This is a genomic window from Deinococcus multiflagellatus (assembly GCF_020166415.1).
GTDB classification, from domain to species: domain Bacteria; phylum Deinococcota; class Deinococci; order Deinococcales; family Deinococcaceae; genus Deinococcus; species Deinococcus multiflagellatus.
In genome coordinates this window covers 57,672-113,107 of the sequence record NZ_JAIQXV010000010.1, presented here as the reverse complement: position 1 = coordinate 113,107, position 55,436 = coordinate 57,672, and the positions used below count along the sequence as shown (strand labels likewise).

The following is a 55,436-nucleotide window of genomic DNA, read 5'->3' as shown; positions in this document are numbered from 1 at the left end:
CGCAACGGTAAGCCCCGCCAGGCGTGGGGACAAGACCGAACACCTCCGCCGTTCATGCCTCGCCCTGCGGAGCATGTGGCCTGACCTCTCGCGGAAAGGGGGCACGGCCGTGAAAGTTGGCGGCCCCCCCGTGGGCCCCCCGCACGCGGCCCCTGCGTTGACCCCTGACCGCCCCCCGACTGGGGCGGCGTTTTTGTGGCGCCGAAGACCGAGGGGTCCAGGCAAGGAGACTGCCCATGAACCGTGCCCTGACCCTGACTGCTGTCCTGTGCGCCGCCCTGTCGGCGGCGGCCAGCGCCACCACCTACCCCCTGACCTTCACCGACGACCTGGGCCGCAAGGTGACCCTGAAGGCCGAGCCAAAGCGCATTGTGAGCATGCTGCCCAGCACCAGCGAAACGCTGTGCGCCCTGGCCGCCTGCGACAGGCTGGTGGGCGTGGACGACTACAGCGATTACCCCGCCTACGTCACCAAGCTGCCCAAGATGGGCGGGCTGTACAACCCCAACGTGGAAGCGATTGTGGCCCGCAAACCCGACCTCGTGCTGGTGAGCAAGTACGGCAAGCTGGCTGAGCCGCTGACCCAGGCGGGCATCACGGTGATCGCCGTGAACCCCGAAACCTACGACGAGGTGTTCAGCAAGACCCTGCTGCTGGGCAAGATCGTCAACCGCGAGGCACAGGCCAAGGCGCTGGTGACCTCTATGAAGCGCGAGATTGCCAAGGTCGAGATTCTGACCAAGACGGCCGTGAACAAGCCCACCGCCTACTACGAGATTGACCCCACCCCGTACTCCATCGGCCCGAATTCCTTCATGGGCACGCTGCTGACCAAGGCCGGCGCGCGCAACATCATTCCGGCGACGATGGGCGATTTTCCCAAGGTAGACCCCGAATTCATCGTGAAGCAGAACCCGCAGCTGATTCTGGGCGTGGACGCGGGGACGGCCGGCGCCCGCCCCGGCTGGAACACCATCACGGCCCTGAAAACCGGCAAGGTCATGACCGTGCCCAAAGAGCTGAACACCATGCTGGGCCGCCCCGGCCCCCGCCTGCCCCAGGCCCTGCGCGGGCTGGCCAAGCTCGTTCACCCTGAACTCTTCAAGTAAGGCTGTGTCCAGCGCCGCCGCGCCCCGCCCGCCCCGTTCGGCCCTGCCCCTGCAGGTGGCGGGGCTGGCCCTGCTGCTGCTGTTGGCCGTGGTGCTGGGCACGGGGCTGGGCCGCGTCATGGTGCCGCCCGGCGAGGTGCTGGTCGCGCTGTGGCGTGGCCTGAGCGGACAGGAACTGGCCGGCAACGACGTGATCGTGTGGCAGATCCGGCTGCCGCGCGTGGTGATGGGCGTGCTGGTGGGCGCCAGCCTGGGGGTGTGCGGCGGGGCCTTTCAGGGCGTGTTCCGCAACCCCCTGGCCGATCCCTACCTGCTGGGCGTGGCCAGCGGCGGCGCCCTGGGGGCCACTGCCGTGATCGTGGGCGGCGGCCCACGGCCCCTGATTCCGGCGGCGGCGCTGCTGGGGGCGCTGGGCGCGGTCATGGCCACGCTGGCGCTGGCGCGCGAAGGCCGCCGCCTGCCGCCCACCCGGCTGGTGCTGGCGGGCGTGATGGTGGGCAGCGTGCTCAGCGCCCTGTCCACGGCGCTGCTGCTGCGCGGCGAGGACCGCGCGCGCGAGGTGCTGGCCTACACCCTGGGCGACCTGGGCTTCAGCGGCTGGCGCGAGGTGGGCGCGGTGCTGCCCTACGTGGGCCTGGGGGCCGGCGCGCTGCTGCTGCTGGCCCGCGCCCTGGACACCCTGCAACTGGGCGAACTCACCGCCCGCAGCCTGGGGGTGCCAGTAGAGCGGCTGCGGCTGCTGGTGATCGGCGCGGCCAGCGTCGCCACGGCGGGGGCGGTGGCCTACGTGGGCATTATTGGCTTCGTGGGGCTGCTGGTGCCGCATGTGGTGCGGCTGGCCTTTGGGGCCGGGCACCGCACGCTGCTGCCGCTCTCGGCGCTGCTGGGCGCCGCGCTGGTGGTGCTGGCCGACCTGCTGGCGCGCACCACGCCGCTGTCGCAGGTGGGCATTGTGACCACGCTGCTGGGCGGGCCCTTTTTCCTGTGGCTACTGAGGCGCACCCGTGACTGAGTCGCCCCCTGCGACCGCGCCGGGCCTGGAAGCGCTGGACGTGCATGTGCAGGCCGGCAGTTTTCCGGCGGTGCGTGGGGTCAGCGTGCACTTTCCGCCCGGGGCGCTCTCGGCGGTCATTGGGCCCAATGGCGCGGGCAAAAGCACGCTGCTGCGCGCCTGCCTGGGCCTGTCGCGCCCGGAACGCGGCGAGGTGCGCCTGCTGGGCCGCCCCCTGGGCCAGTGGAGCCGCGCGCAGCGCTCGCGCCTGCTGGCTTACCTGGCCCAGGGCGAAGAACTGCCCCTGGGGACCACCGTGCGCGACATGGTGGCCCTGGGGCGCGGCGCGGGCACATGGCGTTTTGGCCTGCTGCCCCGCGACCCCTGGGGCCCCGAGGACGAAGCGGCGGTGGAGGGCGCCCTGGCCCGTACCGACACCGCCCGTTTTGCCACTCGCCGCCTGGGCGAACTGTCGGGCGGCGAGCGGCAGCGGGTGGCGCTGGCCCGCGCGCTGGCCGCGCAGCCGCGCTTTTTGCTGCTGGACGAACCCACCAACCACCTGGACCTGGCCTACGCCCTGGACGTCATGCGCTACCTGCGCTGCGAGGTGGCCGGCGGCCTGGGCGCCGTGGCCGTGCTGCACGACCTGAATCTGGCCGCCCGCGCCGACCATCTGGTGCTGCTGGCCCAGGGGCGGGTGCTGGCCAGCGGCCCGCCGGGCGCGGTGCTGACCCCCGAACACCTGCACGCGGCCTACGGCGTGTGGACCCGGGTCGTGCGTGACCAGGAGCGCCTGATCGTGATTCCCGAGGATGGCCTGTAAATGACCCCCAAGTTTTTTTCCACCCGTGCCCACCTGCTGGTCTGCCAGGGGCAAAGCTGCCAGGGACGGGGCTCGGCGCTGCTGTACCGGGCCCTGTGGAACCACCTGGAACGTGACGCCCTGGCCTACTACAAGAAGGGCGGCAGCCTGCGCCTGACCGAAAGCGGCTGCCTGGGCGCCTGCTCGTACGGCCCCACCCTGTGCGTGTACCGCGCGCAGCCGGGCGGGGGCGGCGCCCTGGAACAGGCGTGGTACGCCGCCGTGGATTTTCCGCTGGCCCGCCGCGTCGCCCAGGCCGCCCACGACGAAGCCCCGCTGCCCGAAGACCACCGCTACGGCCCGGAGTAGGGGGCAGCAAACACCCGCGCTGGCAGAGGTGACTCCTCCAGCGCGGGTGTTTGCTTGGCTTGATGCGGAACGCAGATGAGCGGAGGCCGAGGGATGAGCGGACGCGCAGCGCTACACCGCAGCCTCGCAGAGGTCTACAGAAGAGCGAACACGAGAACAGACGGGGCGCCGGCGCTGGACCAGCGTCTCTCCGCTCTTCCCACGCTCCTTGGGCATCACGGTCGTCCCGGGTCAGTAGGCCCGGCAGGCGTTCACCCAGGGGGCCGCGCCCGGCGTGCCGCTGCGGCCCAGGGTCAGCTCGGTGAACGGGCGGTTACCGCTGTCCACCCCGCGCGCCCACTGCAGCTTCAGTGGGCCGAAGGTGGCGGCCACCCGGCGCGCGCCGGCCGCGTTCTGCTGCCCCAGCCACGCGGCGATGGCGGCGCGGCGGGCCGGCAACAGGTTGAAGCACTGCGTGGCCAGGCGGCCCACCAGCCCAGTGACAAAGCCCTGCTCGGCGGCACTGAAGCGGGCGCGCGGCGCCGCCACCGTGACGCCGCTCACCCGGCCCGGCGCCGTGCTGTCAATCTGCCCGTTCAGGCTCACGCCCAGCTTCAGAGGCGCTGCCCCAGGCAGTTGCCGGGTCACCTCCAGGCTGACCGGGTCCAGGCCGCCCACCGTGGTGGCGCGCGTGCCGTCGCTCAGGACCGTTGCTATAGCCACTGTGGCGGCGCCCGCACCCCCGCTCAGCAGGCTCAGGGCCAGCAGGGCCCCGCCCAGCCCTTGCCACGGCCGCCTAGCCACGCACCACCTCCAGAATCTTCTGGCCGTACTTGCGCAGGCGTTCGGGGCCCATGCCGCGCACCGCTTTCAGGTCCGCTTCGGTGTAGGGCACGCGGCGGGCGATTTCGGCCAGGGTGGCGTTGCTGGCAATGATGAAGCGGCTGATCTCCTGGCGCTTGGCCTCGGCGTTGCGCCACTCGCGCAGCCGGGCGTACACGGCGGCCTGCTCGTCCGTCAGGCCGGCCGCCGGGTCTTCCTTGCCGCCGGGCAGGTCGGGCGGCAGGATCACGGGGGCGGGTTCGGCCACGGGGGCGGCCTGGGGCGCGGGCTGCGGCTCGGCGGTGTCATCGGCGGCGTCAGTGGTCTGGGCCGCCTCAGTCTCGGCGGGTGTGGCCTCGGTTTCGTCCTGGCCCTCGCCCGACGCCTCTTCCGGGGCCAACTCTTCTGTCTGGGGGCTCAGGTGATGCACGTCGGGGAGGCCGGCGGGCTGCTCTGGGGCGTCGGGGCCGCCACTCACCGGAATGGGCAGCGGCGCGGGGGGCGGGGCGGGCGAGTCGCTGAACACGATTTCCGGCTCCCAGATCTCCTCGGCGGGCCCGTCGGGCAGCGGGGCCAGGGTGAGGTTGGGCACCGGGGCGTCGAAGGTCACGCGCTGCGGCGGCTCGCGGTCAGGGCGGTCGGCCCCGGCCCGGTCTGGCAGGGAGCGGTCGGGGCGCTCGCCGTCAAAGCGGCCCGGACGCTCACCCCGGCGGAACTCACGGCCCCGGTCGGGCCCGCCCCGGCGTCCCCGGAACTCGCGGCGCTCGGGGCTCTCCCCACTGCGCTCGGAGGCAGCGCGCCCGGGGTCGCGGTCAGGGGTCCGCTCGTCGCGGCTGGCCGCCTGACCGCCCACGCGCAGCAGGGCCAGGGCGCGGCCCAGGTCTTCCAGGCCCGGGGTCAGCAGCACCCCGCCTGACACGCTGCGCGCCGCGAGCAGCACCCCGCCCAGGGGCGCGGCGGTGTCGGCCACGGCGTCCGGGGCCAGCAGCAGGGCAGTGGGGCCAGCCGTCTGCACGGCGCCCCCCAAGCGCTCAGCCAGGGCCGAGGCCGTACGCGCCATCCGGGCCAGGCGCAGGGGCAGCGTGGCCACATCGCGCAGGGCCAGGGCCACGTTCAGGTCACTGGGGGGCGCCCCCACGGGGGCCGGGGCCTCGCCCGTGCCGAACAGGGCGCACAGGGGCGCGTCGCCGTGGCCGCTGAGGGTCACGCTGTCGCGGTAAGTCACGTGGGCCGCGCCGCGCGAGAACCACTCGCTGCCCGGGGCCAGGGTGGCGTCCACGATCACCGGCACGCCGGCCCGGCGGGCGCGTTCCAGGTCCTCGGGGGCGGGTTCCAGCAGCCACACGGCCTGCGCGCCGCGCCAGTCGGCGGCCAGGGACGCGGCGGCCAGCCCGGCCCCGGCCAGGGCGTCGCGGTCCACCCCAATCCGGGGGTCCACGCGCAGGGTGCCCCGGCCCAGGGCGGCGGCCAGTTGCGCGGCCAGCGCGCGCGGGCCTTCCAGCAGCACGCCCCAGCCGGCCCCTTCCAGGTCGGCCAGCGCCCCCGCAAGGCGGGCGTGGGGGTCGCCGCGTTCGGCGTGCAGGCGCACAAGGCGGGCGTCGGGACGCTCGGGAGAAGGGCGATCAGTCATGGCGTCTATTGTGCCGCACCCGGGGCCACGCGCGCCGCGCGGCAGGTGCGGTCACTTGCCCCGGCCTGGGCGCGTAAGGTGAGCGCATGCGCGCTTTGCTGCTCTCTGCCCTGCTGCTTGCCACCCCCGCCGTTGCCCAGAGCGCGGCGCCGGCTGCCCCGGCCACCCCTGCGCCGGCCGCCCCCGCTGCCGCCCCCACGCTGCTGATCACCGCCCCGGTGGGCACCACGGTGGAGCAGCGCCTCACCATGAGCAGTCACGCCCTCGTCAAAGAGGTGAACATTGAAGCCCTGCCCGGCCAGCGCCTGAGTTCACAGGACATCGAAAAGAGACGCCAGGGCGTCATGCAGGCGCTGAACCAGGATCACACCCCACAGACCGGCAAAGTCTTTACCCGCGTGACCAGCCGCAGCGCCGATGGCCGCGTGGGGCTGATGCAGACGTTCATTCAAAACGTGCCTGGGCAAAAGGAGCCCGTCAGCTTCCGCATCACCCAAACAGTGACCGCCACAGGCCAGAGCGAAGGGCTGAAAATCACCAGCGACAACCCGGTCCTGAGCGAAGTGTTCAGCCGCATGGACCTGGAGGGGTTGCAGCGCATGGCCCGCGACAGCGGCAGCGCGGGGGTGGGCTACGGCGTGCCCCTGGTGCCGGGACAGGCCACGGAAGCGACCATTGAGATGCCGACCCAGGGCATCCTGGCCGGGCTGTTCGGGCCGGTGCTGGGGGCCCAGGCCCTGCTGAAAGCCAACCCCATGAAGATCCTGAGCCGCACCACCTACACCGGCCTGAATGCAGCGGGCCTGCACCAGTTCCAGACCCAGAGTACGTTCAACGACTGGCGCTTTGAACTGGGCGAGCCACTGCCCGTCAGCGCGGCGCTGCTGGGTGCGTCCATGACCGGCACGCAGACCTTCCGCCCGGACGGCCTGCCGGGCCCGTCACAGACCACCACCCGCATGACCATGCAGATGAGCATGGCCGACGACAAGGCGCGGACCACAGTCACCTTTGAGCAGGAGCAGACGGTCAAGAGCGAAAGCCGCTGACCCCGCCCAGCGTCCCCCATTGAGCCTCCGGTCATCTGGCGGCCGAAGCTGACTGGCGCCGCCCACAGGCTGGGCGTGCCCGCGCCGCCCCCCAGCCCCCGCCCGCCTTTCTGAGCGCGCGGGGGCCTCTCTTCATCTGCCCGGCCCAACCTGAGAGCTTTCTCTTTGGGGCATTTCCTGCCATCTGGGCACAATGCCCGGCGTTGGCGAAATCTTCCCCCCTCGTCCCTACCGGGCGGCTTCTTTCTGGGCCCCCGGCCCGCAGGCCCCCTGCGCTGCGGAAAGGAGAGCTTCATGCGTTACGCCTTGCTGAGCACCACCATTGCCCTTGTGACCACCCTCGCCCCGGCCCACGCCGCCACCCTGACCTGGCAGAACCTGCGCCAGGGCGACACCGGGCGCGACGTGACCACCCTGCAGTACCTGCTGCGCGAAGCCGGGCAGACGGTTGATGTGGACGGCATTTTTGGCAGCGGCACGAACACGGCCGTACGCACTTTCCAGGCGGCCCGGGGCTTGACCGTGGACGGCATCGTGGGCGGCAACACCTGGGAAGCCCTGATCAAGCCCGTGCGCCAGGGCGACAACAACAACGCGGTGCGCGCCCTGCAGGACCAGTTGCGCAACGGCTACGGGTATACCAGTGTGACGGTCGACGGCGCCTTTGGCCCCGCCACGAATACCGCCGTGCGCGACTTTCAGACCAAACGCGGGCTGGGCGTGGACGGCATCGTGGGCCTGAACACCTGGCAGGAACTGGTGACGGGCGCCAGCACTGCGCCCAGCGGCACCACCGCCAGCCTTGCCGGGCAAATTTTGAACAGCAGCCGCATCACGCTGGGCACCACCAGTTCCACCACGAACGGCAGCCCCAAGCAGAACATGACCGACGCCGCCGCTGGCCGCCTGGTCACGCGTGGGTGCGACAGCAACGTGAACTGCGGCCTGCAGGTGGCCCTGAAGCGCTCCATGCTGGAGGGCGTGCTGAGCATCGCAAACGCCGGGAACACCTTTTTCATCACCTCGGTGGCGGGTGGCAAGCACTCCACGAATTCGGACCACTACGCCGGGCTGGCGATTGATATTGGCATCTGGAACGGGGTGAGCCTGAGCACGCCGAACAGCGCCCACACCGCCGCGCGCAACGCCTGTATTGCGGCGGGCAGCGACCCCTCGCAGACCTTCAACGCCTACAACGATTCCAGCGGCGGCCACAACAACCACGTCCACTGCGCCTGGAACTAAAGTTCATTCCTTTTTCCGACCCTCTCCCCTTGGCGGGACTTGAAAAGCTGCAGGGCAGAGGGGGTCTTGCGCCGCAAAGAATAAGGGGACAGCGCCACTGCCGCACAAACGCCCAGCCCCTTACAAACCGCGCCGCACAAACGCGCCATGCTGAAAGGCACGGAGGACCACCTATGGCGCGCGTCACGCGGTACAGCAAATTTGAAGGCGAACTGGATCAGCTGGAGTCCAGCGAGCTGATGCAGATGATTCAGGAAGCGCTGCTGGGCCAGGGGATGAACGACCCCTACGACCCCGACCCCAACGCGCGCCCCAGCATGGACGACCTGTTCGACGCGATTCTCGAAGCCCTGGCCGAGCGCAACATGATCCCCGAAGAGCAGCTGCTGGAAGCCATGCAGGCCGAGGACATCCGCGAGACCAGCCTGGGCCAGCAGATTGGGCGCCTGATGGACAAGCTGCAGCAGGACGGCTTTATCCGCAAGGAGTTTGAAGACGGCGAGGGCGGCGGCCAGGGCGACCCCGGCGAGGCCACCTTTCAGCTCACCGACAAGAGCATTGATTTCCTGGGCTACAAGAGCCTGCGCGACCTGATGGGCGGCCTGGGCCGCTCCAGCGCGGGCGCCCACGACACGCGTGAATACGCCAGCGGCGTGGAAATGACCGGCGAACTGAAGAACTACGAGTTCGGGGACACCATGAACTTGGACACCACCGCCACGCTGGGCAACGTGATTTCCAAGGGCTTTGACAACTTAGAAGAATCGGATCTGGTGATCCGGCAGGCGGAATACAACTCCTCGGCGGCGACCATCGTGCTGCTGGACTGCTCGCACTCCATGATCCTGTACGGCGAGGACCGCTTTACCCCGGCCAAGCAGGTGGCGCTGGCCCTGGCCCACCTGATCCGCACCCAGTACCCCGGCGACACAGTGAAGTTCGTGCTGTTCCACGACAGCGCCGAGGAAGTGCCGGTGGGCAAGCTGGCGCAGGCGCAGATTGGCCCGTACCACACGAACACGGCGGGCGGCCTGCGCCTGGCCCAGCAGTTGCTGAAGCGCGAGAACAAGGACATGAAGCAGATCGTGATGATCACCGACGGCAAGCCCTCAGCCCTCACGCTGCCCGATGGCCGCATTTACAAGAACGCCTACGGCCTGGACCCCTACGTGCTGGGCGCCACCCTGCGCGAGGTCGCCAACTGCCGCCGCAGCGGCATCCAGGTGAACACCTTCATGCTGGCCCGCGACCCGGAACTGGTGGGCTTCGTGCGCCGCGTGTCCGAGATGACGCGGGGCAAGGCGTACTTCACCACGCCGCAGAACATCGGCCAGTACGTGCTGATGGACTTTGTGACGAACAAGACCAAACTGGTGAATTAGGGGATGGTTGATAGGAGAAGGTTGATGGAGAAAGCGTTCCTCCATCAACCTTCTCCCATTCACCATCAACTCCCCCCGCCCTACACTCGGCGCATGGAGTTCAAGCTGGAGGACGCGGTGGAGCTGCTCTCACGCACGCCGGGGGTGCTGGGGGCGCTGCTGCGGGACTTGCCGGATGGCTGGGCGGCGCTGGATGAGGGAGAAGGCACCTGGACCCCGGCGCAGGTGGTGGCGCACCTGATCCACGCCGAGCACACCAACTGGCTGCCGCGTGCCCGGGTGCTGCTGGCCGCAGGGGAAGCGCAGGTGTTTGCGCCCTTCGACCGCTTTGGGCATCTGCACACCGGACAGGGCCAGCCGCTGGGCGCCCTGCTGGATGACTTCGCCGCTGTGCGCGCCCAGAGCCTGGGGCAGCTGGCGGCACTGAACCTGACCGACACTGACCTGCGCCGCACAGGCCAGCACCCAGAGTTCGGCCCCGTGACCCTGGCGCAGCTGCTCGCCACCTGGGCGGCGCACGATCTGGACCACCTCGCGCAAGTCACGCGGACGCTGGCGGGCGGCTACCGGGAGGCCGTGGGCCCGTGGCAGGCGTACCTGCGGGTGCTGCGCGGGTAAGGAACGGGTTGGCCCCTCATGCCGTGGCCGCAGGTGCGGTCACAGCGGACGCGGCCCGCAGGTAGCCTGGGGCATGCGCCGCCTGCTGCCGCTTCTGCTGAGCCCCCTGCTGGGCGCCTGTGGTCTGGTTCCCCTGCCTGAAGTGCAGGCCCAGGATTTCTACTTCGTGAACACGGTGCCCAACCTGCAACCGCACGAGGTGGCGTACATGGACACCAACCAGCTGGACCACCTCACGCTGCCCCGCGCCCGTTACCGCCACGTCACGCTGGACGCCGTGCTGACCCCCGAAGGCCCCGTGACCGAAGCCCGGGTGCAGATTTTTGCCTCGGCCACGCGGCCCAGCTGCCCGGTGGTGCCGCCGCTCATTGACTGGCCCACAGGCGACGCCCTGCGCTGCGACGGCCCGGCGGGCGGGCAACAACTGACCGAAGTGACCCTTGGGCGCGGCACCGACACCCCCATTCACCTGGAAGGCGCCGCACTGGACGAGGCCATTCGGGGCGGCCAGCTGTACATCGGCGTGCGCCTGCTCAGCCGCGAAGACACGCAGGGCGCGGTGGTCTGGGTGCGCCAGATTCGGGTGCGGGCCCGGGTGTAGCGCCTGCTGGCCCACACCCGGCTGGTATCGCTCCAACACGATGCAAACCGGGCGGGCGGCAAGGCCATGCAGCGCCAACGCAGCGCAACAGCGAAAACCCCCTCCGGGTGGGGAGGGGCGTTTTCTGGCAGTGCGCAGCTCACCCGCATGACCACATTCAGCGGCTGCGGTCACGCACGTAATCGTCATGCAGTCGGCGCAGCAGTTCGGCGCGACTGGCCCCGGGGTGCTGGCGGCGCTTGGCGGTGAGGCCGCGCTCGATGGCGCCCCGGTTGCCCAGGGTCATGGACAGCAGCTTGCGCTCCCAGACGGCCTCGGCGCGGCGGGACTGGCCCTGGCCGCGCCGCTCGGGGTGCCGCAGGTTCCGGGTCGCCAGCAGCAAGGCGAAGACCAGCCCGGCCAGAAGCACCAGCAGCAGCGCGGCGTCCACGTTCAGCCCATGCGCACGAACATGGGGGGCTTGACCCCCACCATGCGGGCCATCAGCCACACCTGGCCCTTGTGGTGGGCCTCGTGGGCAATGATCGCGTCCAGCAGGGCGGCCACGGGCATCTCGCGGCCCCCAAAGGCCGGCACGCGGCGCGACAGGTCCTCGTCGCTCATGGCGGTCATCGCACCCGTGGCGGCGGCCATGCTCTGCTGCAAGCGCTCGCGGGCTTCGGCCAGCGACTGGCTGGGGGCCGGCAGGTCGCCGGGGGCCTGCCCCTGAATCATGCTCAGCAGGCGGCCCGCGCTGCCCGACAGGTGGTCGGCCTGCCCAATAAAGCTCATGCCGCCGTCCCAGGCCGAGAAGTTGGCCTGGTCCTCGGGCAGCTGGGCGTACAGGTCCAGCAGGGCGGCGCGGTGGCTTTCAAAGTTCCGGGCATAGATGGCGCTGCGGTTCATGGGCCGCAGGATACCGGGGCCAGAAAGGCGGCAACTGAAGGCCGCGCTACAGCGGACGGTTTTTTAGGGCGTCGCGGATCTCGGCCAGCAGCTTTTCCTCGTTGCTGGGCTCGGCCACGGCGGGTTTCTCCTGCCGCTTGAAGCGCTCGGTGAGGCGGTTAATCGGCATGACCACCAGAAAGTAGAGAACGGCGGCCACGATCAGCAGATTCAAAACCGCCGTGATGAACGCGCCGTAGTCGAACACCGCGCCGTTCAGGGTAAACGTGCCGCCCACCTTGGGGCCCCCGCCCGTGATGGCCTTGATGAGCGGGTTGATGAAGCTGCTGGAAAAGGTCGTGACCACGCCAGTGAACGCCGCGCCAATGACCACCCCCACCGCCAGATCCACCACATTGCCCCGCAGGATGAACTTCTGAAAGCCACTCAGCATGGTCGCAGTGTGCCACGGGCCGGACCAAAGGGGGCCGGGCGCCAGGAGAGAACCCTTCCCCCCAGCGCCCGGCCCGCACCCCGCCGCTTATGCCTGCGCCGTGTCTTTCACCGCGTGGGCGCTCATGCCCCACTGGGTGCCGCTGCTGTGCACGCCCTGCAAAATCACGCGCGCCAATTCGCCCAGGGTGGCGCCGCCGGGCCGGACGTCCATCTTCAGTTCGGCGCGCAGGTCGGACAGGCTCACGTCGTCCAGCATCAGCTCGGTGCCGTAGCGCAGGGTGCTGTTGGGCACCAGCAGCAGGTCGGCCTCGCCGGGCTTCACCGCGTGGCGGAAGCAGCGCCCGGTCAGCAGGCCGGCCACCGTGGTCACCTTGCCAAAGGTCTTGTTCTCCAGGGCGCGCACCTCCAGGTCCAGTCCCTGGATGCGGCGCAGCGGTTCCACGGCCAGGTCCAGCGACTCGGCAAACAGGGCGCCTGTCCCCAGAATCACCTTGCGCGGGGCCGGCAGCGCAGCGGGCAGGTCGGACAGGCCCTCGGTCAGGAAGTCGCGGATCATGCCCACGCCGTTTTCCAGCATGGGAAAGCCCTCGTACTCGTCCTCGGTGGGCAGCGGCTCGCCGGCCAGCAGGTACAGTTCGTCGCTGGGGAAGACGAAGCGGGTGCCGCGCTCGGCCAGGAACTGCCGTCGCCACACGTTCAGCCGCGCCAGGGTGTCCTGCGCTTCCTCACGGGTGAAGGTGCGCACGTCCGGCAGGTTGGTGCGGTGCCCGGTCAGGCCAATGGGCACCACCGCCGCGCTGATCACGTTGGGGCGGCTGGACAGGTACGCCACGGTGTCGTCCAGGTGCTCGCGGTCATTGCGCCCCGGCACCAGCACGATCTGGGTGTACAGGTCGATGCTCTCCAGGCGCTCGATCATGGAACGAATCTGCACGGCCTGGGGGTCCTTGACCTTCAGTTTCCACCACTTCATCAGGTCCTGGCGCAGGTCCTGGTTCGCCGTGTGCACCGACACGTACAGCGGCGAGAGGTTCTCGTCCAGAATCCGGTTGATGTCGCCCTCGGTCAGGTTGGTCAGGGTGACGAACGAGCCGTACAGAAAGGACAGGCGGTAATCGTCGTCCATGATGTACAGGCTCTTGCGAAAGCCGCGCGGCATCTGGTGCACGTAGCAGAAATCGCATTTGTTGGCGCACTTTTTAATGCCGTCGAACAGCACTTCCTCGAAGTCCAGGCCCGGGTCTTCCCACTCCACCGTGAAGGTGAAGGTGTCGTCCAGGCTGGGGGGGGCGGGCAGCATCAGGCGGTGGTGGTCCTGCGCGGTGCCGGGCACGCCGGTCATCACGCGCGGGGCTTCCTGGGGCCGGGCGATTTCCAGGGTGGCGGCGCCCTGCGACAGCAGGTGGCGGTAGGCCAGCACGTCCGTCACTGCCTGCCCGTTCACCCGCAGCAGCACGTCGCCGGGGCGCACGCCCGCGCGCTCGGCGGCGCTGCCTTTTTCCACACTTTTAATCGGCGCAGGAAAAAGCTGTTCCTGCATCTGCTGTGCTGCCGTCAAAGAAGATCACCCCACTTTCAAGTTGGCGGTGCGATGTTCTCTGTGGCGCCGCACCAAGCACAGCAGCTTAGCAGGGGCGGGGGCCCCCAGGTGTGAGGCAGGGCGGGATTGCGGGACGGAGGAGGCTGCCAAAGCGTCGAGAAGTCTGGGGGTCGAGAGGTCGAGAAAGGCTGGGGCCCTATGAACGGTGGCGGCGGCGGGTTCGCTTCAGGAGGTCGAGGGGTCAAAAGGACCATCTGCGCGCCACCAACAAAGATGCCGAGAGGCCGAAGGCGCCACTTTCTCGACGCCTCGACCTCTCGACTGCGGCGCAGCCGCCTCGACCCTCTTACCCAATCCGCCGCAGCAGATTCACCGTCTCAATCATTGCCAGCACCGCTTCGGCCCCCTTGTTCCCGGCCTTGATGCCGGCGCGGTTCAGGGCCTGCTCCACGGTGTCGGTGGTCAGCACCCCGAACGCCACGGGCACGCCCGTCTCCAGGCTGGTGTTCAGAATGCCGCTGGCCGCGCCGCCCGCCACGAAGTCGTAGTGGTCGGTGTCGCCCTTGATCACGGCACCCAGACACACCACGGCGTCGTACTTGCCGGACTGCGCCAGCTTGCGCGCCACCAGGGGCACCTCGTAGCTGCCGGGGGCCAGAAAATGGTCCAGGTGTTCGGTCTTGCCGCCGTGCTGCACAAAGGCCAGTTCGGCACCTTCGACCAGCCGGTCCACGATCAGGTGGTTCCAGCGGGTGCTGACAATGGCGAATTTCAGATCGGTGGCCAGGAGGGTGGCTTCCATTCGGTTCATGGGGGGCTCCTTCGGAGGGGATGTGGGGAGTGGGGTGTGGGAAGTGGGAAAAGCAGGGAGGCGGTGGGGGCGTGCAATCAGGTCTTCGCCATCTGCCATTCGCCATTTGCCCTCTGCTATGAGCCATCAGCCATTTGCCATTCGCCCTCTGCCGCCAGATGCCCCAGCTTCGCCCGCTTGGTCTGCAGATACGCCGCGTTGTGCTCGCCCTCGCCCACATGCAGGGGCACGCGCTCGGTCACGGTCAGGCCGAAGCCGCCCAGGGAATGGAGCTTGCGGGGGTTGTTGGTCAGCACGCGCAGCTGCCGGGCGCCCAGCAGGTGTAGCATCTGGGCGCCAATGCCAAAGTCGCGGGCGTCGGCGGGAAAGCCCAGGCGCAGGTTGGCTTCCACGGTGTCGGCGCCGCCGTCTTGCAGCCCATAGGCGCGAATCTTGTTCAGCAGGCCAATGCCCCGGCCCTCCTGGCGCAGGTAGACCAGCACGCCCCGGCCCCCTTCGGCAATGGCGCGCAGGGCCGCGTCGCGCTGGGGGCCGCAGTCGCAGCGCAGGGAATGAAAGCCGTCGCCGGTCAGGCATTCGCTGTGCACCCGCACCAGCAGCGGCTCGGGGGTCACCTCGCCCATCACCAGGGCCACATGCTCGGCCCCGCTGAGGGTGTCCTCGAAGCCCACGATGCGGAAGTCGCCGTACTCGGTGGGCAGTTTGGCTTCGGCCACCAGCGCCATAAACGGATCGTGCTCCAGGCGGTAGGCAATCAGGGCTTCAATGCTGCCCACCTTCAGGCCGTGTTTCTCGCCAAACGTTAGCAGGTCCGGCAGGCGGCTCATCTCGCCGTCGTCGCCCATGATCTCGCAGATCACGCCCAGGGGCGCAAAGCCCGCCAGCCGCGCCAGATCGCAGGCGGCTTCGGTGTGCCCCGCGCGGCGCAGCACCCCACCAGGGCGGGCCACCAGCGGAAAGATGTGCCCGGGGCGGCGGAAATCGGCAGGCTGGGCCTGCCCGTCCAGCAGGGCCGCCACCGTGGCCGCGCGGTCGTAGGCGCTGATGCCGGTGGTGTTGCTCACATGGTCCACGCTGACGGTAAAGGCCGTGCCGTTGGGGTCAGTGCCGCCTGAAAAATGACCGGCCCCCACCATCGGCGTCAGGTCCAGGGCCTGGGCCCGCTCCGGGGGCAGGGTCACGCAGATCAGGCCGCGCCCCTCGCGCGCCATGAAGTTGATCCAGTGCGGCGTGGCCGTGGCGGCGGGCATCAGCAGATCGCCCTCGTTCTCGCGGCCCTCGTCATCCACCAGAATCACGGGGCGCCCGGCACGCAGCTCGGCCAGCAGATCGGGGATGGAGGCGAGGGTCATGACTGGCCTCCGTCAAGGGTCGAAGAGTCTAAGGGTCTAAGGGGGTCTTTCTTTGACTCTTCGACCCTTAGACCCTTAGACCCGCCGAAGGCGAGCAGCCGCTCCACATACTTCGCCAGCTGATCGGCCTCCAGGTTGACCCGGGTGCCGGGCACCCAGGTGCGCAGCGTGGTGACCGCCAGGGTGTGGGGCACCAGCCAGAGGGTGAATTCGTCGGCGCGCAGGTCCCGGCGGCTGCCAGCGGGGCCGCCCACGTCCACCACGGTCAGGCTCACGCCGTCGGCGGTCACGCTGCCCTTGGGGACCAGATAGCGGGCGAGGTGAGGCGGCGCGCGCAGGGTCATGGTGTGGGCGCCGGGCTGGGCCTCGACCCTCAGGACCTCGGCCACGCCGTCCACATGCCCGCTGACGATGTGGCCGCCAAAGCGCGCCCCGGCCGTCATGGCGCGTTCCAGATTCACGGACGCGCCGGCCCGCCAGTGCGGCGCCGTTTTCGCCAGCGTCTCGCGGCTGAGGTCCACGGTGAAGCCGGCCTCGTCCCAGCCGGTGACGGTCAGGCAGGCGCCGCCCACGGCGATGCTCTCGCCCAGTTGCAGATCGGGCCACATCCCGGCGGGCTGAATGGTGACAGTAAGGTGGCCGCTGTGGTGTTCGGTGCGGGCGATGCGCCCCACCTGTTCAATGATGCCGGTAAACATGAATCAACCTCGGCAGGACGGCAGACACAGACCCCCTGCGGTCCCGCAGCACCTCTCCTCTGCGGAGAGGAGAGAGAACTACAGCCGGGGAATCTCGCTCAGCAGACCCGTGACCAGCACGTCCGGGCCCAGTGCTTCAATCGTCACGTCGCGCAGCGGCTGGGCGGCGGCCATGGCCTGTGCGGGGCGGGTCAGGGGCGACAGCCCCGCGCCCAGCAGCTTGGGGGCGATGAACACGCGCACCTCGTCCACCAGCCCGGCCGCAAAAAACGCGCTGAGCAGCGTGGGGCCGCCTTCCAGCAGCAGGCTGGACACGCCCAGCTGGCCCAGCCCGTGCAGCGCGCCGGGCAGGTCGGCCGCGCGCAGAACGGTCACGCCCGCCCCTTCGTAAGCGGTGGCCACCGCGTCCAGCCCGGTCACCAGCACGGCGCCTTCCCGCCAGACCCGCGCCTGAACGTCCGATCTGGCTTGGCGGTCAAAGACCACCGGGCGGGGGTCGCGCCCGTCCGGCACGCCGCGCGTGGTCAGGGCTGGGTTATCGGCCTGCACGGTGCCGGCCCCCACCGCCAAGGCGTCCAGTTCGTTGCGCCACATCATGGTGCGCTCACGGGCGGCGGTGCTGCTCACCGCCCCGTTGCCCTCGCCGTGGGCGGCCACCTTGCCGTCCAGGGTCATGGCATATTTGGCCACCACCCAGGGGCGGCCCCGGGTGATCAGGGCGCGGAACCCCGCCTGCTGGCGCAGGGCTTCGGGTTCCCGCACGCCCAGCACCACCTCCAGGCCAGCGGCGCGCAGCCGGGCCACGCCCTGCCCGGCCACCTGCGGGTTGGGGTCCAGGGCGGCCACCACCACGCGGCGCACGCCGGCCCGGATCAGCGCCTCGGTGCAGGGCGGGGTGCGGCCGTGGTGGCGGCACGGTTCCAGCGTCACATACGCGGTGGCCCCGCGCGCCCGGTCCCCCGCTTTCCGCAGGGCGAACACCTCGGCGTGGGGCTCGCCCACTGCCGGGTGAAAACCGGCGCCCACCACCTCATCGTCCTGCACCAGCACGCAGCCCACCGGGGGGTTGGGGGCAGTGCGGCCCAGGCCCCGGGCAGCCTGCGCCAGCGCCAGCGCCATGCCGTGGTCGCCCGGCCACACACGTTTCTCCAGCCCAGGGGGCGGAGCATTCACGTCAACCATACGTTGTCGCTGCCCGCCGGGGTCGGCAGGGTCAGCGGTCCTCCTTCTCTCATCCGGACTGGATGGCGGACAGAAACAGCGCTCTGGTGGCCTCAGGCTCGGGGACGACCCCTCGCCTGTCTTGCCGCGTTCAGCGCGTCTCTCGTTGCCATGACACCGTCGGCCCCAGACTCACACCGGGTCGGGCCTGCGCGTGTTGCAGTTTGCGCAGGCTTCGCGGGCTGAGGCCCGGGGCTTGTGGGCGCCCGCGCCATCACCGCCGGTAGGGATTCACACCCTGCCCCGAAGGAAGCGGCCCGCCCGAACAGCGGGCCAGGGTTGAGGCTAGCACCCCCCCTGGGCCCGCCGTCTGTCCGGTGCAGACACAGGAGGGTGGCCGGTGCGTGTCCAGAAGCCGCGCCACCTCTGGGGTATTCCCGAGGTGGCGCGGAGAATAGGCCAGGTCAGGCCCTATCGGCTGTTTACCGGGGCAGGACGCTCTCCCCCATCAGGTGCTCGTCAATGGCGCGCGCGGCCTGGCGGCCCTCGCGGATGGCCCACACCACCAGGCTCTGGCCCCGGCGCATGTCGCCCGCCGCAAACACGCCGGGCACGCTGGTGGCGTAGCCGCCCGCTTCCTCGGTGCCCGCGTGGGCGTTGCCCCGGGCGTCCTTGTTCACACCAAAGGCGTCAATGACGCTGCCCACCGGGCTCACGAAGCCCATCGCCAGCAGCACGAGGTCGGCCCGGTACACGGTCTCGCTGCCCTCGACTTCCTGCAGCTGCCCGTCGCGCATCTCCAGGCGCACCGTCTTCACGCCGGTCACCTTGCCGCCCTTGCCGATAAATTCCTTGGTGGCAATGGCGAATTCACGCACCGCGCCTTCCTCGTGGCTGGTGCTGGTGCGCAGTTTCAGGGGCCAGTAGGGCCAGACCAGCGGCTTGTTTTCCTGCTCGGGCGGCTGGGGCATCACCTCGAACTGGGTCACGCTGGCGGCGCCGTGGCGGTTGCTGGTGCCCACGCAGTCGCTGCCCGTGTCGCCGCCACCGATCACGATGACGTGCTTGCCGTCGGCGCGCAGCTGCTTTTTCAGCTTGTCGCCCGCCGTGACGCGGTTCTGCTGCGGCAGGAACTCCATCGCAAAGTGCACGCCGTCCAGCTCACGGCCCGCCACCGGCAGATCACGCGGCTGCTCGGCGCCGCCGGCCAGCAGCACGGCGTCGAATTCGGCCTGCAGCCCCTCGGGGGTAACAGTCTGCTTGCTCAGGTTGGTCACGCGGCTGCCTTCGGGCCACGCGCCCACCAGCACGCCGGTGCGGAAGGTCACCCCCTCGGCTTCCATCTGGGCCACGCGGCGGTCAATGTGATGCTTGTCCAGCTTGAAGTCGGGAATGCCGTAACGCAGCAGGCCGCCCACGCGGTCGTTTTTCTCGAACACCGTGACCGTATGCCCGGCGCGCGCCAGTTGCTGGGCGGCGGCCAGCCCGGCGGGCCCCGAGCCCACCACGGCCACCTTCTTGCCCGTGGGCCGCGTGGGGGGTTGCGGCGCCACCCAGCCTTCCTGCCAGCCGCGCTCAATGATCGCCAGCTCAATGGATTTGATGCCCACGGCGTCGTCACTGATGTTCAGGGTGCAGGCGGCCTCGCAGGGCGCGGGGCAGATGCGGCCCGTGAATTCGGGGAAGTTGTTCGTGGAGTGCAGCGTGTCCAGGGCGCTGCGCCAGTCGTCCTGGTACACGAGGTTGTTGAAGTCGGGAATGATGTTGTTCACGGGGCAGCCGCTGGTGCAGAACGGAATGCCGCAGTCCATGCAGCGCGTGGCCTGCAAGCGGGCCGCGCCCGGGGCCAGCGGCAGCAGAAACTCGTGGTAGTGCTTCAGGCGCGCCTCCACGGGGGCGTACTGGTCTTTCACGCGCGGCTGTTCCAGAAATCCGGTGATTTTGCTCATGGGGTCCTCCGTGGGACCAGGGGGTGTGATGTCTGGGCGGGCCCGGGGCGGTCAGGTTTACCCCCTCAAGGGGAAGGGCACTGCGTCAACCTCTCTCGTCTTCCATCAACCTTCGACCATCAACCCTCTACTTCGTCAGCGTGCCCTGCCCCGCCACCTTCTGCGCGGGCTGGCCGGTCTGCATGGCGGTGGTGTCGGCGGCCTGCACGGTGCCAGCTTCGGCACTGGCCTTTGGGGCGCGGGCCTGCAGGGCGCGGGCGTATTCGTGGGGCAGCACCTTCACAAAGCGCTTCAGGGCCGCTTCCCAGTCGTCCAGCAGGTCCGAGGCGCGCGCCGAGCCGGTCCATTTGTGGTGGTCTTCCAGCAGGCGGCGCAGCAGGGCTTCGTCGCTCTGGCCGGCATGCAGGGCGCCGGTCGTCTGGGCCAGTTGCTCCTGCTCGGGCAGGACCGGGTGCAGGCCCACCATGCTGAGGTTGCAGCGCTGGGCAAAGGTGCCGTCTGCGTCGTACACGTAAGCCACGCCGCCGCTCATGCCCGCCGCGAAGTTGCGGCCGGTCTTGCCCAGCACCACCACGGTGCCGCCCGTCATGTACTCGCAGCCGTGGTCCCCGGTGCCTTCCACCACCGCCGAGGCGCCACTGAGGCGCACGCCGAAGCGCTCGCCCGCCACACCCCGGAAAAAGGCCTCGCCGCCCGTGGCGCCGTACAGCACCGTGTTCCCCACGATGATGTTCTCTTCGGCCTTGCCCCGGAATTCGATGCTGGGCCGCACCACCACGCGCCCGCCCGACAGGCCCTTGCCGGTGTAGTCGTTGGCGTCGCCAATCAGGTACAGGGTCAGCCCCGGGGCCAGGAAAGCGCCGAAGGACTGGCCGCCCGTGCCTTCCATCTGCACAAAGACTGTGTTGTCGGGGAGGCCCTCGGGGCGCACGCGCACCAGCTGGCCGGACAGCATGGCCCCCACGCTGCGGTTCACGTTGCGCGCGTCCTGCAAAAAGTGCACCTTCTCGCCGCGTTCAAAGGCGGGTCGGCACTTCTCGATCAGGGTCAGGTCCAGCGCGCCTTCCAGGCCGTGCTCCTGGGCGTGCAGGTGGCGCGTGCCCACCTCGGCGGGCACCTCGGGGCGGTAGAACACGCGGCTGAAGTCCAGGCCCTGCGCTTTCCAGTGCTCAATGCCCTTGCGGGTATCCAGTAGGTCGCTGCGGCCAATCAGGTCATCGAAGGTGCGGATGCCCAGGGTGGCCATCAGGGCCCGCACTTCCTCGGCCACGAAGAAGAAGTAGTTGATGACGTGCTCGGGCTTGCCCGTGAACTTGGCGCGCAGCACCGGGTCCTGGGTGGCCACCCCCACGGGGCAGGTGTTCAGGTGACACTTGCGCATCATGATGCAGCCCTGCGCCACCAGCGGGGCGGTAGCAAAGCCGAATTCGTCGGCGCCCAGCAGGGCGGCCACCACCACGTCGCGGCCGGTTTTCAGCTGCCCGTCGGTCTGCACGCGCACGCGGTCGCGCAGGCGGTTGAGGACCAGCGTCTGCTGCGCCTCGGCCAGCCCCAGTTCCCAGGGCGAGCCCGCGTGCTTGATAGAGCTCCAGGGGCTGGCCCCGGTGCCGCCGTCGTGCCCGGCAATCACGATGTGGTCGGCCTTGCACTTGGCCACCCCGGCGGCCACCGTGCCCACGCCAATTTCCGAGACCAGCTTCACCGAGATGTCGGCGCGTGGGTTCACGTTCTTCAGGTCGTGGATGAGCTGCTTGAGGTCTTCAATGGAGTAGATGTCGTGGTGCGGCGGCGGGCTGATCAGGCCCACACCGGGCACCGAGTGGCGCAGAAAGCCGATGTACTCGCTGACCTTGCCGCCGGGCAACTGGCCGCCCTCGCCGGGTTTGGCCCCCTGCGCCATCTTGATCTGAATCTGGTCGGCGGACGCGAGGTAGGTGGTGGTCACGCCAAAGCGCCCGGAGGCCACCTGCTTGATCTTGGAGCGCAGGCTGTCGCCGGCTTGCAGCGGGTAATCCACCTCCACCCGGTCCTCGCCCAGCAGGGACGCCAGGGTGTGGCCCTCGCCCAGCGTTTCGCCGCGCATTTCGCGCTCGTAGCGGGCGGGGTCCTCGCCGCCCTCGCCGGTGTTGCTCTTGCCGCCAATGCGGTTCATGGCGACGGCCAGGGTGGTGTGCGCCTCGGTGGAGATAGAGCCCAGGCTCATGGCCCCGGTGGCAAAGCGCTTGACGATCTCGCTCGCCGGTTCCACTTCTTCTAAGGGCACAGGCGTGACGCCCTCGGTCTTGAACTCGAACAGGCCGCGCAGGGTCATGTGGCGCTTGCTCTGGTCGTTGATCAGGCGGGCGTATTCCTCGTAGGTGCTGACCGAGCCGCTGCGCACCGCGTGTTGCAGCTTCGCCACCGAATCCGGGGTCCACAGGTGGTCCTCGCCGCGCACGCGCCACGCGTACTCGCCGCCGGCATCCAGGCTCTGGGCCAGCGTGGGGTCGGGGCTGAAGGCGGCGCGGTGGTTGCGAATCCCTTCCTCGGCCACCTCGAAAATGCCAATGCCGCCCACCTGCGTCGGCGTGCCGTAGAAATACTTGTTCACGAACTCGCTCTTCAGGCCAATGGCCTCGAACAGTTGCGCGCCGCAGTAACTCATGTACGTGCTCACGCCCATCTTGGACATGATTTTGCTCAGGCCCTTGCCAATCGCCTTGATGTAATTGCGAATGGCCTTGTGCGCGTCCACGCCCGCCAGGCTGGGCATGCCCGGCACATCGGTGTGCAGGTTGATCAGGGTTTCCAGCGCGAGGTACGGGTGAACCGCTTCCGCGCCGTAGCCGGCCAGCGCGGCAAAGTGGTGCACTTCGCGGGCGTCGCCGGTTTCCACGACCAGGCCGGTCTTCATGCGCAGGCCCGCTTTCACGAGGTGGTGGTGCACGCTGCTCAGGGCCAGCAGCGAGGGGATCGCCACCCGGTCGCGGTCCAGCCGGCGGTCGGTCACGATGATGATGTTGTGGCCGTTTTCAATGGCGTCCACCGCGCGGGCGTTCACCGTGGCCAGCTTGGCCTCGATGCCGCGCGGGCCCCAGTCGGCGGGGTAGGTGATGTCCAGTTCATAGGCCTTGAACTTGCCGCGCGTGTGCTCGGCAATGCTGCGCAGCCGGGCCATGTCGTCAAAGTCCAGAATGGGCTGCTCGACTTCCAGGCGCAGCTGCGGGCTCACGGCGTTCACGTCCAGCGGGTTGGGGCGCGGGCCCACGAACGACACCAGGCTCATGACCACCGCCTCGCGGATGGGGTCAATGGGCGGGTTGGTCACCTGGGCGAACAGCTGCTTGAAATAGTTGTACAGCGGCTTGTTCTTGCCCGAGAGCACCGCCAGCGGGCTGTCGTTGCCCATGGAGCCAATGCCTTCCTCGCCGGTTAATGCCATCGGCCCCATCAGGAACTTCAGGTCCTCCTGGGTGTAGCCAAAGGCCTGCTGGCGGTCCAGCAGCGACTCGCGAAACTGGCCCACAGTGCCGGTTTCCTCGGAGTCGTCCAGGCGGAAGCGGGTGTTCTCCACCCACTGCGCGTAGGGCCGCGCCGAGGCGAACTGGGTCTTCAGTTCATCGTCCTCGATAATCCGGCCCTGTTCCAGGTCAATCAGGAACATGCGGCCCGGCTGCAGGCGCCACTTCTTGACAATCCGGCTTTCAGGAATGGGCAGCACGCCCGATTCGGACGCCAGAATCACGAGGTCGTCGCGCGTCTGCACATAGCGCGCCGGGCGCAGGCCGTTGCGGTCCAGGGTGGCGCCCACCTGCCGCCCGTCGGTGAAGACCATCGCGGCGGGGCCGTCCCAGGGCTCCATCATGGAGGCGTGGTACTCGTAAAAGGCCCGGCGGCGCGGGTCCAGGCCGGTGTTCCCCTCCCAGGCTTCGGGAATCATCATCATGACCGCGTGGGCCATGGGGTAGCCCGCCAGGGTCAGCAGTTCCAGCGCGTTGTCGAAGGTGGCGGTGTCGCTCTCGCCCTCAAAGGAGATCGGGTAGAGCTTTTTCAGGTCCTCGCCCAGCACCGGGGAGACCATGATGCCTTCGCGCGCCCGCATCCAGTTGAAGTTGCCCTTGACCGTGTTGATCTCGCCGTTGTGCGCCACCATGCGGTAGGGGTGCGCCAGCGGCCATTCGGGGAAGGTGTTCGTGGAAAAGCGCTGGTGCACCAGGGCCAGGGCCGAGGTGACGCGCTCATCCTGCAGGTCCAGGTAGTACTCGCCCACCTGGTCGGCCAGCAGCAGGCCCTTGTAAATCACTGTGCGGCACGACATGGAGGGCACGTAGTATTCGGCGCCGTGCGTGAAATTCAGCGCGCGAATGGCGTTGCTGGCGCGGCGGCGAATCACGTACAGCTTGCGCTCCAGCGCGTCAGGCACCAGCGTGTCGGGCCCCGCGCCGATAAACACCTGCCGGATGACGGGCTCTTTCTCGCGCACCGCCGGGCTCATGGGCATCTCGCGGCTGACCGGCACGTCGCGCCAGCCCAGCACCAGCTGGCCCTCGGCTCGGATGGCCCGTTCCAGTTCCTGCTCGCACGCCCGGCGCGAGGCGATTTCCTTGGGCAGGAAGATCATGCCCACGCCGTAGTCGCCGGGGGGCGGCAGGGTCACGTCCTGCTTCGCCAGTTCGGCGCGGTAGAACTCGTCGGGAATCTGAATCAGGATGCCGGCCCCGTCGCCCATCAGGGGATCGGCGCCCACCGCGCCCCGGTGGTCCAGGTTTTCCAGAATCTTGAGGCCCTGGGCAATGATCCCGTGGCTGCGCACGCCCTTGATATGCGCCACCATGCCCACGCCGCAGGCGTCGTGCTCCTGCGCGGCGTACAGGCCCTGCTCGCGGGCGCGGCTCAGCTCGTCGCGGCTGGTGCCTGGCGTGGCCGTGGATGGGGTGTGCGGCAATGCAGCCGGCGTCACCCGGTTGTTGGTCTCGTTCATGTGGACACTCCCATCTCGTCTGGGCTCGCCCGCAGGGTGCAGGCTGCTAGAATCACCATACAGAGAGATGCATGTCTATGCAGGCCCGTTGTTTATAACGGGTTTAAAAGTGTGCCGTGTCCTTTTGTTGGCAAAGGAAAGGTGGGGTGGAAGGCGGCTGGCGCCGCCTGAAGCGAGCAAACCGGTCTGATCTTGAGTGACTGGGTATGTGACCCTCCCGCCTTTGGGCGGTGCCTGTAACTGCACGAAGTCGAAGAACGCCACAGCAGCATGACCGTAGAGGAGCGCCATTCTTCTGCTGAGAACTCGGTAGCCGTGCTCAACCCAGGCCCAGATGTGTTAGCAGAGCCGTCAACCGCTGAGCAAACCGGCGCGGCAGGTTGCCCCGGCCATCACAGCACCAGCCAACTTTCAAATGACAAGCAGGGGCGAGAGCCTCCCCTACCCCCGGGCCTGCATAGACATAAGCCCGGCCGCTTCAGCCCGGGGCAGGTTTTAAATCCAGTACCACCACTTCTGGCTCGCACAGGTTGCGGAAAGGCACGCCGCTGAGGCCCAGGCCCCGGCTGACATACGCGGGGGTGCCATGCGCGCCCTCCACCCAGCCCATCGCAAACCGCTGGCCGTAGCGGCTGGGCACCGTCACCGCACCCACCCAGGGCAGCCGGACCTGCCCGCCGTGGGTGTGGCCGCACAGGGTCAGGCCCACCCGGCGCGGCAGAAACGGCAGCAGGTCGGGGTTATGGGTCACCAGCAACGTGGCCCGCTCGCCCGCTCCAGCCAGGGCCGCCTGCACATCCGGCTCGCCGTTCCACAGGTCGTCTACGCCGGCCACGTACAGGTCGTCGCGCAGTGCCCGGCCGGCATTACGCAGAATGGGTGCGCCCGCCGCCGCAAACGCCGCTTCCAGTTCCGCCCGCTTGGCCGGCCAGTCGGCGCGGGGCGGGCCGTACTGCCGCCCACCGTAAAAGCCAAAGCTGCCGTAATCGTGGTTGCCCCACACGCCGTAGACCCCCAGCGGGGCGCGCAGGCGCGCGAGTTCGTCCAGCAGGGCCCCGGGGGCCTCGTCCATGCGGCGGTCCAGCTGGTCGCCGCCCAGCAGCACTGCGTCCGGGCGCTCGCGGTTGGTGGCGTCCACCCAGGCGCGCACGCTGCCCGCACCGATATACAGGCCGTAGTGCAGATCGGTTAAAAAGGCCACGCGCAGGGGCGCCCGCAGGCCGGGCAGGGGGCGGGTGTGGCGGGTCACGCCAAAGCGGTAGGCCTGCGCGGCCCCGGCGCCCCCGGTGGCCAGCATCCCCAGCCCCGCGCCGCCCAGGGCGCGCAACACCCGGCGGCGGGTCACGGTGCTCATGGCCCTGACCATACCCCCTGTCCCGGCCCGGGGCATCCACCGAAAGAGGGGCCAGCGCTTTTGTTCCCCCCGCGCCCCACGGGCAGGGCGCGAAAACGGGCGCGGCCCCGACCTTCTGGCGGCCGCCCGGGACAGGGGAATGCTCTAGACTTGCCCCCATGTCCGTCCCGCCCCTGCTGCTCGTGATTGACGTTCTGGATGAGGACGCTGGCCTGGCCGATGTGGAAGACAGCCAGGGCCGCACCTACCAGCTGCCCGCCGAGTGGTTGCCCGGCGCCGCCGACGGCGCCGGCTACGAGGTGGTGACCCAGGGGGGCGGCCTGAGCTTTGTCCCCGCCCCCGACGCCGCGCGGCAGCTGCGCGAGCGCAGCAAGCAGACCCTGCTGGACTTCAGCGACGCCCCCGGAGAAGGCGAATGAGCCGCCAGGTCGTGGTGCTGCCGGATCTGCACGGGCGCCCGGACCTGCTGCGCGCCGCGCTGGAGCGCTTTCCCGACGCGCATTACGTGGGCCTGGGCGACGCGATTGACCGGGGGCCGCGCAGCCTCGCCACGGTGGACAAGCTGCTGGAACTGCATCAGGCGGGCCGGGCCACCCTGCTGATGGGCAACCACGAGCGCATGATGCAAGAAGGCATCAAGTGGTACCGCCTGTACGAGGGCACCCACAACCTGGGCGACTACCGCAAGGCCATGGAGGGCTACCAGTGGTGGATGCGCGCGGGCGGCGAAACGGTGCGCGCCGAACTGGGCGGCCTGACCCTGGAGAAGTTTCCGCCGCTGCTGGAGGCCTACCTCAAGGTGCTGCGCAAGGTGATCTACGTGACCGCCGACGGCCAGATTCACGACGAGGTGCCGCCGCACCCCAGCGTGCTTATTGCGCACGCCGCGCCGCCCGTCAAACACCCACAGCACGAAAACCCGCTGTCGGCGGCGCTGTGGCTGCGGCCCTACGAGGGGCCCTTTCCGCTGCCCCCCGGCGTGACCTACTCGCTGCACGGGCACACCCCGGTGCCCACGCCGTGCCGCCTGGGCCGCCACCTGTACCTGGACCTGGGCGCCTACGAAACCGGGCGGCTGGCCGTGGCCGAGGTGAACGTGCACGGCCTGCCGCAGGTGACGGTGCTGTGTGGCCGGGGCGAACCGCACCGGGGGCGGCGCTACGCCCAGTTTGGCGAGCCCATTCCCGTGACCCCGGTGGACCTGCCCGGCGCCCCCCGGCGGTAAGGGGCGTTCAAGCTCCGGTTCACCTGCCCTGGCCGCGCAGGTGCCACCATCAGGGCCATGCAGTTTCAGGACGCCGGAGAGTTTCAGGTGCGGGCCGCGCCCGCCGTCGTGTGGGCCTTTGTGCAGCGGCCCGAGCAGGTGGCGCGCTGCCTGCCCGAAGTGCAGGACATCCGCGCGCACCCCGACCACGCCGAGGCCAGCGTGGCGGTGCGCGCCGGGCTGCTGCGCGGCACCCTGCACCTGCGCCTGAACACCCAGCCCGACGAAGCCGCGCAGCGCGTGACCGTGCGCGTGCAGGGCGCGGGGCTGGGCAGCACCCTCACCCTGAACGCCGCCGCCACCCTGGGCGATCCTGGGAACGGCACCACCTCCCTGCGCTGGCAGGGCGAGGTCAGCGTGCGCGGGCCCCTGGCAGCGGTGGGGGGCCGCCTCATGGAAAGCCGGGCCCGCGCCCTGATTGAGCGGACCTTCCAGAACTTACAGGCGCAGCTGAACGCCGCTGGCAGCACGCTGGCCTGAGACCAGGGGCCGAGGGGGACTCCGGCGCTGACCGAGAGGCTCACCCATTTGCGCCGCCATGAAGGCCCACCGCTCAGATCGGAGGGAGGGGCGCCCCGCCAGATGCAGGGATAGGCCCCGCTTCTTTACTCTCTCAGCCGACCAGCCTCTCTCAACTGGGGGGCAGGGCCAGAGGTGGCCGGGGTTGGGGAGCCGTCACCACCCCGTGCGGCGACACCGCCAGCACCTGCCGCTCGGCCAGGGTCCACAGGGCGCGGTGAATCGCCATCTCGCGCGCGGGGTCGCCGCCGGGGGCCAGCCGGTCCAGCAGGGTGGTGTAGCGCACCTCGCCGGGCTCGCCCCCGGCCCAGGGGGTGACGGCGGCCACCAAGCCCAGCACCTGCCGCTGCTCGGGGGTCTGGGCCTGGGCCAGCAACCCGGCGCGGGCCTGGGCCTGGGCGGCGCGGGCTTCGCGGGCCTCGCGGCGGCGGGCCAGCACGGCTCTGGCTTCGGGGTCGCTGGGGCCGCCGGGGTGGCGCTCGGTGATCAGGCGTTCCAGGCGGTCGTCGGCGCGGGCCTGCACCTGATCGCGCAGGCCCTGGGCGCCGGCACGCAGGCGCCCGGCCGCGTCCTGCAGGGTGGGCGTCACCCGGGCGGCGGCGGCCTGACCCGCCGCGCGCAGTGGCGACTGTGTGGCCTCGGGCGACTGGGCATCTTCGCGCAGGGCGCGGCCCAGACGAATCAGGGTGTTCAGGGTGCGGCGGGACTGGCTCATGGGGTGTTCTCTCCTGCGGGGGCACCTTGCTGAGGCGCGGCGCCACTCTGCCCCCCGGCCCCCAGTGTGCCCCAGCGGGCGGGCGCCCGGCGTCCATCCAAAGAACGGCCCAAGGCGACTCCCTTCAAGAACGACCTGCCCCTAGTCCACAGAAGGCGCGGCGCCCCCGAAACCGGAGGGGCGCCGCGCGGGCCGGAGTCAGGCGTGCTCAGGCCGCCTGCACGTCCGCGCGGGACTCGCGCTCCAGGGTCAGGGTCTGGCCGCCCTGGGCCCGGGCCGGCAGCGGGCGCAGCGCCCCGATGGCGAGGCCGCACAGGCCCACCGCCGCCACGGCCATCCACAGCAGGCCGCCCGGCGTGGGGTCCAGCAGGGTGCTGAGCAGCACCAGGGCGCTGCACACCACCCCGTGCGCCAGGGCGGGGAGCAGGTAGGCGCCCCCGGCCTGGTGCGCCTGCGCGAAGCGGCGGCCAAAGTGCAGGCCCGAGGTGAGGGCGATCAGCGCGCACAGCAGCAGGGTCGGTTCCATGGGGCTCACCTTACGGACCGCCCTCTCACCAAAGCGTCACGGCGCGCTGGCTCAGTCTTTTATTAAGGCGGGAAAGGGCGTGCCAGAGGGTCTTTTCCTCACCCCATCCCACCCACAGCCCCAAGCGTGAACCCCCGGTCAAGGGCCCGTCAGACGGCGGCAAGAGCCAGGGGAGTGAAATACAGCCATGACCACCACGGGCCTGATGCGATCCCTCACCGCGCCTGCCCGGCGCCCCCGCCGCCCTGGCCTGGGCGGGGCACTGCTGCTGGCCAGCCTGCTCCTGGCCTGCGGGGGCGCCCCGGGGGGGGGCGGCACCCCGCCGCCGGGCGGCCAGACGGGCACCCTGACTGTCACGCTGGAGCGCGTGCCCGTGGTGGGCGAGGCCGCGCAGCCCGGCGCCCTGCGCCTGCGGGGCACGCCGCCCGCCGGGGTCAAGGTGACGGTGGAGGCCGCGCCCCCCGGCGTGCAACTCGCCCCGGGCGCGCCCACCGCCGAGGGCAGCGATACGCTGGTGACCCTGAATCCCCAGGGTCAGGGGGGCGGCACGGTGACCCTGCAGGTCTCGGCCCCGCCCGGCACCGCGCGCCTGAACGTGCCGGTGCTGGCGCAGCGGCGCTGGCCCATTCCGGGCACCACCCCCTATCTGGCCGCCGCCGCGCGGCCCGCCCCCGACGGCACCCTGCTGCTGCGTGCCCCCGCCAACGCCGAGGCCAGCGCGCGCCACAGCCTGCTGCAGTTTGACCCGGCCCAGGGCCGCTGGAACACGCTGGACTTTGGGCTGCAGGGCTTCGAGACGATCACCAGCCATACGGTGATCAGCCTGGGGACGCGCGGCACCGAGACCTGGGTGGCCGTGCGCGGCGTGACGGCCGCCGGCAGCTTCCTGGTGCGGCGCGACAGCGCGGGCACGCTGACCCGCTTTCTCGCCGGCACCCCAGAAACCCTCAATGCCCTGACCCCCACCCTGGACGGGCGGCTGCAGTTCCTGGTGTACGGGCAGCCGCAGGTGCTGGCCCTGGACCCAGCAAGCGGCACGGTCAGCCGCGTGCCCACCGACGGCGTGCCCGAGACACTGGTGGCCCTGGAAGGTGGCCGGCTGGCCTACACCCGCCGGGGCGCGGCGCCCGCCGTCGTCACGCTGGACCCGCAGACCGGCGCGGCGCGGACCTTTGCTGTGGGCACCGCGAATGTCAGCGTGCCGGATCTGCTGACCCCCGCCCCGGACGGCACCCTGTGGCTGGCCGAAACACGCACCGGGGCCGTGCTGAACCTGGACCCCCGCAGCGGCACCACCCGCACGCTGAGCTTGCCCGCTGGCACCCGCCCCAGCGCCCTGGCCGCCGCCCCCGACGGCACCCTGTGGGTGGCCGACGCCACCCGCGCAACCCTGCTGCGCGTGGCCCCCGGCGCCAGCAGCGGCGCGGCGGTGGCCCTGCCCCCCGGCACCCCCACCGGCCCCCGCGCCCTGACGGTGACCAGTGACGGCGCCGCATGGTTTGAAAGTGGAGGCCAGTGGACCCGGCTGGGGAGTTGATGGTTGACGGGTGATGGTTGATGGAGAAAGGCGCCTCGTTTCTCGACGAAGCGCTCTTGCTCTCTGGTCTTTCCTGCTCTCAGGAGCGGCAGTGCAGGCCCTGCCCCTTCCATCACCTTTCAACCATCAACCATCACCCTACAAATCGCGGCGGCTGAAGCGCCACATGGCGGCGGCCACGGCCAGGGCGCTCAGCACAGCGGCCCAGGCCACCAGGGCGGGATCGGCGGGGGCGGTGCCGAAAAAGGGATTGGCGCCGCGCGTGACCTCGCCCAGGTCGCGGGCCACCTGGGGCTGCAGGTGGTAACTGGCCCCCAGCCACAGGGCGTTGGTGGGCATGATGACGTTTGCCACGCGGCCCAGGGTCAGCAGCGTGGGCGTATCTGCGAAGGTGCCGATAAAGCTCAGGATGCCGCCCGTGAACCCCACCCCGTACAGCACGAACACGCCAATCCCGTTGGCCAGGGTGGTAAAGAGGGTGCTGCCCAGCACGGTCAGGGCGGTCAGCAGCGTGACCGCCAGCAGCAGCAGGGCCACGGCAGGCAGCGTTTCGGGGGGCAGGTAGCCGGTCAGCAGGTACACGCCGCCCAGCAACCCGGCCGACAGCAGGGCCACGTACGCCACGTTCACGGCGGCGAAGCCCAGCCAGCGCCCCAGCACCAGCTGCGCGCGGCTGACCGGGCGGGCCAGCACGCTCTGCATCACCCCGTTTTCGATGTCGCCGCTCACCGCGCCCACCGTGGAGAGCACCGCCATCAGCGACCCCAGGAAGTACACGAGATACATGCCGAACATGGCCGAGTACATGACCGGCAGGTTGGACGCCCCGGTGATGCTGCGCCCGTCCAGCCCCGCCGCCACCGCCCGCTCGTCCAGCGTGAGTTCCAGGCGGTACACGCCGTACAGAAAGAAGCCCAGAAAAGCGGCCGTGAGCAGCAGCAGCACCGCCACCAGCCGCTTGCGGGCGGCCTCGCGCAGCGAGAGTTCAGCGATCAGGAGGGCGTTACGCATGGGTCTTCTCCGGCGCGGCGGCGCGGGTGCGCTCGGGGGTGTCTTCAATCAGGTCCAGGAACATGGTTTCCAGGTCCGGGCGGCGCGGGCTCAGGGCGTACAGGTCGGCGCCGGCGGCGTGCACGGCGCGGGCCACAGCGGGCAGGGCGTCTTCCTGGGCCAGCCACAGTTCCACCTCGGCGCGGCCCGGCGTGTTCAGGTCGGTGCGGCGCACCTCGCCCAGGCCGGCCAGGGTGTCCAGCAGGCCCGGCGGCAGGTGCGAGAGGCGCAGGTCCACCGGCAGCACGCCGCCCATCAGTTCGCGCATGGTGCCCTGGGTCAGCACCCGGCCCGCCTTGACAAAGGCCACGCGGTCGCACACCTGTTCCACCTCTGAAAGCAGGTGGGAATTCAGGAACACCGCCACCCCTTCGGCGCGCAGGCGCTCAATGATCTCGCGCACCTCAATGCGGCCAATGGGGTCCAGGGCGCTGGTGGGTTCATCCAGAAACACCAGCTGGGGCCGCGCCAGAATGGCCCCGGCCAGCCCGGCGCGCTGCAGCATGCCCTTGCTGTAGCCGCCCAGCACCTCGCGCCCGCGCCCCGAGAGGCCCACCACGTCCAGCACCTCGGGGATGCGCCGCCGCAGCTCGGCCGCGCCCACACCGGCCAGGCGCCCGTGAAAGCGCAGGAATTCCTCGCCGGTCATCCACGTCTGAAAGCGGAACTGTTCAGGCAAAAAACCCAGTCGGGCGCGGATGGCCGGGTCGTGCGGGGTGCCGCCCAGCACGCGCGCCGCGCCCCCGGTGGGCAGCACCAGCCCCAGCAGCATCTTGACGGTGGTGCTTTTGCCGGCGCCGTTGGGGCCCAGAAAACCGAAGACCTCGCCCTGGGGCACCGTCAGGGTCAGGCCGTCCACCACCGCCCGGCCCCGGTAGACCTTGCGCAGGTCCTGCGTTTCTATGGCGTTCACCCTTGTCAGCATAGAGGGGCGGCGGCGCCCGCCTCGTCCACCTTTGGTCGTGCCCCCCAGCCCCCCCAGTTCCCCCAACGCACACTGAGACCTTTTTCAGGGTGAACCCGGGTCAGATGTGAGTGAATAGAAGGAATGTCTGCTCCCTGCGCGCCCTGGCTGGAGGTGGGGCCCCTGCCCCCTGGCACGCCGCCGCACTTGCTTGAACAGGTGCAGGGCGCCGCCAGTGGCGAGGCGCGGGCCCTGGCGCTGGTGGAGCTGGCGCGCGCGGTGCGCGAGCTGAGCCTGGACGCGGCCCTGGGCCTGGGGGAGCGCGCGCTGGACGAGGCCCTGCGCGCCGACTCGCCCCGGGCGGCCGTTCTGGCACTGGTGGGGCTGGGGTTTGTGGGCGCCGCCCTGGGCCTGCCGGCCCGGGCACTGGACGCCGTGACCCGGGCCCAGGCGCTGGTGCAGGAACATGCGCTGGGCGAACTGCGCTCGGCGGTGGTGAATGTGCGCGCCCTGATCCGGGTGATCAGCGGCAACCTGGCGGGCGCGGCGCGGGACCTGCAGTCGGCGCTGGACCTGGCCCGCCACAGCGAAAGCCCGCTGGACTACGGCCACGCCCTGGGCAATCTGGCCTGGGTGGCCAACCTGCGCGGCGACGCCAAGGGCGCCCTGCACCACCTGAACCTGCTCGAAGAGTACGTGCATGACCAGCCCGACGACCCGCAGCGGGCGGGGCTGCTGCTGAATCTGCACGAAACCCGTGCCCACGCCTATGTGGTGCTGGGGCGCGAGGCGCAGCGCCTGGGCCGCCCCGACGCGGCGCAGCAGGCCGCGCAGCAGGGCCTGATGGTGCTGCGCGCCGCCGACGCGGCCGTGCGGCGCACCCCCAACCCCACCACCACCCTGCTGTGTGACGCCCACCGCGCGGCCCTGCGGCTGCTGTGCGGCGATCTGGACAGCGCCCTGGACGCCGCCCACGCCGCCTGGGCCATGAACCGGCACCTGCAACAGCGCCTGTACTTGGAGCCCCTGCTGTGCCTGCCGGAGGTGCTGGCCGCGCGCGGCGAGCGGCAGGCGGCGCTGGCCGGGTACCGCGAGGCCCTGACCCTGATCCGGGCGCAGGGCCGGCACCGCGAAACCCAGCAGGTGCTGCAGCAGATGAGCGCCCTGCACGAGGCGCTGGGCGACCCGGCCGCCGCCCTGCAGGCCCTGCGCGAGGCCCTGGCCGACGCCCAGGCGGCCCAGGAGCAGATCAGCGAGGACGCCCAGTGGCACCTGTCGCTGGAACTGCGCTGGGCCCAGGCCGACGCCAGTTCTTGGCAGGACCGCCTGCGCCACGCCGAGGTGCAGGCCCGCCAGGACCCCCTGACCGGCGTGCTGAACCGGCGCGGCCTGGAAGAGGGCCTGCGCGCGCTGGAGGCGGCCCCGGGGTCCGGCTGGACCCTGCTGGCGGTGCTGTTTGTGGACATTGACCATTTCAAGAGCGTCAACGACCGCTTTTCGCACGCGCACGGCGACCGGGTGCTGCAGGCGGTGGCGGGCCTGCTGACCCGCAATGTGCGCGCCGGCACCCTGATTGGCCGCTACGGCGGCGAGGAGTTTGTGCTGGTGGCACCTGTCCGGGCGCCGGGACAGGCCCACGACCTCGCCGAGCGCTGCCGCCGGGCCATTGAGGCGCACGACTGGTCCGCGCTGCTGCCCGGGGTCAGCCTGACCGCCAGTGTGGGCTACGCCGTGGAGCGCCCGGAGCGCCTGCCCGTGGCCCTGCACACCGCCGACGAGCACCTGTACCGCGCCAAAGGTGCCGGGCGCAACCGCGTGCACCCCCCAGCATAGGGGACGGGCCGCAAGCCCCAGCGGCACCCCGGGGGTCGGGGGGAGATCTTTGAGCGGCAGCAGTGGAACTGATACGGCTTCCGAAAAATTCCGTCATACCTGACGGAATTTTTTCGACCGGACTGATCCAGCTGCGCAGCAGAGGGAGAAGGAAAAAGGACGGATTTCCGGGAATTGGGCTGGCACAGCGCCGAAGGCGGGGAACCCCCAGCTCTCTTCTGGATCCTCCGGAAATAGACGGCAGTCCGGATGAGGGATCAACAGCGCCCCGGGCCGCCGAACACGCACGAACGCCACCGAACCCCAAGGGGACCTGGACGCCGTATCCCGCGTCCAGGCCCCCTTGGGAGTTCCCGCCCTTAGCGCTTCAGAATGCCCTCAATCTGCTCCAGCACATCGCTGCTCAGGCGCACGCCAGCGGCTTTCACGGTGTCTTGAATCTGGCTGGTCCTGGTGGCGCCAGTGATCACGCTGCTCACGCCCGGCTGGCGCAGAATCCAGGCCAGGGCCAACTGGGCGCGGGTAATGCCCAGGTCGTCGGCAATGGGCTTCAGGTCGCGCACCTTGGCGATGTTCTCGTCGGTCAGGAAGTTCTTGCCCCAATTTTCCTTCTCGGTCAGGCGGGCGCCTTCGGGCTTGCCGTCGTCGTATTTGCCGGTCAGCAGGCCCATGGCCAGCGGGCTCCACACGACCAGGCCCACGCCTGCGCCCTCGGTGTAGGGCAGGATTTCCTGCTCCACGCGCTCGCGGCGCACCATCGAGTATTCGGGCTGCTCGGTGACGGGGCCGTGCAGGCCGTGGGCGCGGGCAAATTCCACGGCCTGGGCAATGCGGGCGGCGGGCCACATGGAGGTGCCCCAGTACAGCGCCTTGCCGTCGCGGATCACCTGATCAAAGGCCATCACGATCTCTTCCATCGGCACGTCGGGGTCGTAGCGGTGGGCGAAATAGATATCCAGGTAATCGGTGCCCAGGCGCTTGAGGGTCTTGTCAATGCTTTCCAGCACATGCTTGCGCGACAGGCCCCGGTCGTTCACGTCGTCACTCATGGGCCAGAACACCTTGCTGGAGATCACCAGGGTGTGCCGCGGCAGTTCGCGCAGCACGGCGCCCATGAGTTCCTCGCTGCGGCCCCGGGCGTACACGTCGGCCTGATCGAAGAAGTTCACGCCGCCCTCGTAGGCGGCCAGCACAATCTCGCGCACCATCGTGGAGGCGTCCTGGTTCACCCCGTAGGTTTCCCAGCCGCCCAGGGCGACTTCGCTGACTTTCAGGCCACTTCTGCCGAGCTTCCGGTATTCCATGCGCGACACTTTAACTCTTAAAGCATCAGGGCAGTGCCAGATGGAGAATGCCTTAAGGGAGGCTCATCCTGCCTGCCCGACCGTGTGAATCAGCGGCGCAGACGGTAGTGGCTTTGCACCAGCCCGGATGGAAAAGGGCGGGTTTCCAGGTGGTCCCACCACAGGTCTTCGGGCAGGTCCCCGAACAGCGGCAGCCCACGGCCCAGCAGCACCGGCACGCGCGTGATGATCAGGCGGTCAATCAGCCCCGCGCGCAGGAAGGCCTGCACCGTCTGGCCGCCGTCCACGTAGACGCCCCGCACCCCCTGGGCGCGCAGGTCGTCCACCAGGGCCGGAAGAGGGCCCGGGTGAACGGTGACGTCGGCGCGGCGCGGCGCCGGAATCGCCTGCTCGGGCAGGGTGCGGCTGAGCACCACCATGCGCCGCCCCGCGTAGGGCCACGGTTCAAGGGCCTGCACGGTTTCAAAGGTCACGCGGCCCATCACCACCACGTCTATGTCCGCCATGAAGGCGTCAAAGCCATAGTCCTCGCCCTCTGGCGCCGGTAGCCCATCCGGCGAGGCCCCGGGCAGCCAGTCCAGACGGCCGTCGGCCCGCGCAATAAAACCGTCCAGGCTGGTGGCCACGAAGACATGAAAGGCACTCATGCCACCAGCCTACCCAGCGCCGTGTGGCGCCGCCTCCGTCAGATGGCCCAGGGGCCGCCAGCCGGTTCAAGGCGCACCCATCCGGGGCCCCACGCCCGCTGTCCCGCGCACCCGGCGCTTCATAGCGGTAACCACGAGACCTGAGGGTGAAGCCTTCGGGTCATGTGGGGCGAGCGGACTTGCAAAGCTGCGGAGCAGAGCGAGTGACCGCGACAGACATCGGTTGGCGTGGCGTTGAGGGTGTGCTTCCCTCCCCTGGGCGGAACGGAAGACCGCTGTCAGCCCCCTGGGCTTCAGGCGGGTTCCAGCACCGGCCGGGGCCCGCCGTACAGGTGCAGGCAGTTGCGCCCGGCCGCCTTGGCGGCGTACAGGGCCGCGTCGGCCCGGCCCAGCAGGTCGTCAAGGTGCCCGGCACTGAGCGGTTCGCTGGCCTCGTGGCAGACCAGCCCCGCGCTGACGGTCACGGCCCGGGCATCCGGGTGGGCCGCGTGGGCCGCGCGCGCCGCTTCCACCCGCGCCATGACCGGGTCCAGGGCCGCCTCGGCCGTCACCCACACGAATTCCTCGCCGCCCACCCGCACCAGCAGGTCGTGGGGCTGGGCGTGGTCGCGCAGCACCGCGGCAAAGCAGCGCAGCACCTCGTCGCCCACGCGGTGCCCGTAGCGGTCATTGACCTGCTTGAAATGGTCGAGGTCCAGCATGATCACCGCCACGCGGTGCCCGGGCGGCACCCGCGCGGCCAGCCGCCCGAATTCGGCGTGCAGGGCGCGGCGGTTGGCCAGCCCGGTCAGGGGATCGGTGCCCACCTGCTGCGTCAGTTCCTCGGCCTCGTCCTCGGCGGCGGCGCGGAAAAACCCGATGATCAGCCCCGTGACCACCACCGGCACCGCCAGCACCAGCGCCTCGATCCACCAGCGTTCGCCCGTGCCCACGATCAGGCTGCGGGCATACACCGTCAGGGCCAGCAGCGGCGGTGTGAGCACCGCCTGCACCCACAGCAGGCGCCGCCCCAGGAAACCGGCGGCAAACACCATGGGCCACAGGGCCACGTGTTCGCTGTAGGTGGTGCCAAAGTGCAGCGCCTCACCCAGCGCCGAGGTGAGCGCGCACAGGTTGCCCAGCACCATGAACAGCGTGTCAAAACGCTCGCTGCGCAGCGCGCCGGGGCGCCGGATGCTCAGGGCCGCCACACCCAGCCCGGTCGCGGCCGTCAGGGCAAACAGCGCCTGCCCCGCCGCCAGATTGGGCGGTGACGGGGCCGGCACCAGCAGGGCCAGCAGCGCCAGCACGCCGCCGCCGCCAAACATCAGCCGCAGCGCCCAGCCCTTGGCCTGCCCAATGCGCCCCAGCAGGGGGGGCGGCACTGGACTGGGCGGGTTCATGCGCGGGCCAGCGCTGCAGGCAAGGGCGCCCAGAGCAGCGCACCACACGCCCACACGGGAAACAGGGGGGCGGCAGGACGGCGGTGGGGCGCGGCGCAGCGGTCTCCAGTAAGAGAACCCAACGCGATCCGTTTCATAGGCCCCTTCATCCTACGGTCAGCTTCGCCCCTGTGCCCAGCCCCAGTCGGGGGCCAACACGGGGGGGAGTGCCCCTGGTCAGCCCTGCACCACTTCCAGCCGGTTGCCGAACGGGTCGTGCAGGAACACGCGCGGCACCCCCCCTTCCTGGTCCGGGCGGGTGGGGACACCGTGGGCGGCGCAGTGGGCGACGAACGCGGCCAAGTCGGCGCTGCGCAGCGCCGGGTGGCCCTTGAGGCGCGGCGCAAAGTCGGGCGCCACGCCAAGGTGCAGTTGCCGGCCGTCCGGCAGGGCAAACCACACCCCGCCCCGGACTTGCAGGACCGGAGGCTTGGGCACTTCGGTGAGGCCCAGGAACGCGCCGTAAAACGCACGCGCTGCCGGTTCGCCCCCCGCAGGCGCTTCCAGCAGCACATGATCCAGCCCGGTGATGAAGGTCATGCCCAGAGCGTAGGGGCACAGAGGATGACCATTTGTTACTCCTGCCGAAACAACATCCTAGCCTCTGCCCTTCTCGTTGCCGCGCTTGAAGTTGCCCGTCACGCGGGCCATGACCAGCTGCGCGCCGTGCTCATCCAGGGCAGCCACGCGCGCCAGAAAGCGCTCGGCGGCCTTCCCGGCCAGGGTGGTCACCGGGCGGCCATACCACGACACCACCACCCGGCCATCCTTCAGCGCCCGGAAGGCAAAGCGGCCATCGTCCAGTTGCCCCCGGGCGTCTTCGGGCATTCAGGCGTTCAGCGCCTCTAGGGGCGGGTCAAACTCGTCGCGGGCGCGTTCTACCAGGGTCAGGATGTCGTAGGTGGCGACCAGCGCGCCGTCCTGGTTGGTGATCTCCGCGCGCCACTCCACCACGCCGGTGGGGCGTGTTTCGCCGGGGCGCAGGTCCTTGCGGATCTTGCGCTTGCAGGTGAGGCGGGTGCGGATGGTGTCGCCAATACCCACCGGCTCAATGAAGCGCAGCCCTTCCAGGCCGTAATTCGCCAGCACCGGCCCCGGCGCGGGCCACACGAACTGTCCCGCCGCCGCCGACAGCACGAAGTACCCGTGCGCCACCCGCTTGCCGAAGATGCCTTCCCTGGCGCCAATTTCGTCCACATGGGCATAAAAGTGGTCGCCGGACACGTTGGCAAAGTTCACGATGTCCGCTTCGGTGACGGTGCGGCGGTGGGTGAGCAGGCTGTCGCCCACCTGGATCTCGTCAAAGGACTTGCGGAAAGGATGCACGCCGTCTTCCTGCACCTGCGCGCCGGGCACGTACTCGCGGGTAATGGCCGCCAGGGTGGTGGGGTCGGCCTGCACCGCCACGCGGTTCATGTGGTGGCGCACCGCCGAGAGCCCGCCCAGTTCCGAGCCACCGCCCGCGCGCCCGGGGCCGCCGTGGTTCAGCTGCGGCAGCGGCGAGCCGTGGCCGGTGTTTTCCTTGGCGTTCTCGCGGTTCAGGACCAGCAGGCGCCCGTGGGTGCTGGCCATGCCCAGGACCAGTTCGGTGGCCTCGGCGCGGTCATGGGTCACGATGCTGCCGGCCAGCGAGCCCCGGCCCAGCTGGGCAAGGTGAATGGCGTCCGCCAGCGAGTCGTAGGGCAGCAGGGTCGCCACCGGCCCGAAGGCTTCGAGTTCGTGGGGGCCCTTGGCGGTCAGCGGCGACTCGCACAGCAGCACGGTGGGGTCCAGGAACGCGCCCTTCTCGCGGTCGCCGCCCAGCAACTGGGCTTCGCCGCTGATGACGATGCGGGCCTCACTCTGCAATTTCGCCAGCGTTTCGCGCACCCGCTCGCGCTGCTCCACGCTGACCAGGGCGCCCATGCGCACGTCGTCGCGGGCGGGGTCGCCCATCGTGACCTTGCCGAGTTCCTTGCGCAGCCCCTCGGTGACGGCCTCCACCAGATGCGCGGGCACGATGGCGCGGCGAATGGCGGTGCACTTCTGGCCCGCCTTGCCGGTCATCTCGCGGGCAACCTCGCGCACGAACAGGGCAAATTCGGGGTCCTCGGGCTTCACGCTCAGGCCCAGCACCGAGGCGTTGAGGCTGTCGGCCTCGGTGTTAAAGGGCACGTTGCGCGCCACGATGTTGGGGTGAATGCGCAGCTTGGCCGCCGTGGCCGCCGAGCCGGTAAACGCCACCATGTCCTGCTCCTCCACATGGTCCAGCAGGTCGCCGGGGTCGCCGGTCACCAGTTGCAGCGCGCCTTCGGGCAGCAACCCAGAGGCCAGGATGTCGCGCACCACGCGCTCGGTCACATACGCCGTCTGCGGCGCAGGCTTGACCAGGCTGGGCATACCGCCAATGATCGCCGGGGCCAGCTTTTCCAGCATGCCCCACACCGGGAAGTTAAAGGCGTTGATCTGCACCGCCACGCCCTCGCGCGGCACCAGCAGGTGGCGGCCCACAAAGGTGCCCTCACGGCCCAGGCGGTCCACCTTGCCGTCGGGCCAGAAGCGCTCGTCGGGCAGTTCGCGCCGGGCCATAGATGCGTAGGAAAACAGCGTGCCAATCCCGCCTTCAATGTCCACCCACGAATCGCGGCGGGTGGCGCCGGTCAGGGCGCTCAGCTGGTAATAGGCTTCCTTGCGCTCCAGCAGGTAGGTGCCCAGGGCCTTCAGGGCGCGCGCCCGTTCGTGGAAGGTCATGCGCCGCAGCGCCGCGCCTTTTGCACGCCCGTAGGCCAGCGCCTGGGCGAAATCAATGCCTTCCGAGGAGATGACCGCGACAGGGCGGCCATACACGGCGTCAAGAAGGGTCTGCCCGTCGTTGTTGCTGTGCCACGTCCCGTAAACGTAAGAGGCGGGGCGAAGAAGTTCGGGGAGGAAGGATTGGGTCATGAGGACTCCTGAAAACTGAACATCTTAGAATCTGAACTCGCGGATAAGCACCTAAACCGTAAAAGCCCTGACGATACCAGCACTTTTCCGGCTTCTCGTTACACAGCGTGTCAGCTCGTCACTGACTCTGCATCCTAGTCAAGGCAACTACGGCTGCTTGAATAAGTTCCGCGACTGTCGCGAGTTGTTGAGTCCGACCACTGAAAATTGGCGACTCCCACTGACCATTACGGACACCGAGAACCACGAACTCTCCTTCAGGCCAGTGCCCATAGAAACCAACGTCAATGATGCGGCATCCCTCCGGATAGACCACTTGAAGGAGATCCTCTCTGAGCACATCCTGCTGCTCGCCCACTGAGAGGGTGAGGTCTAGGTCGCGTTCTATATGCGTCACGCGCCCACCATTGAAATCAAGCTCATCAAGACGTCGCATCAGTTCAAGCTCACACGCTCTTGAATCCTTCGAACGGTTCTTTGCAGCTGTCGCAGACGTACATGCGCTTACACAGGGTCGGGCCGAAACTGGCGGTCATGCGCACGTTCAGGCTGCTGCACCGGGGACAGCGCGTGGGCTCGGCGTCCAGTTGAATCAGTTGCTCTTCCCCGGCTGGGGCGGGCGGCGCAATGCCGTACTGGCGCAGGCGTTCGCGGGCGTCCTCGTTAATCCAGTCGGTGGTCCAGGGCGGCGTGAGGGTGCTGCGCACCTCCACGTCCTGCACACCCAGGGCCCGCACTGCCTGTTCAATGCTCTCCCGAATCACATGCAGCGCCGGGCACCCGCTGAAGGTGGGCGTAAAGGTCACCTGCACCCGCCCGCCGCCGTCCACCGTCACGTCCCGCACCATGCCCATGTCGGTGATGCTGACCACAGGAATTTCGGGGTCTGGAACGGCCGCGAGGGCCTTCCAGACCGCCGATGGTTGAAGGTTGATGGTTGATGGTTCGGGGCCTTGCTCCATCAACGTTCGACCATCATCCATCACCATCTCTACCAGACCTCCGCGTTCGGGTGTTCGCGGGCCACGCGCTGCATCTCGGCCAGCAGGGGCGCGAGGTGCTCGGTGTGGACGGTGCGGGGGGCCGACTCGGCGCCGGCCTGAGGCAGGGTCAGGCCGCATTTGCCGGTCAGATGCCGGGTCACGAGGTCGTGCCAGCGGGCGTGAACGGCGCCCAGGTCAGGCAGGAGTCCTGCCTCCACCAGTTCGGCCTCGCCCTCGACGAGCTGAAACAACTGGGCCGCGTGGGGCCACAGCTCGTTCAGGGCCGTCTGGGTGCGGCGGCGGCTTTCCTCGGTGCCCAGGGCGAGGCGCTCGGCCCACAGCGCCGTGTGCTGCACATGGAATTTCTCCTCGCGCACGGCCTTGGCGGCCACCGCGGCCAGGGGCGCGTAGCTGCTGCGGGTGGCGGCTTCCAGCCACAGGGCTTCAAAGGTGTCGTACAGAAACTGGCGCAGCATCGTGAAGGCCCAGTCGCCGCGCGGCAGCTCCACGAAACGGGTGTTCGTGTACTCGTCGGCGCCCCGGAAGAAGGCCAGGCGGTCGGGGTCGCTGCCGTCAAGGTCGGTGCGCAGGCCCAGATACAGGGTTGCGTGGCCCAGTTCGTCCTGGGCGATGTTCGCCAGGGCAATGTCCTCTTCCAGAATGGGCGCGTGCCCGGTCCATTCGCCGCCCCGGTGGGCCAGGATAATCTCGTCGTCGGCCAGGGCGGTCAATCTGCGAATCAGGGCCTGGGTCTGGGCGGTGCTCAGGGCTTCGGTGGCGGCGGTCATGCGCCCTCCTCGGTGGGGGCGCGGCCCGGCATCAGGCCCGCGCGCTTCAGTTCCCCGATGTGGCGGCCAATCACGCCGTAATACTGCTGCTGCTTGTAGGTTTTTTCTTTGGCGGGGGCAAACCAGCTTTCGACCGTACCGGGGTCCTCGTCGGTGCGCACGGCGGCACGGTCCGGGAACACCAGCCACGCCAGGGCGTCCGGGTGGGCGGCCTGGGCCTGTCGCAGTGCGTCGCCAGGACCAGCGGCCTGCACAGTGCCCACCAGGTCCACAAAGGTCATGGAGCGTTTGTGGGTGCGCTTCACGCCCAGGTGGTAGGTGCCGGCCTCGCCCGCCGTGTCCAGCACCGCCGGGCGGGTCGTCAGTTCTTCGGGGGTGGCGGTCAGCAGGTCGCTCTCGCGCACGCACCACAGGCTCACGGCGGCGGGGCGGCGCACAAAGACGTTGCGGGCGGTCAGCAGGGCGTGCTGGGGGTCACCGGCATGGACGCTGCCCACGGCCTGGTGGGGCCGCCCGGGGGCGTCCTGCTTGAACACTTCCCAGCGGGGCCACTGGGTGTCGGGGTGGGAATCCATCTGAGTCATCGTGTCTCCGGCAGCAGGTGAGTGGTCCGTGGCGAATGGGTAGTGGAAAAGATGCAGGTCCACTTCCCACTGACCACTTCCCACTCACCTTCAGAAGGTCAGTCCGCTGCGTCCGCCCGCTGCCGGTCCGTGTACGCCTGCAGCGCCTCGCGCACCCAGGCGCCGTCGTCGTGGGCGGCCTGGCGGGTGCCCAGGCGCTCCCTGTTCAGGCCCTGCTCACCCTTAATGACGGCCCAGAACTCGGTCCAGTCAATTGGGCCGTGGCGCCAGTTGCCCTGCTCGTCCTGGTGCAGGTCGGGGTCGGGGATGGTCAGGCCGGCTTCCAGCAGTTCGGGCACGTGCTCATTAATGAACTCCTGGCGCACCTCGTCATTGGTCTTCAGCTTGATGCCCCACTTCGCCAGGGCGCCCGTGTTGGGGCTGTCGGCGTCGTGCGGCCCCAGCATCATCATGGCGGGCCACCACCAGCGGTTCAGGGCGTCCTGGGCCATCTGCTTTTGCTCGGGGGTGCCCTGGGCGTAGGCCACGATCATTTCCTTGCCCTGCTTGTGGTGGAAGGTTTCCTCGCTGCAAATGCGCACCATTGCGCGGCTGTAGGGGCCGTAAGAACAGCCCGCCAGCATGGTCTGGTTCTTAATGGCGGCGCCGTCCACCAGCCAGCCGATCATGCCCACGTCCGCCCAGGTGTGGGTGGGGTAGTTGAAGATGCTGGAGTACTTGGCCTTGCCGCTCAGCAGGGCCTGGAGCATCTCCTCGCGGGTGGCGCCCAGCGTTTCGGCGGCGTGGTAGAGGTACTGGCCGTGCCCGGCCTCGTCCTGCACCTTCGCCATCAGGATCGTCTTGCGCTTCAGGGTGGGCGCGCGGGTGATCCACTCGCCTTCAGGCAGCATGCCCACCACTTCGCTGTGGGCGTGCTGGGAAATCATGCGGATCAGCTGGCGGCGGTATTCGGCGGGCATCCAGTCGCCGCTTTCTATTTTTTCGCCACGCGCAATGCGGGCTTCGAATGCGGCGTGCTGTTCGGCGGTTTCGCCGTTGGGAAAGGTCTGGGGTTGGGTCATGGGGCCACCTCCATTGAGAGTTGTCCCCCAGTGTACCTAACGCTCGTTAGGCTGGGTGTGGCGCAGGTCGCACAGCAGGCAGCCAGGCGAACGAAAGACCCCGTCAGGTCAGGCCGTGGCCCGCTGAGGCGGACAGATGGGCATGGCCCTGGGCCGCGCGGGCGTGTCCCAGCGGGCCGTGCCCGGCGCCCAGCCCTGGCGCGTGCCGCAGGGCCGCTTGCAGGTAGGCGTGGGCCAGCCGAACCGCGTCTGGCAAGGGCTGGCCCCGCGCCAGCTGCGCCGTGATCGCCGCCGAGAGGGTGCAGCCGGTGCCGTGGGTGTGGCGGGTGGGCTGCCGGGGCGCGGTCAGGGTGAAGCGGTGTTCACCGGCCCGCAGGTCATCCACCACCATTTCGCCCGGAACATGCCCGCCCTTGAGCAGCAGCGGCAGGTCAGGGGGGGCGCCCGCCGCCTGCAAGGCCGTCCACTCTGGGGCGTTGGGCGTGACCAGGGTGGCCAGCGGCAGGAGGTCGTGCAGCAGGGCGTCCAGCGCGTCGGGGGCCAGCAGGGGGTCGCCGCTCTTGGCCAGCATCACCGGGTCCACCACCAGCGGCAGGGCCCGGGGCCCCAGCGCGCCCGCCACCGCCTGAATGATGGCCGCGTTGCCCAGCGCCCCCGTTTTCACCGCCGCCACCGGAAAGTCCGCCAGCACTGCCTCCAGCTGCGCCGAGACCTGTTCGGGCGGCAGCGGCCACGCGCCCTGCACGCCGCAGGTGTTCTGCACCGTGATCAGGGTGACGACACTGGTGCCGTATACGCCATGCGCCTCAAAGGTCTTCAGGTCGGCCTGAATCCCGGCCCCACCCCCAGAATCCGAGCCCGCAATGCTCAGGGCCACCGGCACCGTCATGCGGGCACCCCCGCCTGCACCAGCGCCAGCACCCGCGCCGCCGTGGCCGGGGCCAGCAGCGCGCCGTGCCGCCCGTGGCCGGCAGCGACCAGCACGCGGGGCAGGCCAGGGTGCGGCGCCACCAGCGGCATTCCATCTGGGGTAAAGGGGCGCAGGCCCACCAGCCGCGTCTGCACCGGGGCGGTGACGCCTGGCACCAGTTGCCCGGCCACCCCCATCAGCCAGCGGCTGGCATGCGCGTCAGGCGTGGTGGCCCACGAGGCGCGGGCGGTGGCGCCCACGTACACGCCGTCGGGGCGCGAGAGGGCGTAGCGGGAAAAGCCCCGGGTGGGCGGGCCGTACACCGCGCCCACCTCGGCGGGGCTGTCCAGCAGCAGGGCCTGCCCCTGCACGGGCCGCACCGCCACCCCAAAGGCCGCGCTCCACACCCCTGCCGCCAGAACCACCGTCTGGGCTGTCCAGCCCCCTGCATCTGCCACCACCGTCACCCCACGCGGCCCCGGGTGTAGGGCCAGCACCTGGGCCCGCCGCACCTCTACCCCGGCCCGCGCGGCGCGCACCACCGACGGCGGGTGCAGGCGGGCCTCGCCAGGGGTGACGGCCTCTCCCCCACCGGGTTGCCGGCGGCGCACCCCTTCCCGGTAAAAGACCGGCTGCCCGCTGGCCCTTTCCAGGGCGGCCACCAGCGCGGGCCAGCGCCGCAGACTGTCCAGCGCCTCGGCGTGCGGGGCGGTGCCGCGCAGCCCCTCGCCGTCCGGGGTCAGCAGGCCCGCCGCCGCGCGCCACGCGGCCCCCCGCCGCCCCGCGTCCAGCACCAGCACGTCTGCCCCCGCCTGCCGCAACGTGAAGGCCACCAGCGCGCCGATCAGGCCGCCGCCCACCACGATGACTTCGCGGGCGGTCATGGGCGGGACGCGCTGGGGTCGAGAAGTTCAGAAGTCGAGGCGTCGAGAAAAAGCCCTTCTCGACCTCTAGACGCCTCGACCTCTCGACTGGTGCCCCACCACCGGCCCCGCCCTTGACCCCAGCCCCCCTTAGACCCTTTGACTCTTCGACCCTTAGACCCCCTCACACCGGCACCTCCGGATCAGGCAACCGGGGCACGCCCGGCACCGGACTGCTGGGGCTGGCGTGCGTGCGCGCCGCCATGCGCCCGGCCAGGAACGCCGCGCGCCCGGCCTGCACGCCCAGGGCAAAGGCGTGGGCCATGCCCACCGGGTCGCGGGCTTCGGCAATGGCGGTGTTCACCAGCACGGCGTCCGCACCCAGTTCCAGGGCCTGGGCGGCGTCGCTGGGCACCCCCAGGCCCGCGTCCACGATGATCGGCACCCCCGCGCCGTCCAGCACGGTGGTCAGCAGGTCCGGGGTGCGCAGGCCGCGCCCGCTGCCAATAGGGCTGGCCAGGGGCATCACAGCGGCGCAGCCGGCCCGTTCCAGTGCGCGGGCCAGCACCGCATCGGGCTGCACATAGGGCAGGACGGTGAAGCCGTCGGCGGCCAGTTCTTCGGCGGCGGCCAGGGTGCCCACCGGGTCGGGCAGCAGGTAACGGGCATCCGGAATGACTTCCAGCTTGATCCAGGTCGTGCCGGTGGCGGCGCGGGCCAGCCGGGCCACCCGCACGGCCTCGGCGGCGGTGCGGCAGCCAGCGGTGTTGGGCAGCAGGTGCAGGCGGTCCCAGTCCAGCGCGTCCAGCAGGCCGTCGTGGCCGGGGGCCTTCAGGTCCACGCGGCGAATCGCCACGGTGATGATCTGCGCGCCGCTGGCGGCCAGGGCCTCGCGCATCAGGCCAAAGTCGCGGAATTTGCCGGTGCCGGCCAGCAAGCGCGAAGTGAAGGGACGCCCGCCCAGGTGAAACGGATCAGCCTGCACCCTCAGCCACCCCCCAGAATCCGCACGATTTCGATGACATCGCCGTCCTTCAGTGCACGGTCCGGCACGCGGGCGCCGGGATAGAAGTCGTCATTCACCGCCACCGCCACGCGCGCCGGGTCCACGTTCAGGTCGCGCAGCAGCGCCCACAGGGTCAGGCCGGGGGTGGAGGGGTGGGGCTCGCCGTTCACGATCATGTGCCCACCCCCGGGCGCAGCGCGGCGCACAGTTCAGCCGCCGCCTGCGCGGGGTCGCGGGCGTCCAGCACCGCGCGCACCACCGCCACGCGGCGGGCGCCCGCCGACAGCACCTCGTGCATGTTGCCCGCGTCCAGGCCGCCAATGGCGTACCAGGGCACGTGGGGGCGCAGCGCCGCCACCTGCCGGATGTAGGCCAGCCCGGCGGGCGCGCGGCCCGGCTTGGTGGGGGTGGCGTACACGGGGCCAGCGGCAATGTACGCGGGCTGTTCGGCCAGCGCGGCGATGGCCTGCGCGGGCGCGTGCGTGCTGAGGCCCACCAGCAGCCCCGGCGCCAGCCCGTGCGCCCAGGCGGGCGGCAGGTCGCCCTGGCCCAGGTGCACCCCATCGGCGCCGCAGGCCACCGCCACGTCCACACGGTCATTGATAAAGAACGGCACCCCGCGCGCCTGCGCCAGGTCCGCCACCCGGCCCCCCAGGGCGATGTAAGGCCGCGCCTCCCAGTCTTTGCAGCGCAGTTGCAGGGTGTCCACGCCGCCGTCCAGGGCCGCCGCAATTCGCGCCAGGAACTCGCCCTCTGGCTGGCCGGGGCGCGGCGTGGCCACCAGGTACAGGTGCCCCAGGGGGCAGGGCGAGAGGTCCAGGGGGCCAGAGGTCGGAGCAACAGGGTGGGCTTTGGGCGCCTGTTCGGTGCCGGTCGAGAAGTCCAGGGGTCGAGAGGTCGAGACCCCCCCGGCGCGCTGGGGGGCTACCTCTTGAAAAAGACCGGCCTGACCCTCATCCGGGCCCCCTCGACGGCTTGACGCCTCGACTTCTCGACCCTCACTCATGGCCTGCCCCCAGATAAATCTCGCCGCCCAGCGCGCGGAACTCCTGCGCTTTGGCCTCCAGCCCGGCCAGCACCTCGGGGGCGCGCAGGTCGTGGCTGAGCTTCATGGAGCAGAACTGCGGGCCGCACATGGAGCAGAAGTGCGCGGTCTTGGCGGCCTCGGCGGGCAGGGTCTCGTCGTGCAGGGCGCGGGCGTGCTGGGGGTCCAGGGACAGGTTGAACTGGTCGGCCCAGCGGAACTCAAAGCGGGCCTTGCTCAGGGCGTTGTCGCGGGCCTGGGCGCCGGGGTGCCCCTTGGCGAGGTCGGCGGCGTGGGCGGCAATCCGGTAGGCAATCACGCCGTCGCGCACGTCCTGGCGGTCTGGCAGGCCCAGGTGTTCCTTGGGGGTCACGTAACACAGCATCGCCGTGCCGTACCACGCGATCTGCGCGGCGCCAATGGCCGACGTGATGTGGTCGTAGCCGGGCGCGATATCCGTGGTGAGCGGCCCCAGGGTGTAGAAGGGCGCTTCCCCGCACACCTCCAGCTGGCGGGTCATGTTCTCGCGGATCAGCTGCATGGGCACGTGGCCGGGGCCTTCAATCATGGTCTGAACCCCGTGCTTCCAGGCCACGCGGGTCAGCTCGCCCAGCGTGTCCAGTTCGGCAAACTGCGCGGCGTCGTTGGCATCTTCAATAGACCCGGGGCGCAGACCGTCGCCCAGGCTGAAGGTGACGTCGTAGGCGGCCAGGATCTCGCACACTTCGGCAAAGTGCGTGTACAGAAAGTTCTCCTGATGGTGCGCGAGGCACCACTTGCCCAGGATGCTGCCCCCGCGCGAGACGATGCCGGTGCGGCGCCGCGCGGTCAGCGGCAGGTGGGCCAGGCGCACGCCCGCATGCACCGTCATGTAATCCACGCCCTGCTCGGCCTGTTCAATCAGGGTGTCGCGGTACACCGCCCAGGTCAGGTCCTCGGCCACGCCGCCCACCTTTTCCAGCGCCTGATAGATGGGCACAGTGCCCACCGGCACGGCGCTGCCGCGAATGATCCACTCGCGCGTGGGGTGAATGTGGCGGCCCGTGGACAGGTCCATCACGGTATCGGCCCCCCAGCGCGTGGCCCAGATCATCTTGCCCACCTCCTCCGGAATGGAACTGGTGACGATGCTGGTGCCCAGGTTGGCATTCACCTTCACGCGGAAGTGGCGGCCAATGACCGTGGGTTCCAGTTCCGGGTGGTTGATGTTGGCGGGAATCACCGCGCGGCCCCGCGCCACCTCGGCGCGCACGAACTCGGGGGTGATCTCGCGCGGGATGCTCGCGCCGAACGCCTGCCCGGGGTGCTGCGCGGTCAGGTCGAAGGCGTCTTCCTGGCGCAGCGACTCGCGCAGGGCCACAAATTCCATTTCCGGCGTGATCTCGCCCCGGCGCGCGGCCTGCAACTGGGTGATCTCGGCGCCGGGGCGGGCGCGGCGGGGCAGCGGCACCCGGGGAAAAGGCAGCGGGCCGCTGCGGTCCAGTTCAGGGGCCACGCGGTGAGGGTGCAGTTCAAGCCGGGCGTCACCGGCCAGCCAGGGGCGGGCGTGCCCCAGCCCGGCGCGCAGATCCACGGTTACGGCGGGGTCGGTGTAGGGGCCGCTGGTATCGGGGACCAGCAGCGGGGGGTTGGGCACGCGGCGGGTCAGCTCGCCTACACGCACCAGGGTGGGCGACTGGTGAATGCGCCGCGCAGGCACGCGCACGCCGGGGTGCCGGGTGCCGCGCAGGTATACCTTCTCGCTGCCGGGAAAGGGGGTGGTCAGGTCGGCGTCCAGGGTGGGCTGGGGCAGGTCAGGCAGGGTGGGCATGGGGCCTCCGAAAGGCAACAGAGCAGGGACGGCCGGGCGCGCGGGGCGCACAGCAAAGGCGGTGAGAACAGACACCGGAGATGAACCGCAGACCGCTTCAGCCGGCGGTATTTGTGGACTTTTTGTTTAGCGAATCAACACGACAACGCCCCCCTCACGCGCTTCGGAGGGGGGCAAAACCCACATGTGGCCTTGGCACCCGTCACGCTCCCTCCGCTGGCACAAACCAGATCAGGTTCCTAGGGTTAGGCTTGGCGCGCCCTCTCAGCCGCTCCACTTGAGCGGCACCCCTGGTGACTGCGGCGAGTGTACACCGCGCCCCGGAAAAATCAAGGCGGGCGCCTGGGCCGACGCAGGTGCTTTACTGAACCTGTGTTCACTGCGCCCCCACCCCGGAGCTGGCTTCTGCTCACCCTCGCCCTGCTGCCCCTGACGCTGCCCGCCGCCCGCGCCCAGGACGAGCCGCGCGCCCCGGTGAAAACCAGCACCCAGACCTGCGGCGCCTACACCCTGCGCCTGGCCGAAAACGGCTTCGACGACCCCGAAGACCGCGTGAGCCTCGTGCGGGGCGGCGCCACCTACGCTTCGGTCTCCGACACGGCCGTCAGCGTGGACTGGTGCCGCGACGTGACCGGCGACGGCGTGCCGGAGGTGCTGCTGGCCGGCTTTTCGGGCGGGGCGCACTGCTGCTTTACCCACACGCTGTATTCGCTGACCACGCCGCCGCGCAAGCTGCTGACCTACTTCAGCGCGCACAGCGACACGCTGACGCCCCGGCAACTGGACGGCAAGGGCCCGCTGGAACTGCTGGCCGCCGACTGGCGCTTTGCCTACGCCTACGGCCTGAGTTTTGCCGAGAGCATTCCGCTGCCGGTGGTGCTCTCGTACAGTGGCGGGCAGTATGTGGACAACAGCCGCGCTTTCCCCGGCGTGCTGCGCGGCCTGATGACCAAAACCGTGACCGACAAGACCGGCGGCGGCGAGGTGCTGGCCGATTACGCCACGTTGCTGGCCATTGGCAAACCCGGCGAGGCGCAGGCGTTCGTGCAGAAGCTGCCCGCCCGCTTCCGCACGTGGCTGGGCAACTATGGCCCGGATATCCGCCGCGCCATGAACGACTACGGCCTGAGCGACTGGCCGCTGCGCGCGGGCGTGCCCTTCAGCGCCCCGCGCCGGGGGCTGGGGGGCTCGTTCAGTGGCCCCGGCGTGCGCGAATACCTGGGGCTGGTGGGGGGCGGCGCCCAGGCCACGCTGCGGCTGTACCGCGCCCAGGGCGGCCAGATCGTGGCGGGCCCGCCGCTGATGACGGTCCCGGCGCGGCAGGTCGAGCCCGATTATCTGGACACCGCCTGGGTTCCCCTGGCGACCGTGCGCCGCGCGGGGGGCCGCGACGACGTGCTGGTGCGCGACGAACGCAGCGGCGGCATGCGCTACGTGGCCTACCGGGTTTCGCCCACGCGTCTGACCGAACTGACTGACGATCCCCTGGCGGTGACGGCCGGCCTGCTGGGCGACCTCAATACGCTGGCCAAGCATGTGGGGGCCAGCTATACCCAGACCACGCCGCCCCGCACCGCCGCCCAGAAAGCCGAGGTGCAGCGCCGTATTGACGTGGCAGCGGCCCGCGCCAAGCCCTGGCTGGCCACGCTGGACAGCCCAGAGTTGAAAAACCTGCCCCTGGAGCGGCTGGGCAACTTCACCTTCGACAGCCTGGACCTGACCGTGGACCGGGCGGATCAGGCGCAGGTGGCGCTCCCCGTGACGCTGAGCTTCGCCGATGACAAGACGAACAGCGAATACATTGACGGCGACCGTTACACCCTGACCGTGAACCTGCAGCGCGGCGCGCAGGGCTGGGCGGTGCAGTCCTGGACGCTGAGCCCGCGCAAGGGCGAACTGTACGAGGACTGAGCGCCACCCCACGCCCACCCCGGCCCCGATAAGCTGGCCTCCATGCGGCAGAACATCAGCAGTGGCAGTCCGTGGGAAACGCAGGTGGGGTATTCGCGGGCGGTGCGGGTGGGCAACATGGTGCAGGTGGCCGGCACCACCGCCACCGTGAACGGCGAGGTGGTGGGCATAGGCGACCCCGCCGAGCAGACCCGCGCGATTCTGGGCATTATTCGTCGGGCCCTGGAAGCGGCGGGCGCCCGGCTGGAAGACGTGACCCGCACCCGCATTTACGTTACAGATATCGCGCGCTGGGCCGAGGTGGGCGCGGCCCACGGCGAGGTGTTCGGCGACATTCGCCCCGCCACCACAATGGTGCAGGTGGCCGCCCTGATTGACCCCTTGCATCTGGTGGAAATCGAGGCCGAGGCGATCATTGCGACCTGAGGCGCGCCTGGCTGGCCTGCTGGCCCTGGACCGGCAGCTGCGCGCGGCCCTGGGGGCCGACCCACGTTTTTCGCACGTGGTCGCCTACGGCAGCGTGCCGCAGGGCCGCGCCGACGCCTGGAGCGACCTGGAGTACTGGGCCTTTCTCGCCCCTGGCGCAGCGGTGAGTGCCGAGGGCTGGCTGCGGGCACACTTACCTGTGCAGCACTTCGTGGTCAACGAGTTCGGCACGCCCACGGCCATCCTTCCGAGCCTGCGCCGCGTGGAACTGCATGTCGAGGCCGTCACCCGTCTGCCCGAGGTGGAAACCTGGACCCCGCAGCAGGTTCACCCCGCGCGCATGCTGGTCAGGGACACAGACGGGCAACTGGCCGGGCATCTGGCGGTGCTGGCCACGCGCCGCGCCGACCCGGCGGGTGAAGGGCCACTGCTTCTGGACCGCCTGCTGAACTGGCTGGCCTTTGGGCTGAATGTGCTGGCGCGCGGCGAGCGCGTGCGGGCCCACGAACTGCTGGGCTGGGTGCAGGGCGGCTTATTGCGGCTGGCCCGCCTGCACGAAGGCGCAACCGGACACTGGCCGAATGCCTCGCGCGCGGCCGAACAAGAGCTCAGCGCAGCCGCCCTGGGCCGCTACGCCAGCGTCACGGCAGACCTCGCCGGACTGGAACAGGCGTATACCCACGCCGTGGCCTGGACCCTGCAGCTGGCGGAGGACCTGGGTCTGCCCCTGTCGGTGGCGCTGGCCGCCGAGTTGCGGGCGTGGCCGGACCACATGGCGCCGTAGCCTGTGGGCATGACCCAACGCCCCTGTGTCCTCTGGCCCCGCCTGTTCCTCCACCGCACGGCCCTGACGAGGGGCGCTTGAGCCCCTGGCCCCCCGGCGCCCCCCGGCTGGGCCTGGGGCTGGCCGCGCTGGGCCGCCCCGGGTACATCAACCTGGGCCACGGCGCGGACCTGCCCGGCAAGGGGGTGGACGACCTGCGCGTCCAGACCTGGGCGGTGCTGGACGCGGCCTGGGCGGCGGGCGTGCGGTACTTCGACGCCGCGCGCAGCTATGGCCGGGCCGAGGTCTTTCTGGGTGAGTGGCTGCAAGAGCGGGGACACACGGGCGCGGTGATTGGCAGCAAATGGGGCTACACCTACGTGGCCGACTGGCGCACCGAAGCCGAGGTGCATGAGGTCAAGACCCACGACCTCGCCACCCTGGCGCGGCAGTGGCCCGAAACCCGGGCGGCGCTGGGCCGCGCGCCAGACCTGTACCTGATTCATTCGGCCACGCTGGATTCGGGGGTGCTGGACAGCGCCGGGGTGCTCTCGAAGTTGGCAGAACTGGCCGGGCAGGGCGTGCGCGTGGGCCTCAGCACCAGCGGGCCGGGGCAGGCCCAGACCCTGCGCCGCGCCCTGGCCGTGCAGGTGGACGGCGCCTGTCCGTTTGGCGCCGTGCAGGCCACCTGGAATCTGCTGGAGCCCTCGGCGGGCCCCGCCCTGGCCGAAGCCCACGCGGCGGGCTGGACCGTGGTGGTCAAGGAAGCGGTGGCCAATGGCCGCCTGAGTGCCCGTGGCCTGACCGGGCAGGGCGATGTGCCCCCGGCGCTGCAGGACGCCGCCCACGCCCTGGGCGTGACCCCGGACGCCGTGGCCATTGGCGCCGCACTGGCCCAGCCCTGGGCCGACGTGGTGCTCAGCGGGGCGGGCACGCCGGAGCAACTGGCGCAGAATCTGGCGGCGCAGCGGGTGACCGTGAACGCTGCGCCGCTGCTGGCCGCTTTGACGCAGGAGCCCGCCGCCTACTGGGCGGCCCGGTCGGCCCTGCCCTGGACCTGAAAGGCCACTTCACGCGGGCGCCCGGCCGGCCTTCATGTCCACTTGCCCCAGCCGGGCCAGCTGGGGACGCGCTTAGACTGCCCGCATGCCCATGAATCTTCTGCTGGGGTTCATTCCCCTCAGCCTGCTGCTGAAGTACGTGACGCACGCCCCGCCGCTGTGGGTGTTTGCCACCGCCGTGCTGGCCATCGTGCCGCTGGCCGACTGGCTGCGCAAGGCCACCGAACATGTGGCCGCGCACGCTGGCCCCACCATTGGCGGGCTGCTGAACGTGACCTTCGGCAACATGGCCGAACTCATCATCGCCATTTTTATTCTGCTGGACGGCAACGTGCAGGTGGTCAAGGCGCAGATCACGGGGTCAATCATCGGCAACGCGCTGCTGGGGCTGGGGCTGGCGATTGTGGCGGCCGGGTTTGTCAGGGGCGGCACACGGCAGAAGTTCAACGCCGCCAACGCCGGGCAGCTCAGCGCCATGCTTTTTCTGACGGTCATTACCCTCACGCTGCCCGCCATCTTTGACTACACCGAGCAACTGCCCGGCTTTGCCACCGGGGCCGCCGCCCGCGCGGGCCTGGACGAACGCCTGAGCATTGGCGTGGCGGTGCTGCTGATCGTGGTGTATCTGCTGAACCTCGTCTACACGCTGGTGACGCACAAGGACGTGTTCGCCGTGAGTGAAGAGGCCGGGCACGGCCACGGCCCCGAGAAGCCCTGGCCGCTGGTGACGGCGCTGGGCGTGCTGCTGGGCGGCACCCTGCTGATCGCCCTGGAATCGGAAATGCTCTCCGGCGCCCTGGAAGCCACCGCCAGCCAGCTGGGCCTCAGTGAATTCTTCCTGGGGGTGATTGTGCTGGCGGTGGTGGGCAACTTTGCCGAGTACATCGCCGCCGTGTACTTTGCCCGCCGGGGCCAGATGGACCTCGCCGTGAATATCGGCCTGGGGGCCACCATTCAGGTGGCGCTGCTCACTGCGCCGCTGCTGGTGCTGATCGGCGCGGCCCTGGGCCACCCGATGGACCTCGTGTTCAGCTCGCCGCTGGAACTCATTGCGATTATCGCCGTCGCCCTGATCGTCACCAGCGTGACCAAGGACGGCGAAACCACATGGTTTGAAGGCGTGCTGCTGCTGGCGGTGTATCTGGCGCTGGCAATGGCCTTTTTCTTCGTGACCCCCCGCGCCGCCGAGACCGAGGGCGCCCTGCAGGTGCTGCGCGCCCTGGCCGGGTAAAGCAGCAGGCCCTCCTGTCAGCGCCCGGCGGCTCAGGTCCCGGGCGCTGCAGTTCGTAGAGACAGCCTGCGGGGCAGAGGGTCAGCCCTGGTGTCCGTGCCGGGCTGGCCCTCTGGCCCTCTGTTCACCCCAGCGCCCTAAAGGGACGCCCTTTCAGCCATCTGGGGCCCACCTTCAGGCCAGTGCCGCTGCCACCGCCTCTGCCAGCCCCTGCGCCGCGTGCAGGCCCAGCGTGTCGGCCTGCGGGCCCCCCAGCAGCAGCCATGTGTGTTCGTCCAGGACTTCAAAGGTGGGCAGGCCCTCCGGGCGCCCGCCGGGCAGGGCCAGCCACGCGCCCGGCACGTCCGCGAGGCTGCGGCCCAGGTGCAGGGCGTCTGTGGCCAGCACCGGCAGCGCGTCCATCAGCGCCACCAGATCTTCCAGGGTCTCGCGCCGCAGGCCGGTGGGCACCCCGGTCAGTTGCCCGCCTGCAGGCTGGTAGCCGTGCGGGTCGCGCCCGTGCAGCGGCGGAATCAGGGTGTAGGCGCCGTGCTGCGGGCGCAGGGTCAGCCCCCCCGCGCGCAGGACCGGGCTCTGCGCCGTGCTGGGCACCGCGAGGTGCGGGGTCTGGCGGTAGGCGCGGGCGTGGCGG

The 55,436-nt window shown here is 70.0% G+C and carries 54 protein-coding genes and 1 riboswitch (1 of these 55 only partly in view); of the genes, 19 read left to right on the top strand and 35 right to left on the bottom strand.

Translation table 11 applies throughout. The annotated features are described in order from the left end of the window. Positions 1-236: 236 nt before the first annotated feature. From K7W41_RS13065 to K7W41_RS13050, 4 genes are read left to right on the top strand one after another with little or no spacing between them, the layout of a single operon-like run. Complete coding sequence (locus tag K7W41_RS13065) at positions 237-1,109, top strand: ABC transporter substrate-binding protein (protein WP_224609225.1); 873 nt, start codon at positions 237-239, stop codon at positions 1,107-1,109. Positions 1,110-1,113: 4 nt separating this feature from the next. Then, positions 1,114-2,121, top strand: coding sequence for a FecCD family ABC transporter permease (locus K7W41_RS13060; protein WP_224609222.1), 1,008 nt, complete (start codon positions 1,114-1,116; stop codon positions 2,119-2,121). After that, a complete protein-coding gene (locus tag K7W41_RS13055; protein ID WP_224609219.1) occupies positions 2,114-2,923 on the top strand; it encodes an ABC transporter ATP-binding protein in 810 nt (269 codons plus the stop codon). Before K7W41_RS13060 ends, K7W41_RS13055 begins: the two co-directional genes overlap by 8 nt. After that, positions 2,924-3,271, top strand: a complete 348-nt coding sequence (locus K7W41_RS13050; RefSeq protein WP_224609216.1) for a (2Fe-2S) ferredoxin domain-containing protein — start codon at positions 2,924-2,926, stop codon at positions 3,269-3,271. It begins immediately after the preceding gene. Between the two features lie 231 nt (positions 3,272-3,502). Here the strand turns inward: K7W41_RS13050 and K7W41_RS13045 are convergent, their stop codons facing one another. Then, positions 3,503-4,054, bottom strand: a complete 552-nt coding sequence (locus tag K7W41_RS13045; RefSeq protein WP_224609213.1) for a hypothetical protein — start codon at positions 4,052-4,054, stop codon at positions 3,503-3,505. Next, positions 4,047-5,702, bottom strand: coding sequence for an HRDC domain-containing protein (locus tag K7W41_RS13040; protein WP_224609210.1), 1,656 nt, complete (start codon positions 5,700-5,702; stop codon positions 4,047-4,049). Before K7W41_RS13040 ends, K7W41_RS13045 begins: the two co-directional genes overlap by 8 nt. Positions 5,703-5,788: 86 nt before the next feature. Between K7W41_RS13040 and K7W41_RS13035 the strand changes: the two genes are divergently transcribed. The 5 genes from K7W41_RS13035 (at position 5,789) to K7W41_RS13015 (ending at position 10,597) form a co-directional block, all read left to right on the top strand. After that, positions 5,789-6,751: a hypothetical protein gene (locus tag K7W41_RS13035; RefSeq protein WP_224609207.1), complete on the top strand. Its 963-nt coding sequence runs from the start codon at positions 5,789-5,791 to the stop codon at positions 6,749-6,751. A 294-nt stretch (positions 6,752-7,045) separates the two neighbouring features. After that, a complete protein-coding gene (locus K7W41_RS13030) occupies positions 7,046-7,996 on the top strand; it encodes a peptidoglycan-binding domain-containing protein (protein WP_224609203.1) in 951 nt (316 codons plus the stop codon). 173 nt (positions 7,997-8,169) lie between these two features. Then, positions 8,170-9,378 (top strand): vWA domain-containing protein, encoded by a 1,209-nt coding sequence (locus tag K7W41_RS13025; RefSeq protein ID WP_224609199.1) that lies wholly within the window; start codon positions 8,170-8,172, stop codon positions 9,376-9,378. Between the two features lie 93 nt (positions 9,379-9,471). Continuing rightward, complete coding sequence (locus K7W41_RS13020; RefSeq protein WP_224609196.1) at positions 9,472-9,996, top strand: DinB family protein; 525 nt, start codon at positions 9,472-9,474, stop codon at positions 9,994-9,996. A 73-nt stretch (positions 9,997-10,069) separates the two neighbouring features. Beyond that, positions 10,070-10,597, top strand: a complete 528-nt coding sequence (locus K7W41_RS13015) for a hypothetical protein (RefSeq protein ID WP_224609193.1) — start codon at positions 10,070-10,072, stop codon at positions 10,595-10,597. A 157-nt stretch (positions 10,598-10,754) separates the two neighbouring features. Here K7W41_RS13015 and K7W41_RS13010 read toward each other — a convergent pair whose 3' ends face one another. From K7W41_RS13010 to K7W41_RS12960, 11 genes are all read right to left on the bottom strand, one after another. Then, complete coding sequence (locus K7W41_RS13010; RefSeq protein ID WP_224609190.1) at positions 10,755-11,027, bottom strand: hypothetical protein; 273 nt, start codon at positions 11,025-11,027, stop codon at positions 10,755-10,757. A 2-nt stretch (positions 11,028-11,029) separates the two neighbouring features. Beyond that, the gene (locus tag K7W41_RS13005) at positions 11,030-11,482 is read right to left on the bottom strand and encodes a DinB family protein (RefSeq protein WP_224609187.1); all 453 of its coding nucleotides are present in this window, start codon (positions 11,480-11,482) and stop codon (positions 11,030-11,032) included. Positions 11,483-11,528: 46 nt separating this feature from the next. Beyond that, on the bottom strand, positions 11,529-11,915 hold the full coding sequence (gene mscL / locus K7W41_RS13000; protein ID WP_224609184.1) for a large conductance mechanosensitive channel protein MscL: 387 nt from the start codon (positions 11,913-11,915) through the stop codon (positions 11,529-11,531). 87 nt (positions 11,916-12,002) lie between these two features. Continuing rightward, positions 12,003-13,457, bottom strand: coding sequence for a DUF512 domain-containing protein (locus K7W41_RS12995; protein WP_224609181.1), 1,455 nt, complete (start codon positions 13,455-13,457; stop codon positions 12,003-12,005). Positions 13,458-13,803: 346 nt separating this feature from the next. Further along, entirely contained in the window at positions 13,804-14,268 is a 465-nt protein-coding gene (gene ribH, locus K7W41_RS12990) for a 6,7-dimethyl-8-ribityllumazine synthase (RefSeq protein ID WP_224609178.1), read from the bottom strand. Positions 14,269-14,384: 116 nt separating this feature from the next. Then, complete coding sequence (gene ribA, locus K7W41_RS12985; protein WP_224609174.1) at positions 14,385-15,620, bottom strand: GTP cyclohydrolase II; 1,236 nt, start codon at positions 15,618-15,620, stop codon at positions 14,385-14,387. Further along, a complete protein-coding gene (locus K7W41_RS12980; protein ID WP_224609170.1) occupies positions 15,617-16,318 on the bottom strand; it encodes a riboflavin synthase in 702 nt (233 codons plus the stop codon). The genes ribA and K7W41_RS12980 overlap by 4 nt, the downstream gene beginning before the upstream one ends. A gap of 78 nt (positions 16,319-16,396) precedes the next feature. After that, positions 16,397-17,437: a bifunctional diaminohydroxyphosphoribosylaminopyrimidine deaminase/5-amino-6-(5-phosphoribosylamino)uracil reductase RibD gene (gene ribD / locus K7W41_RS12975; RefSeq protein ID WP_224609320.1), complete on the bottom strand. Its 1,041-nt coding sequence runs from the start codon at positions 17,435-17,437 to the stop codon at positions 16,397-16,399. Between the two features lie 524 nt (positions 17,438-17,961). Beyond that, a complete protein-coding gene (locus K7W41_RS12970; protein WP_224609166.1) occupies positions 17,962-19,428 on the bottom strand; it encodes a glutamate synthase subunit beta in 1,467 nt (488 codons plus the stop codon). A gap of 127 nt (positions 19,429-19,555) precedes the next feature. Next, positions 19,556-24,388, bottom strand: a complete 4,833-nt coding sequence (locus tag K7W41_RS12965) for a glutamate synthase-related protein (protein ID WP_263489807.1) — start codon at positions 24,386-24,388, stop codon at positions 19,556-19,558. Between the two features lie 478 nt (positions 24,389-24,866). Further along, positions 24,867-25,742, bottom strand: coding sequence for a metallophosphoesterase (locus K7W41_RS12960; protein WP_224609163.1), 876 nt, complete (start codon positions 25,740-25,742; stop codon positions 24,867-24,869). 158 nt (positions 25,743-25,900) lie between these two features. Between K7W41_RS12960 and K7W41_RS12955 the strand changes: the two genes are divergently transcribed. Genes K7W41_RS12955 through K7W41_RS12945 form a run of 3 tightly spaced genes read left to right on the top strand, consistent with a single transcriptional unit; the run spans position 25,901 to position 27,486 of the window. After that, the gene (locus tag K7W41_RS12955) at positions 25,901-26,161 is read left to right on the top strand and encodes a hypothetical protein (protein ID WP_224609161.1); all 261 of its coding nucleotides are present in this window, start codon (positions 25,901-25,903) and stop codon (positions 26,159-26,161) included. Then, a complete protein-coding gene (locus K7W41_RS12950) occupies positions 26,158-26,967 on the top strand; it encodes a metallophosphoesterase (protein ID WP_224609158.1) in 810 nt (269 codons plus the stop codon). Before K7W41_RS12955 ends, K7W41_RS12950 begins: the two co-directional genes overlap by 4 nt. A gap of 57 nt (positions 26,968-27,024) precedes the next feature. Then, positions 27,025-27,486 (top strand): SRPBCC family protein, encoded by a 462-nt coding sequence (locus tag K7W41_RS12945; protein ID WP_224609156.1) that lies wholly within the window; start codon positions 27,025-27,027, stop codon positions 27,484-27,486. Between the two features lie 151 nt (positions 27,487-27,637). Here the strand turns inward: K7W41_RS12945 and K7W41_RS12940 are convergent, their stop codons facing one another. Then, entirely contained in the window at positions 27,638-28,240 is a 603-nt protein-coding gene (locus K7W41_RS12940; RefSeq protein ID WP_224609153.1) for a hypothetical protein, read from the bottom strand. A gap of 208 nt (positions 28,241-28,448) precedes the next feature. Beyond that, a complete protein-coding gene (locus K7W41_RS12935) occupies positions 28,449-28,766 on the bottom strand; it encodes a hypothetical protein (protein WP_224609149.1) in 318 nt (105 codons plus the stop codon). 187 nt (positions 28,767-28,953) lie between these two features. Here K7W41_RS12935 and K7W41_RS12930 point away from each other — a divergent pair, with 187 nt between their 5' ends. Next, positions 28,954-30,303 (top strand): Vgb family protein, encoded by a 1,350-nt coding sequence (locus tag K7W41_RS12930; protein ID WP_224609146.1) that lies wholly within the window; start codon positions 28,954-28,956, stop codon positions 30,301-30,303. Positions 30,304-30,441: 138 nt separating this feature from the next. On the opposite strand, the gene K7W41_RS12925 is transcribed toward K7W41_RS12930, so the two are convergent. Together K7W41_RS12925 and K7W41_RS12920 are read right to left on the bottom strand one after the other, a co-directional pair. Continuing rightward, positions 30,442-31,314, bottom strand: a complete 873-nt coding sequence (locus K7W41_RS12925; protein ID WP_224609143.1) for an ABC transporter permease — start codon at positions 31,312-31,314, stop codon at positions 30,442-30,444. After that, entirely contained in the window at positions 31,307-32,278 is a 972-nt protein-coding gene (locus tag K7W41_RS12920) for an ABC transporter ATP-binding protein (protein WP_224609140.1), read from the bottom strand. The genes K7W41_RS12925 and K7W41_RS12920 overlap by 8 nt, the downstream gene beginning before the upstream one ends. Before the next feature lie 123 nt (positions 32,279-32,401). Between K7W41_RS12920 and K7W41_RS23530 the strand changes: the two genes are divergently transcribed. Next, positions 32,402-34,090 carry a GGDEF domain-containing protein gene (locus tag K7W41_RS23530; RefSeq protein WP_263489806.1) on the top strand — a complete coding sequence of 563 codons (1,689 nt, stop codon included), beginning with the start codon at positions 32,402-32,404 and terminating at the stop codon, positions 34,088-34,090. A 359-nt stretch (positions 34,091-34,449) separates the two neighbouring features. Here K7W41_RS23530 and K7W41_RS12910 read toward each other — a convergent pair whose 3' ends face one another. The 17 genes from K7W41_RS12910 to thiC all read right to left on the bottom strand — a co-directional run bounded on the left by K7W41_RS12910 (position 34,450) and on the right by thiC (position 49,413). Then, positions 34,450-35,394, bottom strand: coding sequence for an aldo/keto reductase family protein (locus tag K7W41_RS12910; protein WP_224609137.1), 945 nt, complete (start codon positions 35,392-35,394; stop codon positions 34,450-34,452). A gap of 89 nt (positions 35,395-35,483) precedes the next feature. Then, positions 35,484-36,041, bottom strand: coding sequence for a dihydrofolate reductase family protein (locus K7W41_RS12905; protein WP_224609134.1), 558 nt, complete (start codon positions 36,039-36,041; stop codon positions 35,484-35,486). Between the two features lie 293 nt (positions 36,042-36,334). Further along, positions 36,335-37,423 (bottom strand): GGDEF domain-containing protein, encoded by a 1,089-nt coding sequence (locus K7W41_RS12900; RefSeq protein ID WP_224609131.1) that lies wholly within the window; start codon positions 37,421-37,423, stop codon positions 36,335-36,337. A gap of 216 nt (positions 37,424-37,639) precedes the next feature. Next, positions 37,640-38,002 carry a VOC family protein gene (locus tag K7W41_RS12895; RefSeq protein WP_224609127.1) on the bottom strand — a complete coding sequence of 121 codons (363 nt, stop codon included), beginning with the start codon at positions 38,000-38,002 and terminating at the stop codon, positions 37,640-37,642. 57 nt (positions 38,003-38,059) lie between these two features. Next, the gene (locus tag K7W41_RS12890; RefSeq protein WP_224609124.1) at positions 38,060-38,290 is read right to left on the bottom strand and encodes a hypothetical protein; all 231 of its coding nucleotides are present in this window, start codon (positions 38,288-38,290) and stop codon (positions 38,060-38,062) included. Further along, entirely contained in the window at positions 38,291-40,384 is a 2,094-nt protein-coding gene (paaZ, locus tag K7W41_RS12885; protein ID WP_224609121.1) for a phenylacetic acid degradation bifunctional protein PaaZ, read from the bottom strand. Between the two features lie 118 nt (positions 40,385-40,502). Continuing rightward, positions 40,503-40,820, bottom strand: coding sequence for a hypothetical protein (locus K7W41_RS12880; RefSeq protein ID WP_224609118.1), 318 nt, complete (start codon positions 40,818-40,820; stop codon positions 40,503-40,505). 10 nt (positions 40,821-40,830) lie between these two features. Beyond that, entirely contained in the window at positions 40,831-41,367 is a 537-nt protein-coding gene (gene paaD, locus K7W41_RS12875; protein ID WP_396115645.1) for a 1,2-phenylacetyl-CoA epoxidase subunit PaaD, read from the bottom strand. A gap of 8 nt (positions 41,368-41,375) precedes the next feature. Then, positions 41,376-42,155: a 1,2-phenylacetyl-CoA epoxidase subunit PaaC gene (gene paaC / locus K7W41_RS12870; protein ID WP_224609115.1), complete on the bottom strand. Its 780-nt coding sequence runs from the start codon at positions 42,153-42,155 to the stop codon at positions 41,376-41,378. Next, on the bottom strand, positions 42,152-42,730 hold the full coding sequence (locus K7W41_RS12865) for a phenylacetic acid degradation protein (RefSeq protein ID WP_224609112.1): 579 nt from the start codon (positions 42,728-42,730) through the stop codon (positions 42,152-42,154). The genes paaC and K7W41_RS12865 overlap by 4 nt, the downstream gene beginning before the upstream one ends. A gap of 107 nt (positions 42,731-42,837) precedes the next feature. Next, entirely contained in the window at positions 42,838-43,800 is a 963-nt protein-coding gene (gene paaA / locus K7W41_RS12860) for a 1,2-phenylacetyl-CoA epoxidase subunit PaaA (RefSeq protein ID WP_221090006.1), read from the bottom strand. 103 nt (positions 43,801-43,903) lie between these two features. Further along, positions 43,904-44,689: a bifunctional hydroxymethylpyrimidine kinase/phosphomethylpyrimidine kinase gene (gene thiD / locus K7W41_RS12855; RefSeq protein ID WP_224609110.1), complete on the bottom strand. Its 786-nt coding sequence runs from the start codon at positions 44,687-44,689 to the stop codon at positions 43,904-43,906. Further along, a complete protein-coding gene (locus K7W41_RS12850) occupies positions 44,686-45,594 on the bottom strand; it encodes an NAD(P)/FAD-dependent oxidoreductase (protein WP_224609108.1) in 909 nt (302 codons plus the stop codon). The genes thiD and K7W41_RS12850 overlap by 4 nt, the downstream gene beginning before the upstream one ends. 163 nt (positions 45,595-45,757) lie before the next feature. Next, positions 45,758-46,558, bottom strand: coding sequence for a thiazole synthase (locus K7W41_RS12845; protein ID WP_224609105.1), 801 nt, complete (start codon positions 46,556-46,558; stop codon positions 45,758-45,760). A 2-nt stretch (positions 46,559-46,560) separates the two neighbouring features. Continuing rightward, positions 46,561-46,755, bottom strand: coding sequence for a sulfur carrier protein ThiS (thiS, locus tag K7W41_RS12840; protein WP_224609102.1), 195 nt, complete (start codon positions 46,753-46,755; stop codon positions 46,561-46,563). Further along, entirely contained in the window at positions 46,752-47,585 is an 834-nt protein-coding gene (thiE, locus tag K7W41_RS12835) for a thiamine phosphate synthase (protein ID WP_224609100.1), read from the bottom strand. The genes thiS and thiE overlap by 4 nt, the downstream gene beginning before the upstream one ends. Beyond that, positions 47,578-49,413 carry a phosphomethylpyrimidine synthase ThiC gene (thiC, locus tag K7W41_RS12830; RefSeq protein ID WP_224609097.1) on the bottom strand — a complete coding sequence of 612 codons (1,836 nt, stop codon included), beginning with the start codon at positions 49,411-49,413 and terminating at the stop codon, positions 47,578-47,580. Before thiC ends, thiE begins: the two co-directional genes overlap by 8 nt. Positions 49,414-49,603: 190 nt before the next feature. Next, positions 49,604-49,715, bottom strand: a riboswitch (TPP riboswitch). 70 nt (positions 49,716-49,785) lie between these two features. Between thiC and K7W41_RS12825 the strand changes: the two genes are divergently transcribed. The 5 genes from K7W41_RS12825 to cax all read left to right on the top strand — a co-directional run bounded on the left by K7W41_RS12825 (position 49,786) and on the right by cax (position 54,805). Further along, entirely contained in the window at positions 49,786-51,324 is a 1,539-nt protein-coding gene (locus K7W41_RS12825) for a hypothetical protein (protein ID WP_224609094.1), read from the top strand. Between the two features lie 42 nt (positions 51,325-51,366). Next, entirely contained in the window at positions 51,367-51,750 is a 384-nt protein-coding gene (locus K7W41_RS12820) for a RidA family protein (protein ID WP_224609091.1), read from the top strand. Next, on the top strand, positions 51,740-52,534 hold the full coding sequence (locus K7W41_RS12815; protein ID WP_224609088.1) for a hypothetical protein: 795 nt from the start codon (positions 51,740-51,742) through the stop codon (positions 52,532-52,534). Before K7W41_RS12820 ends, K7W41_RS12815 begins: the two co-directional genes overlap by 11 nt. 77 nt (positions 52,535-52,611) lie before the next feature. Then, positions 52,612-53,574, top strand: coding sequence for an aldo/keto reductase (locus K7W41_RS12810; protein ID WP_224609085.1), 963 nt, complete (start codon positions 52,612-52,614; stop codon positions 53,572-53,574). Positions 53,575-53,659: 85 nt separating this feature from the next. Continuing rightward, entirely contained in the window at positions 53,660-54,805 is a 1,146-nt protein-coding gene (gene cax / locus K7W41_RS12805; protein WP_224609082.1) for a calcium/proton exchanger, read from the top strand. A 174-nt stretch (positions 54,806-54,979) separates the two neighbouring features. Here the strand turns inward: cax and K7W41_RS12800 are convergent, their stop codons facing one another. Beyond that, on the bottom strand, positions 54,980-55,436 hold the end of the coding sequence (locus tag K7W41_RS12800; protein WP_224609079.1) for an FAD-dependent oxidoreductase. Its footprint extends 695 nt past the window's final position; the window shows 457 of its 1,152 coding nt (coding positions 696-1,152); its start codon lies beyond the right edge, outside the window; the stop codon is at positions 54,980-54,982.

Excerpts from the sequence above, each read along its gene's own strand:
- K7W41_RS13065 (WP_224609225.1), top strand. The coding sequence starts at position 237 with ATGAACCGTGCCCTGACCCTGACTGCTGTCCTGTGCGCCGCCCTGTCG.
- K7W41_RS13050 (WP_224609216.1), top strand. The coding sequence starts at position 2,924 with ATGACCCCCAAGTTTTTTTCCACCCGTGCCCACCTGCTGGTCTGCCAG.
- K7W41_RS13040 (WP_224609210.1), bottom strand. The coding sequence starts at position 5,702 with ATGACTGATCGCCCTTCTCCCGAGCGTCCCGACGCCCGCCTTGTGCGC.
- K7W41_RS13035 (WP_224609207.1), top strand. The coding sequence starts at position 5,789 with ATGCGCGCTTTGCTGCTCTCTGCCCTGCTGCTTGCCACCCCCGCCGTT.
- K7W41_RS13030 (WP_224609203.1), top strand. The coding sequence starts at position 7,046 with ATGCGTTACGCCTTGCTGAGCACCACCATTGCCCTTGTGACCACCCTC.
- K7W41_RS13025 (WP_224609199.1), top strand. The coding sequence starts at position 8,170 with ATGGCGCGCGTCACGCGGTACAGCAAATTTGAAGGCGAACTGGATCAG.
- K7W41_RS13020 (WP_224609196.1), top strand. The coding sequence starts at position 9,472 with ATGGAGTTCAAGCTGGAGGACGCGGTGGAGCTGCTCTCACGCACGCCG.
- K7W41_RS13015 (WP_224609193.1), top strand. The coding sequence starts at position 10,070 with ATGCGCCGCCTGCTGCCGCTTCTGCTGAGCCCCCTGCTGGGCGCCTGT.
- K7W41_RS13005 (WP_224609187.1), bottom strand. The coding sequence starts at position 11,482 with ATGAACCGCAGCGCCATCTATGCCCGGAACTTTGAAAGCCACCGCGCC.
- mscL (WP_224609184.1), bottom strand. The coding sequence starts at position 11,915 with ATGCTGAGTGGCTTTCAGAAGTTCATCCTGCGGGGCAATGTGGTGGAT.
- K7W41_RS12995 (WP_224609181.1), bottom strand. The coding sequence starts at position 13,457 with ATGCAGGAACAGCTTTTTCCTGCGCCGATTAAAAGTGTGGAAAAAGGC.
- ribH (WP_224609178.1), bottom strand. The coding sequence starts at position 14,268 with ATGAACCGAATGGAAGCCACCCTCCTGGCCACCGATCTGAAATTCGCC.
- ribA (WP_224609174.1), bottom strand. The coding sequence starts at position 15,620 with ATGACCCTCGCCTCCATCCCCGATCTGCTGGCCGAGCTGCGTGCCGGG.
- K7W41_RS12980 (WP_224609170.1), bottom strand. The coding sequence starts at position 16,318 with ATGTTTACCGGCATCATTGAACAGGTGGGGCGCATCGCCCGCACCGAA.
- ribD (WP_224609320.1), bottom strand. The coding sequence starts at position 17,437 with ATGGCGCTGGCGCTGGCGCAGGCTGCCCGGGGCCTGGGCCGCACTGCC.
- K7W41_RS12970 (WP_224609166.1), bottom strand. The coding sequence starts at position 19,428 with ATGAGCAAAATCACCGGATTTCTGGAACAGCCGCGCGTGAAAGACCAG.
- K7W41_RS12965 (WP_263489807.1), bottom strand. The coding sequence starts at position 24,388 with ATGAACGAGACCAACAACCGGGTGACGCCGGCTGCATTGCCGCACACC.
- K7W41_RS12960 (WP_224609163.1), bottom strand. The coding sequence starts at position 25,742 with ATGAGCACCGTGACCCGCCGCCGGGTGTTGCGCGCCCTGGGCGGCGCG.
- K7W41_RS12955 (WP_224609161.1), top strand. The coding sequence starts at position 25,901 with ATGTCCGTCCCGCCCCTGCTGCTCGTGATTGACGTTCTGGATGAGGAC.
- K7W41_RS12950 (WP_224609158.1), top strand. The coding sequence starts at position 26,158 with ATGAGCCGCCAGGTCGTGGTGCTGCCGGATCTGCACGGGCGCCCGGAC.
- K7W41_RS12945 (WP_224609156.1), top strand. The coding sequence starts at position 27,025 with ATGCAGTTTCAGGACGCCGGAGAGTTTCAGGTGCGGGCCGCGCCCGCC.
- K7W41_RS12940 (WP_224609153.1), bottom strand. The coding sequence starts at position 28,240 with ATGAGCCAGTCCCGCCGCACCCTGAACACCCTGATTCGTCTGGGCCGC.
- K7W41_RS12935 (WP_224609149.1), bottom strand. The coding sequence starts at position 28,766 with ATGGAACCGACCCTGCTGCTGTGCGCGCTGATCGCCCTCACCTCGGGC.
- K7W41_RS12930 (WP_224609146.1), top strand. The coding sequence starts at position 28,954 with ATGACCACCACGGGCCTGATGCGATCCCTCACCGCGCCTGCCCGGCGC.
- K7W41_RS12925 (WP_224609143.1), bottom strand. The coding sequence starts at position 31,314 with ATGCGTAACGCCCTCCTGATCGCTGAACTCTCGCTGCGCGAGGCCGCC.
- K7W41_RS12920 (WP_224609140.1), bottom strand. The coding sequence starts at position 32,278 with ATGCTGACAAGGGTGAACGCCATAGAAACGCAGGACCTGCGCAAGGTC.
- K7W41_RS23530 (WP_263489806.1), top strand. The coding sequence starts at position 32,402 with ATGTCTGCTCCCTGCGCGCCCTGGCTGGAGGTGGGGCCCCTGCCCCCT.
- K7W41_RS12910 (WP_224609137.1), bottom strand. The coding sequence starts at position 35,394 with ATGGAATACCGGAAGCTCGGCAGAAGTGGCCTGAAAGTCAGCGAAGTC.
- K7W41_RS12905 (WP_224609134.1), bottom strand. The coding sequence starts at position 36,041 with ATGAGTGCCTTTCATGTCTTCGTGGCCACCAGCCTGGACGGTTTTATT.
- K7W41_RS12900 (WP_224609131.1), bottom strand. The coding sequence starts at position 37,423 with ATGAACCCGCCCAGTCCAGTGCCGCCCCCCCTGCTGGGGCGCATTGGG.
- K7W41_RS12895 (WP_224609127.1), bottom strand. The coding sequence starts at position 38,002 with ATGACCTTCATCACCGGGCTGGATCATGTGCTGCTGGAAGCGCCTGCG.
- K7W41_RS12890 (WP_224609124.1), bottom strand. The coding sequence starts at position 38,290 with ATGCCCGAAGACGCCCGGGGGCAACTGGACGATGGCCGCTTTGCCTTC.
- paaZ (WP_224609121.1), bottom strand. The coding sequence starts at position 40,384 with ATGACCCAATCCTTCCTCCCCGAACTTCTTCGCCCCGCCTCTTACGTT.
- K7W41_RS12880 (WP_224609118.1), bottom strand. The coding sequence starts at position 40,820 with ATGCGACGTCTTGATGAGCTTGATTTCAATGGTGGGCGCGTGACGCAT.
- paaD (WP_396115645.1), bottom strand. The coding sequence starts at position 41,367 with ATGGATGATGGTCGAACGTTGATGGAGCAAGGCCCCGAACCATCAACC.
- paaC (WP_224609115.1), bottom strand. The coding sequence starts at position 42,155 with ATGACCGCCGCCACCGAAGCCCTGAGCACCGCCCAGACCCAGGCCCTG.
- K7W41_RS12865 (WP_224609112.1), bottom strand. The coding sequence starts at position 42,730 with ATGGATTCCCACCCCGACACCCAGTGGCCCCGCTGGGAAGTGTTCAAG.
- paaA (WP_221090006.1), bottom strand. The coding sequence starts at position 43,800 with ATGACCCAACCCCAGACCTTTCCCAACGGCGAAACCGCCGAACAGCAC.
- thiD (WP_224609110.1), bottom strand. The coding sequence starts at position 44,689 with ATGACGGTGCCGGTGGCCCTGAGCATTGCGGGCTCGGATTCTGGGGGT.
- K7W41_RS12850 (WP_224609108.1), bottom strand. The coding sequence starts at position 45,594 with ATGACCGCCCGCGAAGTCATCGTGGTGGGCGGCGGCCTGATCGGCGCG.
- thiS (WP_224609102.1), bottom strand. The coding sequence starts at position 46,755 with ATGATCGTGAACGGCGAGCCCCACCCCTCCACCCCCGGCCTGACCCTG.
- thiE (WP_224609100.1), bottom strand. The coding sequence starts at position 47,585 with ATGAGTGAGGGTCGAGAAGTCGAGGCGTCAAGCCGTCGAGGGGGCCCG.
- thiC (WP_224609097.1), bottom strand. The coding sequence starts at position 49,413 with ATGCCCACCCTGCCTGACCTGCCCCAGCCCACCCTGGACGCCGACCTG.
- K7W41_RS12820 (WP_224609091.1), top strand. The coding sequence starts at position 51,367 with ATGCGGCAGAACATCAGCAGTGGCAGTCCGTGGGAAACGCAGGTGGGG.
- cax (WP_224609082.1), top strand. The coding sequence starts at position 53,660 with ATGCCCATGAATCTTCTGCTGGGGTTCATTCCCCTCAGCCTGCTGCTG.